57 protein-coding genes and 1 riboswitch (2 of these 58 running past the window's edge) are annotated in these 53,305 nt (G+C 71.5%); of the genes, 31 read left to right on the plus strand and 26 right to left on the minus strand.

All coding sequences use genetic code 11. From position 1 onward, the window contains the following. Window positions 1-44 carry the 3' end of a fic family toxin-antitoxin system, toxin component gene (locus ACZ6CV_RS25060; protein ID WP_469253031.1) on the plus strand. Its footprint begins 295 nt before the window's first position, so 44 of the gene's 339 nt are visible here — the last part of the coding sequence; its start codon lies beyond the left edge, outside the window; it ends in the stop codon at window positions 42-44. A gap of 19 nt (window positions 45-63) precedes the next feature. On the opposite strand, the gene ACZ6CV_RS25065 is transcribed toward ACZ6CV_RS25060, so the two are convergent. The 4 genes from ACZ6CV_RS25065 to bioB all read right to left on the minus strand — a co-directional run bounded on the left by ACZ6CV_RS25065 (window position 64) and on the right by bioB (window position 4,201). Continuing rightward, a complete protein-coding gene (locus ACZ6CV_RS25065; RefSeq protein WP_469252943.1) occupies window positions 64-741 on the minus strand; it encodes a class I SAM-dependent methyltransferase in 678 nt (225 codons plus the stop codon). A gap of 167 nt (window positions 742-908) precedes the next feature. After that, window positions 909-1,637: a dethiobiotin synthase gene (bioD, locus tag ACZ6CV_RS25070; RefSeq protein ID WP_469252944.1), complete on the minus strand. Its 729-nt coding sequence runs from the start codon at window positions 1,635-1,637 to the stop codon at window positions 909-911. A 1-nt stretch (window position 1,638) separates the two neighbouring features. Then, window positions 1,639-2,919, minus strand: coding sequence for an adenosylmethionine--8-amino-7-oxononanoate transaminase (locus ACZ6CV_RS25075; protein WP_469252945.1), 1,281 nt, complete (start codon window positions 2,917-2,919; stop codon window positions 1,639-1,641). Continuing rightward, window positions 2,912-4,201, minus strand: coding sequence for a biotin synthase BioB (bioB, locus tag ACZ6CV_RS25080; RefSeq protein ID WP_469252946.1), 1,290 nt, complete (start codon window positions 4,199-4,201; stop codon window positions 2,912-2,914). The genes ACZ6CV_RS25075 and bioB overlap by 8 nt, the downstream gene beginning before the upstream one ends. Before the next feature lie 120 nt (window positions 4,202-4,321). On the opposite strand from bioB, the gene ACZ6CV_RS25085 reads away from it, so the two are divergent. After that, window positions 4,322-5,530 (plus strand): 8-amino-7-oxononanoate synthase, encoded by a 1,209-nt coding sequence (locus ACZ6CV_RS25085; protein ID WP_469252947.1) that lies wholly within the window; start codon window positions 4,322-4,324, stop codon window positions 5,528-5,530. 32 nt (window positions 5,531-5,562) lie between these two features. Here the strand turns inward: ACZ6CV_RS25085 and ACZ6CV_RS25090 are convergent, their stop codons facing one another. Together ACZ6CV_RS25090 and ACZ6CV_RS25095 are read right to left on the minus strand one after the other, a co-directional pair. Next, entirely contained in the window at window positions 5,563-5,787 is a 225-nt protein-coding gene (locus ACZ6CV_RS25090; RefSeq protein WP_355806829.1) for a DUF397 domain-containing protein, read from the minus strand. Between the two features lie 9 nt (window positions 5,788-5,796). Further along, entirely contained in the window at window positions 5,797-6,660 is an 864-nt protein-coding gene (locus ACZ6CV_RS25095) for a helix-turn-helix domain-containing protein (protein WP_469252948.1), read from the minus strand. A gap of 272 nt (window positions 6,661-6,932) precedes the next feature. On the opposite strand from ACZ6CV_RS25095, the gene ACZ6CV_RS25100 reads away from it, so the two are divergent. Then, entirely contained in the window at window positions 6,933-7,385 is a 453-nt protein-coding gene (locus ACZ6CV_RS25100; RefSeq protein ID WP_469252949.1) for an ATP-binding protein, read from the plus strand. A gap of 57 nt (window positions 7,386-7,442) precedes the next feature. Here the strand turns inward: ACZ6CV_RS25100 and ACZ6CV_RS25105 are convergent, their stop codons facing one another. The 3 genes from ACZ6CV_RS25105 to ACZ6CV_RS25115 form a co-directional block, all read right to left on the minus strand. Further along, on the minus strand, window positions 7,443-7,916 hold the full coding sequence (locus tag ACZ6CV_RS25105) for a C40 family peptidase (protein WP_362373282.1): 474 nt from the start codon (window positions 7,914-7,916) through the stop codon (window positions 7,443-7,445). A gap of 3 nt (window positions 7,917-7,919) precedes the next feature. Then, a riboswitch (cyclic di-AMP (ydaO/yuaA leader) is annotated at window positions 7,920-8,095 on the minus strand. Window positions 8,096-8,452: 357 nt separating this feature from the next. After that, window positions 8,453-8,761 carry a hypothetical protein gene (locus ACZ6CV_RS25110; RefSeq protein WP_358708957.1) on the minus strand — a complete coding sequence of 103 codons (309 nt, stop codon included), beginning with the start codon at window positions 8,759-8,761 and terminating at the stop codon, window positions 8,453-8,455. A 7-nt stretch (window positions 8,762-8,768) separates the two neighbouring features. Further along, window positions 8,769-9,404: an ATP-dependent Clp protease proteolytic subunit gene (locus ACZ6CV_RS25115; RefSeq protein ID WP_469252950.1), complete on the minus strand. Its 636-nt coding sequence runs from the start codon at window positions 9,402-9,404 to the stop codon at window positions 8,769-8,771. A 157-nt stretch (window positions 9,405-9,561) separates the two neighbouring features. Here ACZ6CV_RS25115 and ACZ6CV_RS25120 point away from each other — a divergent pair, with 157 nt between their 5' ends. The 7 genes from ACZ6CV_RS25120 to ACZ6CV_RS25150 all read left to right on the plus strand — a co-directional run bounded on the left by ACZ6CV_RS25120 (window position 9,562) and on the right by ACZ6CV_RS25150 (window position 14,870). Beyond that, the gene (locus ACZ6CV_RS25120; RefSeq protein ID WP_469252951.1) at window positions 9,562-9,849 is read left to right on the plus strand and encodes a type II toxin-antitoxin system Phd/YefM family antitoxin; all 288 of its coding nucleotides are present in this window, start codon (window positions 9,562-9,564) and stop codon (window positions 9,847-9,849) included. Between the two features lie 267 nt (window positions 9,850-10,116). Next, a complete protein-coding gene (locus ACZ6CV_RS25125; protein ID WP_355806842.1) occupies window positions 10,117-10,419 on the plus strand; it encodes an urease subunit gamma in 303 nt (100 codons plus the stop codon). Between the two features lie 49 nt (window positions 10,420-10,468). Beyond that, the gene (locus ACZ6CV_RS25130; RefSeq protein ID WP_355807219.1) at window positions 10,469-10,780 is read left to right on the plus strand and encodes an urease subunit beta; all 312 of its coding nucleotides are present in this window, start codon (window positions 10,469-10,471) and stop codon (window positions 10,778-10,780) included. Beyond that, on the plus strand, window positions 10,773-12,494 hold the full coding sequence (locus ACZ6CV_RS25135) for an urease subunit alpha (protein ID WP_469252952.1): 1,722 nt from the start codon (window positions 10,773-10,775) through the stop codon (window positions 12,492-12,494). Before ACZ6CV_RS25130 ends, ACZ6CV_RS25135 begins: the two co-directional genes overlap by 8 nt. Window positions 12,495-12,524: 30 nt before the next feature. Next, window positions 12,525-13,199 (plus strand): urease accessory protein UreF, encoded by a 675-nt coding sequence (locus tag ACZ6CV_RS25140; RefSeq protein ID WP_469252953.1) that lies wholly within the window; start codon window positions 12,525-12,527, stop codon window positions 13,197-13,199. A gap of 172 nt (window positions 13,200-13,371) precedes the next feature. Next, window positions 13,372-14,055 carry an urease accessory protein UreG gene (gene ureG / locus ACZ6CV_RS25145; protein WP_469252954.1) on the plus strand — a complete coding sequence of 228 codons (684 nt, stop codon included), beginning with the start codon at window positions 13,372-13,374 and terminating at the stop codon, window positions 14,053-14,055. Between the two features lie 8 nt (window positions 14,056-14,063). Further along, on the plus strand, window positions 14,064-14,870 hold the full coding sequence (locus ACZ6CV_RS25150) for an urease accessory protein UreD (RefSeq protein WP_469253032.1): 807 nt from the start codon (window positions 14,064-14,066) through the stop codon (window positions 14,868-14,870). 13 nt (window positions 14,871-14,883) lie between these two features. Here the strand turns inward: ACZ6CV_RS25150 and ACZ6CV_RS25155 are convergent, their stop codons facing one another. After that, the gene (locus tag ACZ6CV_RS25155; RefSeq protein ID WP_469252955.1) at window positions 14,884-15,639 is read right to left on the minus strand and encodes an anti-sigma factor; all 756 of its coding nucleotides are present in this window, start codon (window positions 15,637-15,639) and stop codon (window positions 14,884-14,886) included. Further along, a complete protein-coding gene (locus ACZ6CV_RS25160; protein ID WP_469252956.1) occupies window positions 15,636-16,220 on the minus strand; it encodes a sigma-70 family RNA polymerase sigma factor in 585 nt (194 codons plus the stop codon). The genes ACZ6CV_RS25155 and ACZ6CV_RS25160 overlap by 4 nt, the downstream gene beginning before the upstream one ends. Before the next feature lie 198 nt (window positions 16,221-16,418). On the opposite strand from ACZ6CV_RS25160, the gene ACZ6CV_RS25165 reads away from it, so the two are divergent. The 3 genes from ACZ6CV_RS25165 to ACZ6CV_RS25175 all read left to right on the plus strand — a co-directional run bounded on the left by ACZ6CV_RS25165 (window position 16,419) and on the right by ACZ6CV_RS25175 (window position 19,505). Beyond that, a complete protein-coding gene (locus tag ACZ6CV_RS25165; RefSeq protein ID WP_469252957.1) occupies window positions 16,419-18,020 on the plus strand; it encodes a sulfite oxidase in 1,602 nt (533 codons plus the stop codon). 147 nt (window positions 18,021-18,167) lie between these two features. Then, window positions 18,168-18,818 (plus strand): fasciclin domain-containing protein, encoded by a 651-nt coding sequence (locus tag ACZ6CV_RS25170; RefSeq protein ID WP_469252958.1) that lies wholly within the window; start codon window positions 18,168-18,170, stop codon window positions 18,816-18,818. 39 nt (window positions 18,819-18,857) lie between these two features. After that, window positions 18,858-19,505, plus strand: a complete 648-nt coding sequence (locus ACZ6CV_RS25175; protein WP_469252959.1) for a hypothetical protein — start codon at window positions 18,858-18,860, stop codon at window positions 19,503-19,505. Between the two features lie 90 nt (window positions 19,506-19,595). Here the strand turns inward: ACZ6CV_RS25175 and ACZ6CV_RS25180 are convergent, their stop codons facing one another. Then, window positions 19,596-20,435: an SDR family oxidoreductase gene (locus ACZ6CV_RS25180; protein WP_469252960.1), complete on the minus strand. Its 840-nt coding sequence runs from the start codon at window positions 20,433-20,435 to the stop codon at window positions 19,596-19,598. A 355-nt stretch (window positions 20,436-20,790) separates the two neighbouring features. On the opposite strand from ACZ6CV_RS25180, the gene ACZ6CV_RS25185 reads away from it, so the two are divergent. Next, window positions 20,791-21,675 carry an isocitrate lyase/PEP mutase family protein gene (locus tag ACZ6CV_RS25185; RefSeq protein ID WP_469252961.1) on the plus strand — a complete coding sequence of 295 codons (885 nt, stop codon included), beginning with the start codon at window positions 20,791-20,793 and terminating at the stop codon, window positions 21,673-21,675. 60 nt (window positions 21,676-21,735) lie between these two features. On the opposite strand, the gene nadE is transcribed toward ACZ6CV_RS25185, so the two are convergent. Further along, a complete protein-coding gene (gene nadE / locus ACZ6CV_RS25190; RefSeq protein ID WP_469252962.1) occupies window positions 21,736-22,566 on the minus strand; it encodes an ammonia-dependent NAD(+) synthetase in 831 nt (276 codons plus the stop codon). A 300-nt stretch (window positions 22,567-22,866) separates the two neighbouring features. Between nadE and ACZ6CV_RS25195 the strand changes: the two genes are divergently transcribed. Then, entirely contained in the window at window positions 22,867-23,445 is a 579-nt protein-coding gene (locus ACZ6CV_RS25195) for a Type-2Aa cytolytic delta-endotoxin (RefSeq protein ID WP_362373250.1), read from the plus strand. Window positions 23,446-23,495: 50 nt separating this feature from the next. On the opposite strand, the gene ACZ6CV_RS25200 is transcribed toward ACZ6CV_RS25195, so the two are convergent. The 4 genes from ACZ6CV_RS25200 to ACZ6CV_RS25215 form a co-directional block, all read right to left on the minus strand. Then, the gene (locus tag ACZ6CV_RS25200) at window positions 23,496-24,704 is read right to left on the minus strand and encodes a PucR-like N-terminal domain-containing protein (RefSeq protein WP_469252963.1); all 1,209 of its coding nucleotides are present in this window, start codon (window positions 24,702-24,704) and stop codon (window positions 23,496-23,498) included. A gap of 213 nt (window positions 24,705-24,917) precedes the next feature. Continuing rightward, window positions 24,918-25,865, minus strand: coding sequence for a hypothetical protein (locus ACZ6CV_RS25205; RefSeq protein WP_469253033.1), 948 nt, complete (start codon window positions 25,863-25,865; stop codon window positions 24,918-24,920). 80 nt (window positions 25,866-25,945) lie between these two features. After that, window positions 25,946-27,535, minus strand: coding sequence for a DUF6801 domain-containing protein (locus ACZ6CV_RS25210; RefSeq protein WP_469252964.1), 1,590 nt, complete (start codon window positions 27,533-27,535; stop codon window positions 25,946-25,948). Between the two features lie 115 nt (window positions 27,536-27,650). Next, window positions 27,651-28,283 carry a hypothetical protein gene (locus tag ACZ6CV_RS25215; RefSeq protein WP_469252965.1) on the minus strand — a complete coding sequence of 211 codons (633 nt, stop codon included), beginning with the start codon at window positions 28,281-28,283 and terminating at the stop codon, window positions 27,651-27,653. 563 nt (window positions 28,284-28,846) lie between these two features. On the opposite strand from ACZ6CV_RS25215, the gene ACZ6CV_RS25220 reads away from it, so the two are divergent. From ACZ6CV_RS25220 to ACZ6CV_RS25285, 14 genes are read left to right on the plus strand one after another with little or no spacing between them, the layout of a single operon-like run. Beyond that, window positions 28,847-29,908 (plus strand): ABC transporter ATP-binding protein, encoded by a 1,062-nt coding sequence (locus ACZ6CV_RS25220; RefSeq protein ID WP_469252966.1) that lies wholly within the window; start codon window positions 28,847-28,849, stop codon window positions 29,906-29,908. Beyond that, on the plus strand, window positions 29,905-30,669 hold the full coding sequence (locus ACZ6CV_RS25225) for an MlaE family ABC transporter permease (protein WP_355806873.1): 765 nt from the start codon (window positions 29,905-29,907) through the stop codon (window positions 30,667-30,669). Before ACZ6CV_RS25220 ends, ACZ6CV_RS25225 begins: the two co-directional genes overlap by 4 nt. Before the next feature lie 5 nt (window positions 30,670-30,674). Then, window positions 30,675-31,481 (plus strand): MlaE family ABC transporter permease, encoded by an 807-nt coding sequence (locus ACZ6CV_RS25230; RefSeq protein ID WP_355806875.1) that lies wholly within the window; start codon window positions 30,675-30,677, stop codon window positions 31,479-31,481. 1 nt (window position 31,482) lies between these two features. Continuing rightward, window positions 31,483-32,736 carry an MCE family protein gene (locus ACZ6CV_RS25235; RefSeq protein WP_469252967.1) on the plus strand — a complete coding sequence of 418 codons (1,254 nt, stop codon included), beginning with the start codon at window positions 31,483-31,485 and terminating at the stop codon, window positions 32,734-32,736. Continuing rightward, entirely contained in the window at window positions 32,733-33,791 is a 1,059-nt protein-coding gene (locus ACZ6CV_RS25240) for an MCE family protein (RefSeq protein WP_469252968.1), read from the plus strand. The genes ACZ6CV_RS25235 and ACZ6CV_RS25240 overlap by 4 nt, the downstream gene beginning before the upstream one ends. Then, complete coding sequence (locus tag ACZ6CV_RS25245; RefSeq protein WP_469252969.1) at window positions 33,788-34,891, plus strand: MCE family protein; 1,104 nt, start codon at window positions 33,788-33,790, stop codon at window positions 34,889-34,891. Before ACZ6CV_RS25240 ends, ACZ6CV_RS25245 begins: the two co-directional genes overlap by 4 nt. Then, a complete protein-coding gene (locus tag ACZ6CV_RS25250; protein WP_469252970.1) occupies window positions 34,888-35,943 on the plus strand; it encodes an MCE family protein in 1,056 nt (351 codons plus the stop codon). The genes ACZ6CV_RS25245 and ACZ6CV_RS25250 overlap by 4 nt, the downstream gene beginning before the upstream one ends. After that, on the plus strand, window positions 35,940-37,223 hold the full coding sequence (locus tag ACZ6CV_RS25255) for an MCE family protein (RefSeq protein ID WP_469252971.1): 1,284 nt from the start codon (window positions 35,940-35,942) through the stop codon (window positions 37,221-37,223). The genes ACZ6CV_RS25250 and ACZ6CV_RS25255 overlap by 4 nt, the downstream gene beginning before the upstream one ends. Further along, window positions 37,220-38,542: an MlaD family protein gene (locus tag ACZ6CV_RS25260; protein WP_469252972.1), complete on the plus strand. Its 1,323-nt coding sequence runs from the start codon at window positions 37,220-37,222 to the stop codon at window positions 38,540-38,542. Before ACZ6CV_RS25255 ends, ACZ6CV_RS25260 begins: the two co-directional genes overlap by 4 nt. Next, entirely contained in the window at window positions 38,539-39,057 is a 519-nt protein-coding gene (locus tag ACZ6CV_RS25265; protein WP_469252973.1) for a hypothetical protein, read from the plus strand. Before ACZ6CV_RS25260 ends, ACZ6CV_RS25265 begins: the two co-directional genes overlap by 4 nt. Beyond that, the gene (locus ACZ6CV_RS25270) at window positions 39,054-39,845 is read left to right on the plus strand and encodes a hypothetical protein (RefSeq protein ID WP_469252974.1); all 792 of its coding nucleotides are present in this window, start codon (window positions 39,054-39,056) and stop codon (window positions 39,843-39,845) included. The genes ACZ6CV_RS25265 and ACZ6CV_RS25270 overlap by 4 nt, the downstream gene beginning before the upstream one ends. Before the next feature lie 26 nt (window positions 39,846-39,871). Next, window positions 39,872-40,420 (plus strand): hypothetical protein, encoded by a 549-nt coding sequence (locus tag ACZ6CV_RS25275; protein ID WP_469252975.1) that lies wholly within the window; start codon window positions 39,872-39,874, stop codon window positions 40,418-40,420. Between the two features lie 26 nt (window positions 40,421-40,446). Beyond that, window positions 40,447-41,283, plus strand: a complete 837-nt coding sequence (locus ACZ6CV_RS25280) for a hypothetical protein (protein WP_469252976.1) — start codon at window positions 40,447-40,449, stop codon at window positions 41,281-41,283. Between the two features lie 56 nt (window positions 41,284-41,339). Beyond that, on the plus strand, window positions 41,340-42,581 hold the full coding sequence (locus tag ACZ6CV_RS25285; protein ID WP_469252977.1) for a lytic transglycosylase domain-containing protein: 1,242 nt from the start codon (window positions 41,340-41,342) through the stop codon (window positions 42,579-42,581). Between the two features lie 45 nt (window positions 42,582-42,626). Here ACZ6CV_RS25285 and ACZ6CV_RS25290 read toward each other — a convergent pair whose 3' ends face one another. The 3 genes from ACZ6CV_RS25290 to ACZ6CV_RS25300 all read right to left on the minus strand — a co-directional run bounded on the left by ACZ6CV_RS25290 (window position 42,627) and on the right by ACZ6CV_RS25300 (window position 45,693). Further along, the gene (locus ACZ6CV_RS25290; protein ID WP_469252978.1) at window positions 42,627-43,493 is read right to left on the minus strand and encodes a GNAT family N-acetyltransferase; all 867 of its coding nucleotides are present in this window, start codon (window positions 43,491-43,493) and stop codon (window positions 42,627-42,629) included. Window positions 43,494-43,586: 93 nt separating this feature from the next. Beyond that, a complete protein-coding gene (locus ACZ6CV_RS25295; protein WP_469252979.1) occupies window positions 43,587-44,252 on the minus strand; it encodes a DUF4232 domain-containing protein in 666 nt (221 codons plus the stop codon). 229 nt (window positions 44,253-44,481) lie between these two features. Next, a complete protein-coding gene (locus tag ACZ6CV_RS25300) occupies window positions 44,482-45,693 on the minus strand; it encodes a metallophosphoesterase (RefSeq protein WP_469252980.1) in 1,212 nt (403 codons plus the stop codon). A 226-nt stretch (window positions 45,694-45,919) separates the two neighbouring features. Here ACZ6CV_RS25300 and ACZ6CV_RS25305 point away from each other — a divergent pair, with 226 nt between their 5' ends. After that, window positions 45,920-47,557, plus strand: coding sequence for an alpha/beta hydrolase (locus tag ACZ6CV_RS25305; protein WP_469252981.1), 1,638 nt, complete (start codon window positions 45,920-45,922; stop codon window positions 47,555-47,557). Between the two features lie 113 nt (window positions 47,558-47,670). On the opposite strand, the gene ACZ6CV_RS25310 is transcribed toward ACZ6CV_RS25305, so the two are convergent. Further along, complete coding sequence (locus tag ACZ6CV_RS25310) at window positions 47,671-48,405, minus strand: lysophospholipid acyltransferase family protein (RefSeq protein ID WP_469252982.1); 735 nt, start codon at window positions 48,403-48,405, stop codon at window positions 47,671-47,673. 210 nt (window positions 48,406-48,615) lie between these two features. On the opposite strand from ACZ6CV_RS25310, the gene ACZ6CV_RS25315 reads away from it, so the two are divergent. Then, window positions 48,616-49,029, plus strand: a complete 414-nt coding sequence (locus tag ACZ6CV_RS25315; protein ID WP_469252983.1) for an SSI family serine proteinase inhibitor — start codon at window positions 48,616-48,618, stop codon at window positions 49,027-49,029. Between the two features lie 59 nt (window positions 49,030-49,088). On the opposite strand, the gene ACZ6CV_RS25320 is transcribed toward ACZ6CV_RS25315, so the two are convergent. From ACZ6CV_RS25320 to ACZ6CV_RS25340, 5 genes are all read right to left on the minus strand, one after another. Further along, on the minus strand, window positions 49,089-49,250 hold the full coding sequence (locus tag ACZ6CV_RS25320) for a hypothetical protein (RefSeq protein WP_358708901.1): 162 nt from the start codon (window positions 49,248-49,250) through the stop codon (window positions 49,089-49,091). 87 nt (window positions 49,251-49,337) lie between these two features. Then, complete coding sequence (locus tag ACZ6CV_RS25325; RefSeq protein ID WP_362373205.1) at window positions 49,338-50,288, minus strand: cytochrome c oxidase assembly protein; 951 nt, start codon at window positions 50,286-50,288, stop codon at window positions 49,338-49,340. Between the two features lie 108 nt (window positions 50,289-50,396). Beyond that, window positions 50,397-51,422, minus strand: coding sequence for a 6-phosphofructokinase (locus ACZ6CV_RS25330; RefSeq protein WP_469252984.1), 1,026 nt, complete (start codon window positions 51,420-51,422; stop codon window positions 50,397-50,399). 190 nt (window positions 51,423-51,612) lie between these two features. Further along, window positions 51,613-52,341 carry a type 1 glutamine amidotransferase gene (locus tag ACZ6CV_RS25335; protein WP_355806914.1) on the minus strand — a complete coding sequence of 243 codons (729 nt, stop codon included), beginning with the start codon at window positions 52,339-52,341 and terminating at the stop codon, window positions 51,613-51,615. A gap of 39 nt (window positions 52,342-52,380) precedes the next feature. Beyond that, a protein-coding gene (locus tag ACZ6CV_RS25340) for a MurT ligase domain-containing protein (protein WP_355806916.1) crosses the window boundary here: on the minus strand, window positions 52,381-53,305 show its 3' portion. 314 nt of this gene lie beyond the right edge of the window; 925 of the gene's 1,239 nt are visible here — the last part of the coding sequence; its start codon lies beyond the right edge, outside the window; the stop codon is at window positions 52,381-52,383.

Here is a 53,305-nt window from a genome sequence, read left to right on the forward strand (position 1 = left end):
GCGTGCACGACATCGCGGCGGAGCTGCGCCAGTGGAGCCTGTGACGTCCTGAGCGGGGCCGGATCAGGGTGCGTCATCCGGGCGCAGCGCCGTGCCGATCACGCAGTACGAGGTGGGCAGGCGCGGCCCCTTCGCGGGCACCAGCAGGTGGCGGTGGTCGCCCACCTCGAAGCCGGCCTCGCGCAGCGCGCCCAGCGTGTCGCGTCCGACGTGACAGCCGCCGAACAGCGACGGCCATACCGTGCGGTCCAGGGCGCGCTGGGTGGCGGACATCAGCCTCCCCGGCGCGCGGCCGTGCTCGAAGAACCGCACCTGCCCACCGGGCCGCAGCACGCGCCGCAGCTCGGCCAGCGCCCGCGGCACGTCGCGCACGCTGCACAGCACCAGGGAGAGGACGGCCGCGTCGAACGCCTCGCTCTTGACGGGCAGCGCCTCAGCGGCGCCCGGCACGACGTCCACGGGCACGTCCGCGCGCAGCGCCGCGGTGACCGCCAACCGCCGCAGCATGCGCTCCGGTTCGATCGCCACGACCTCGGAGACAGCGCCCGGGTAGTACCCGAAGTTGAGGCCGTTGCCGGCGCCCACCTCGATGACCTGCCCGGAGAGCCCGGCGAGCAGCTCGCGGCGGCGGGGGCCGATCAGGGGTTCGGCGGCGACGCTCTGACGGGCGTAGAACCGGGCGAAGACGGGGTGGTGCACGGCGTCCCGGGACGCAGCGGATCGGGCGGAGCGCGGCGACATGGGCCCTCCTCGGCGGAGCGAGCGGATACCGCCATGGTGCCCTCAGGGAGGCCGTTCTCCGCAGTCCCCGGGCCGAGGTGTTGCCGACGTGTTTCGGTGGCGTCCCTTACGGGTGGTCCGCCGGGGCGCCTCGCCCCGGCGGACCGGTCACCGAAGGCGGGGCCGGATCAGCGCGGCGCGGGCGCCTCACGCTCCGCGAACGACGCCCCGTCCCAGGTGCCGCCGAGCTCGGGCCCGAGCCAACTCCCGGCCGCCGCGCGGAAGGCCGGTCCGTCCAGCAGCCCCGACCCCTCGGGGATCGCCCCGAGCAGGGCCCGGCCGGATGCCCCCGGAAGATCCGCGAGGTTGCACCGGGACGCCAGGTCCGGCGCGGCGGGCCAGCTGCCGACGACGACACCCAACTGCGCCACCCCGCGCACCCGCAGGGCCTCCGCGGTCAGCGTCGTCGCGTTCAGGGTGCCGAGCCCCGCCGCGGCGACCACCAGGACCGGCGCGTCCAGGAGCCGCGCCACGTCCGCCAGCGTGCCGCCCTCGTCGTCGAGGCGTACGAGCAGTCCGCCCGCGCCCTCGACCAGGACCAGGTCGTGCTCGACGGCCAGCTTCCGGGCGGCGTCGGCCACGTCCTGCGGGCTCACCGGATTCATTCCGGCCCGCCGGGCTGCCGTGTCGGGGGCCAGCGGCTCGGGGAAACGGGCGAGTTCGAGCGTGGTGACGGCGTCGCCGGCCAGCCGCGCCACCTCCTGCGCGTCCCCCGGCTCGCCGGGCGCGACGCCGGTCTGCGTGCCCTTGAGCACGGCGACGCTCCGCCCCGCCGCGAGAGCGACGGCTGCCACGGCGGCCGTCGTCACCGTCTTGCCGATCTCCGTGCCCGTACCGGACACCATGATCACCGTCATGTCAGCCCTCCCGTGCCGCGGCGCACACCGCGCGGGCGATCCGCGCTACGTCGTCGTCCCCCGTGATGAACGGGGGCATCGTGTAGATCAGGTCGCGGAACGGCCGCAGCCACACGCCCTCACGGACCGCCGCGCGCGTCGCCGCCGCCATGTCCACCGGGTGGTCCAGCTGGACCACGCCGATCGCGCCGAGGACGCGGACGTCCCGTACGGACGCGGAGTCGGCAGCCTCGGCCAGACCGCCCCGCAGCCCCGACTCGATGCGCTTGACCTCGGTCTGCCAGTCCTGCCCGAGCAGCAGGTCGATCGAGGCCCCGGCGACCGCCGCGGCCAGCGGGTTGCCCATGAACGTCGGCCCGTGCGCGAGCACCGGCACCTCGCCCCGTGAGATGCCGTCGGCGACCCGCGTCGTGCACAGCGTCGCCGCCAGCGTCAGATAACCGCCGGTCAACGACTTGCCGAGGCACATCACATCGGGCGTGACGCCCGCGTGCTCCGCCGCGAACAGCGCTCCCGTACGGCCGAAGCCCGTCGCGATCTCGTCGAAGACGAGCAGCACGTCGTGCGCGTCGCACGCCTCGCGCAGCACCCGCAGATAGGCGGGGGAGTGGAACCGCATCCCGCCCGCGCCCTGCACCACGGGCTCGACGATCACGGCCGCCAGCTCGTGGGCGTGGCGTCCGATCATGTCGTGCAGATGGGTCGCGTACGACTCCTCGTACGCCGACGGCGGCGCGTCCGCGAACACCTGGCGCGGCAGGACGCCCTGCCAGAGCTCGTGCATCCCGCCGTCCGGATCGCAGACGGCCATCGGCTGCCAGGTGTCCCCGTGGTAGCCGCCGCGCCAGGTCAGCACCCGCTGCTTCGCGGGGCGGCCGAGGGAGCGCCAGTACTGCAGGCACATCTTCAGGGCGACCTCGACCGAGACGGAGCCGGAGTCGGCGAGGAAGACGTGTTCGAGCCCCTCGGGCGACATGTCGACAAGGCGCTTCGCGAGCCGGACCGCGGGCTCGTGGGTGAGCCCGCCGAACATGACGTGGCTCATGCGGTCCAGCTGGCCGCGCACGGCGTCGTTGAGGACGGGGTGGTTGTAGCCGTGGATCGCCGACCACCAGGACGACATCCCGTCGACCAGCTCCGGGCCGCCGCCCGCGAGGCGCAGCCGGACGCCGCTCGCGGACTCGACGACCAGGGGTTCCTGGCGGCCGGGCATCGGCCCGTAGGGGTGCCAGACGTGCTGCCGGTCGAGGGCGAGGAGCTCCGCGGTGGACAGGTCAGGCATTGGGCGCCAGGTCCGTTCCCGCGCCCCGGCGGCGCACCGCCACCAGGTCCGTCCGCACCTCGCCCGGTTCGGCCGAGGCCGAGACCGAACCCGTGACCGTTGCCGCGGCTTCGCCCACCGGCTGTGCGGCCTGCTCCGCGGACTGCTCCGCGATCGGCTCAGGAGCACCGCACGGACCACAGCCGCCGCCCTCGTGCGTGCCGCAGCCGCCGCCCTCGTGCGCCCCGGACCCACACCCGGCCGCCTCGTGCGAACCGCAGCCGCCCGCCGCCGCGTCCGCGCGGTGCCGCGGCAGTGTGACCTCGTCCGCGCCCTCCACCTCGAAGCCGGCGTCCGCGATCATGTCGAGGTCCGCCTGGCCCGCCTGGCCTTCGCTGGTCAGGTAGTCGCCGAGGAAGATGGAGTTGGCGAGGTGCAGGGCGAGCGGCTGCATCGAGCGCAGATGGACCTCGCGGCCGCCCGCGATGCGCACCTCGACGTCCGGGCAGACGAACCGGACCATCGCGAGGATCCGCAGACAGCGCTGCGGCGTGAGGTTCCACTCCTTGGCCAGCGGCGTGCCCTCGAAGGGGATCAGGAAGTTCACCGGCACCGAGTCGGGGTCGAGCTCGCGCAGCGCGTACACCACGTCGACGAGGTCCGCGTCGCTCTCGCCCATGCCCGCGATCAGCCCGGAGCAGGCGGACAGGCCCGCCGCGTGCGCCTTCTGCACGGTGTCGACGCGGTCGGCGTACGTGTGGGTCTTCGTGATGCCCGCGTACGTCGCCTCGGACGTGTTGAGGTTGTGGTTGTAGGCGTCGGCGCCCGCGCCCCGCAGCCGCTCCGCCTGGCCGTCCGAGAGCAGGCCCAGGCAGGCGCACACCTCGACGCCCTCGTTCTGCTCCTTGACCGCCGCGATGGTCTGCGCCACCCGGTCGACGTCACGGTCCGTCGGCCCCCGGCCGCTGGCCACCAGGCAGACCCGCTTCGCGCCGCCCGCGACACCGGCCGCCGCGGCCTGCGAGGCCTCGTCGGGCTTCAGCCAGGTGTACTTGAGGATCTCGGCCTTGGAGCCGAGCCGCTGCGAACAGTACGAGCAGTCCTCGGGGCACAGACCCGACTTGAGGTTGACCAGATAGTTGAGTTTCACCCGCCGCCCGAACCACTGCCGCCGCACCCTCCCGGCGGCGGCCACTACGTCCAGGAGATCGTCGTCGGAGGTGGCCAGCACGGCCAGCGCCTCTTCGCGGGTCGGCAGCTCGCGCCGAAGCCCCTTGTCCACCAGCGTGTTCAGCAGATCCATGGCGCTGATCCTTACGCACGGCAGCCTCCCCGGCCAAGGAGAGTTCGCACAACAGAACCGGTTTGAGGTGTGGGTATTGCCACATACTGGCCAGGTGGCACGACGGCTAAGGTCTGTGCAATGTCTACAAACAGGCACCCCGTGACGGGCGCGTCCACCGCGCCGAGCAGCGCGTCCCCCGGCTCCCCGGCGGGCACGCCGTTCGGCTGGCTCGACGAACAGGCGCGGCTGCGCGCCGGCGCCGGACTCGTCCGCACCCTGCGCCCGCGCCCCGCGGACGCGGACGGCCTCCTCGACCTCGCGGGCAACGACTACCTCGGTCTGACCCGGCACCCGGAGATCACCGAGGGCGCGGCGGCCGCGGCCCGGCGCTGGGGCGGTGGCGCCACCGGCTCCCGGCTCGTCACGGGTACCACGGAACTCCACGCCGAACTGGAGCGCGAGCTCGCCGACTTCTGCGGGTTCGAGGCGGCGCTCGTCTTCTCCTCGGGCTACGCGGCGAACCTGGCGGCCGTCACCGCGCTCGCCCCGCACGGCGCGCTGATCGTCTCCGACGCGGGCAACCACGCGTCGCTGATCGACGGCTGCCGGCTCGCCCGCGGGACGACGCAGGTGGTGCCGCACGCGGACCCCGAAGCGGTGCGCAAGACGCTGGACGGCCACGAAGGACCGGCCGTCGTGGTGTCCGACTCGGTCTTCTCGGTGGACGGCGACATGGCGCCGCTCGCCGAACTCGCCGCGGTCTGCCGGGAGGCCGGCGCCGGACTGATCGTCGACGACGCCCACGGCCTCGGTGTGCTGGGCGACGGCGGCCGTGGCGCCCCGTACGCGACGGGGCTCGCGGGCGCGGACGACACCGTCGTCACCGTCACCCTCTCCAAGTCCTTCGGCAGCCAGGGCGGCGCCGTACTCGGCCCGGCCCGGGTCATCGAGCACCTGGTGAACGCGGCCCGTACGTTCATCTTCGACACCGGTCTCGCGCCCGCCGCGGCCGGCGCCGCACTGGCGGCCCTGCGCCTGCTGCGCCGCGAACCCGGACGCGCCGCCCGTGCCCGCGAGGTCGCGGCCGAGCTGCACCGGCGCCTGACGGCCGAGGGGCTCTCGGCGATGCGCCCCGACGCCGCCGTCGTCTCGGTGCGCGCGCCGTCACCGGAACAGGCAGTGCGCTGGGCGGCAGACTGCCGGGCCGACGGGCTCGCGGTGGGCTGCTTCCGGCCGCCGTCGGTGCCCGACGGCATCTCACGACTGCGGCTGACCGCCCGGGCCGACCTCACCGACGCGATGATCGCCGATGCGGTCCGGGTGATCAGCCGCAGAGCACCCCGGTGAAACGTGCCCAGTCCGCGGGAGGCCGGGCCGGCTCACCGGAGGCTGTGGAGGAACGTCTCCCAGGGGCCGGGGGAGAAGAGCAGGGCGGGCCCTGCGACGTCCTTCGAGTCACGCACGGCGCACAGGCCGGTCGGCGGACTCGTGTCGAGGGTGGCCGTCTCGACACAGTTGTTCATTCCGTTGCTGTAGCTGCTGCGCTGCCACCGCGCACCTGGAAGCGTCGTGCTGGAAGGTACGTACCGAGGCATTGCGGTCATGGTGCCTCCTTACGCGCCGTTACCTAGTCCGGCGATGAAGTCCGTTGATTCCTCGGGTGAAAGCGCCTGTGCCTGAAGGGAGTTGAAGGCCTCCGTGTACGCCTGGAGGTCTTCTTTCCGTTCGAGGTAGAGGCTACTCGTCAAGTGGTCGAGAACAACCACATCCAGATCAGCAATGGCCGGAAATGAAAAGATAACGAAAGAACCGATCAGACCCGCATGCTCGCCGGCGGCGAACGGCAGCACCTGGATGCGGACATGGGACAACTGCGACGCCTCCCGCAACCGCGCCAACTGCCCTGCCAGGACCGGCCCTCCGCCCACCGGCCGGTGCAGCACGGCCTCGTCCATGACCACGCTCAGCCGCAGCGGCGGGTCCGCGCGGAGCACGTCCTGCCGGGCGAGGCGCACCTCCACCAGCGCGTCGACCTGCTTCTCCGGCAGCCCGCAGAGCGCCGCCCGGGTCACCGCGCGTGCGTAGTCCGGGGTCTGCAGCAAGCCGGGGACCACGCTGGTCTCCAGGGTGCGGACGCCGCTCGCCTGTGACTCCAGACTGATGAAATCGCGGTAGGTGGCGGGCAGCAGATCGCGGTAGGCACGCCACCAGTGTCGACGCCCCGCGCCGGTCTCGTCGGCGCCCGCGATGGCGATGAGCAGCTCGCTGCGCCGGGAGTCCTTCACCCGGTACGCGGCGAGCAGCAGCCGCACGTCGGAGGCCTTCACGCCGCTGCGGCCCGTCTCGATGCGGCTCACCTTCGACTGGTGCCAGCCCAGCCGGACCGCGGCCTCACTGCTGGTGAGTCCCGCCTCGCTGCGCAGCGCGCGCAGTTCGGCGCCGAGCTGGCGCCGGCGCACCGCGGGGCCGTACTGCATGTCCGCTCCTTCCGGACGGAGCCGCCGGGGCGCCCGGCGGCTGGACGGGGGCAGTACGGGAGATTAGAGGAAGCGCGAGTGCTGCGCCCAAATACGGTCTGCCGTAGCAGAGTTCACCGCTTCGAGCGACAGATATATGCACATCTCGGTGGATCGCCACGCGTGACCGGCCAAGGAGTGGCAGTCTGGCGCGAAGCACCAGCCCGGGACGGTCCTCGAGTCATCCGCCGCCAGTCGGAGACCGGTCCCGGTGGGAAAGGGACAGCGTCGCCATGGCCGACCATCAGGAAGCCTCCGTCACCCTGCCGAGCGATCCTGCCTCGGTCCCAGCGGCCCGGAAGTACGTGATGCGGGTGCTCGACGACTGGGGCCTGCCCGCCGACGCCGAGGTGGCGGACACGATCAGGCTCATCGTCTCCGAACTCACCACGAACGCCGTGCAGCACACCCTGGGGCAGTCGCCCACCTTCACCGTGGGCCTCGAACTCGACCGGGACGAGCACCTGCGGATCGGCGTCACCGACAGCCACCCGCGCTATCCCAAGCGGCTCCCGGCCGCCGTCCAGCAGGACAACGGCCGCGGCATGGTCATCATCCGCTGGCTCACCGCGGAGTGCGGCGGCAGGCTCTCGGTCAGCCCGACCGACGAGGGCGGCAAGACCGTGTGGATCGCGCTTCCCTGGCGGGCGCCCGTCCGGCGCAGACCCCGTGACACCGCCCACTGAGGAGCGACGCCACGGCGTCCACGGGCCGGCAGGACGGCCGTCGAGGGGCCGGTGAGGTCAGCGGACCCTGCCGTACCAGACGCTCTTGGACCAGATCTTCTCCAGGCGCACCACGGATCCGGACTTGGGGGAGTGCCAGATGCGGTTGTTCCCGGCGTAGATGCCCACGTGGTAGACGTTCCGCCCGGAGTGGAAGAACACCAGGTCGCCGCGGGAGCGCTGGGACCGGGAGAGGTGCTTGGTCTTGTTGTACTGCGCGGCGGCGGTGCGCGGCAGCTTCTTGCCCGTTCGCTTGAACGAGTAGAGCGTCAGGCCGGAGCAGTCGAACCGGTGCGGCCCCGCGGCCCCGTAGGCGTACGGGGAGCCCTTCTTCGACGCCGCGATCTGGAGCGCCTTGGCCCCGTGGGTCGCTGCCTGGGCCTCCGAGGTGAGCCCGGGGGCCACGACGGTGCCGCCTACGACGGCGAGCGTGAGGACCGATGCGGCACCGGTCCTGCTGAGCAGCGACGGAACGTGATTCAGCGCGGTCATGCGCAACCCTTCGTCAGCCGCCTGTGAAGGATGACCTGTCGGGTTCGGGCAGGCGAAGATGCCCGGCCGCGGCGTGCTCTGCGGCTTCACCCCAAGGACGTCGTCCGGACTGTCCGGACGGGCCCGTCGTGCTGGGTCCTCCACTCCTGCCGTTGCACAGATGTCGACCGGTCATCCGGGCGGCGGCAGGACTCGGCGTCCGCCCGGACCGCCCCGCCGCTGCGGCGGGGGCTTGTCGTCGGAAGGGATCTTGACCCGAAACAGGCCCGAAAACCGAGCCGAAACGGCCTTTTGTGAGGCTCCTCACGACTGACCTGTTCAGGTGGACACAGCCGAAATGGACTAGTCGACGCATCGCCTGACGATGACTCGACCAGCAACGGAACGCCATATTCCGGACCTGCTGCAGGCGTCGGGCGCAACCGCAGACCGTGTGAAGGGGGAGGTGGAAATACGCCGTCCGGGGTAGCCCGACTGGTCCGCTTCACACGGGGCCCGGACGGTTCGGCTCCGGGCGGTGGGCGATTGACGAGGGCTCAGCCGCCCGTCGGGGGCGGCAGGGTGACGCGCCCGGCGCGCCGTTCGCCGTCGAGGACGCGCAAGGCCCGGGCGAGCGTGGGCGCGTGCACCTCGCTCTCGCCCCGCCGGTGCATGAGGGCGAGCGCGTCCCGCAGGGCACTCGCCCGGCCGACCAGCGCCTGGGCGGCCCTGAGCCCACCATAAGTGTGCTCGGCGCGGGCCGGATTGATCCTGCCGAGCAGGTCGACGACTTCCAGATAGCGGTCGACCAGTTCCGCCTCGGCGCGTGTCAGGGCCGGCAGGGGTGGCAGTTCGGGAGGCAGCATCGGCGGGTCACCTCGCATCCCGTGCCGCGAGCGAGCTCTTGCGGCTCGGGATGATCCGGTCCACGAGCCCGTACTCCAGGGCTCCTTGGGCGTCGAGGATCTTGTCCCGCTCGATGTCCGCGGTGATCCGGTCGGGGCTCTGCCCGGTGTGCCGGACGAGCATCGCCTCCAACATCCCCCTGGTGCGCTGGAGTTCGTCGGCCTGGATGGCGAGGTCGGTCGCCTGGCCCTGGATCGGCTCGGAGATCTCCGGCTGGCGGATCAGGAGCCGCGCCCCGGGCAGCGCGGACCGTTTGCCGGGGGTGCCGGCGGCGAGCAGGACGGCGGCGACCGAGGCGGCCTGGCCGAGGCAGACCGTCTCCACGTCGCACGTCACGAACCGCATCGTGTCGTAGATCGCCGTCATGGCGCTGAACGAGCCGCCGGGGGAGTTGATGTACAGCGAGATGTCGCGGTCGGGCGCCTGGTGCTCGAGGTGCATGAACTGCGCCATCACGTCGTTCGCCGAGGTGGCGTCGACGGGAGTGCCCAGGAAGACGATCCGCTCCTCCAGGAGCTTGGAGTACGGGTCCATGGTCCGCGTCCCCGAACTGGTGCGCTCGGTGAACTCGGGCAGGACGTAACGGGCAGAAGGACGGTTCATGGCACGCCTCTCTTCCTCCGGTCGCGGCGCGATCGGGTTCTGTACAAAATGTACAGGACGTACGGTCCGGTGGGTGGGTGCTGGATGGACTGCGTGACGGCGGCGCGGGGACCGCTCGCGCCCGCGGCGTCGGAAGGGTGCCGCTTAAGCTGGACGCATGGCCTACGAGATTCCGGTGACGCAAGCCCGCGCAGAGTTCGCCGAGCTGATCAACCGCGTCGTGTACGGCGGCGAGCGCGTCGTCGTCACCCGGCACGGCAAGCCGCTCGTGGCGCTCGTCTCCGCCGAGGACCTGGAGCGTCTCGAAGCGCTCGCGGAGGCCGTGGAAGCCGTGGAGGAGTCGACGGTCAGCACCGTCACCTCGCTCGGGTCCGCGTCGCCCGGCTCCTCGCAGCGGCAGCGGTTCGGCATCGCGGCGGAGCGCCGGGGGCCGGACGCCACGTAAGGGCGCACATTCACAGGATGGACAAATGGGGCGCCGCTCGGCCGACGGGTATGGCGTAGACCAGTCGATGGTCATGGGTCGGTCAATGACTGGTTAACCTCGTTGAAACTCCTCCCAACTACCTTCCGTGCCACGCCACCAGCGGATTTCCTGTCCGGGGTGCGCAAGATCGCGCACCTTCGCTGTGTGTTACATCTATATCCGTCGCGGTGGCCGCGGCAGCCGGACCCCGCATGGTTCGGAGTGAGAACTGTTGAGGTGGGACGCGTGCAACTGACCCCGCACGAGCAGGAGAGACTGCTCATCCATGTGGCCGCGGACGTGGCCGAGAAGCGAAGGGCGCGGGGGCTGCGACTCAACCACCCCGAGGCCATCGCCCTCATCACCTCGCACATCCTGGAAGGCGCCCGCGACGGCCGCTCCGTCGCCGAGCTGATGTCCTCCGGGCGAGGCGTTCTCACGCGCGACGACGTCATGGAGGGCATCCCGGAGATGATCCACGACGTCCAGGTGGAGGCCACCTTCCCGGACGGCACGAAGCTCGTCACCGTCCACGAGCCGATCGTCTGACGGGAGTTCGCGCCTCATGCATGCCGCAACGCACGGCTCGGGCCAGGGAATGGTCCCCGGGGAGATCCTTTTCGCGGACGACCCCATCGCCTTCAACGAGGGCCGCGAGGTCACCCGCCTCACCGTCCTCAACGCCGCCGACCGTCCCGTACAGGTCGGCTCCCACTACCACTTCGCCGAGGCCAACCCGGGTCTGGACTTCGACCGCGGCGCCGCGCACGGAAAGCGGCTCAACGTGGCCGCGGGTACCGCCGTGCGCTTCGAGCCCGGAATCCCCGTCGACGTCGAACTCGTCCCGCTGGCCGGCAAGCGCATCGTGCCCGGCCTGCGCGGTGAGACCGGAGGAGCCCTCGATGCCTGAGCTGTCCCGCGCCGCGTACGCCGATCTGTTCGGCCCCACCACCGGCGACCGGATCCGGCTGGCCGACACCGACCTGCTGATCGAGATCGAGGAGGACCGCTCGGGCGGTCCCGGCCGCTCCGGCGACGAGTCGGTGTTCGGCGGCGGCAAGGTCATCCGCGAGTCGATGGGCCAGTCGCGCACCACCCGGGCCGAAGGCGCGCCCGACACCGTCATCACCGGCGCGGTCGTCATCGACCACTGGGGCATCGTCAAGGCCGACATCGGCATCCGTGACGGCCGCATCGCCGCTGTCGGGAAGTCCGGCAACCCGGACACGATGGACGGCGTCCACCCCGACCTCGTGATCGGGCCGGAGACCGAAGTGATCGCCGGCAACGGCAAGATACTCACCGCGGGCGGCATCGACACCCACATCCACTTCATCTCGCCGACCATCGTCGACGAGGCGCTCGCCTCCGGCGTCACCACCCTCTTCGGCGGCGGCACAGGGCCGGCCGAGGGCAGCAAGGCGACCACCATCACGCCCGGTGCCTGGCATCTGTCCCGGATGTTCGCGGCGCTGGAGTCCAGCCCCGTCAACATCGGGTTCCTCGGCAAGGGCAACACCGTCAACTCCGAGTCGATGCACGCCCAGTTGCGGGCCGGCGCCGTCAGTTTCAAGATCCATGAGGACTGGGGCGCCACGCCCGCCACCATCGACGCCTGCCTGACCGTGTGCGAGGAGACCGGCGCCCAACTGGCCGTGCACACCGACACGTTGAACGAGGCGGGCTTCATCGACGCGACGTTCGACGCGGTCGCGGGGCGCACCCTGCACGCCTTCCACGTGGAGGGCGCGGGCGGCGGTCACGCCCCCGACATGATCACGGCGGTCTCGCTCCCCAACATGCTGCCGAGCTCCACCAATCCGACCCGGCCGCACACCGTCAACACCGTCGAGGAACACCTCGACATGCTGATGGTCTGCCACCACCTCAACCCGGCCGTTCCCGAGGACCTCGCCTTCGCGGAGTCCCGCATCCGCCCCTCCACCATCGGGGCGGAGGACATCCTGCACGACCTCGGTGCCATCTCGATCATGTCCTCGGACTCCCAGGCCATGGGCCGCATCGGCGAAGTCGTCATGCGTACCTGGCAGACCGCCCACGTCATGAAGCGGCGCCGGGGATTCCTGCCGGGGGACACCCGCGCCGACAACCGCCGCGCGCGTCGCTATGTCGCCAAATACACGATCAACGCCGCCGTCGCCCAGGGCATCGACCACGAGCTCGGCTCGGTCGAACCCGGCAAGCTCGCCGACCTGGTGCTGTGGGAACCGGCCTTCTTCGGCGTCAAGCCGCAGGTGGTCCTCAAGGGCGGCCAGATCGCGTACGCGCAGATGGGCGACGCCAACGCCTCCATCCCGACCCCGCAGCCGGTCCTGCCGCGCCGCATGTACGGGGCGCACGGGAAGGCGCCGAGTCTCAACTCGATCAACTTCGTGACGCAGTCGGCGCTCGACGACGGCCTGCCGGAACGCCTCGGCCTGGACAAGCCGTTCGCCGCCATCCGCTCCACCCGGGGCCGCAGCAAGGCCGACATGCGCGAGAACGACGCGCTGCCCCGGGTCGAGGTCGCGCCGGACAGCTTCGCCGTCACCATCGACGGCGAACTCGTCGAACCGTCACCGGCCGTCGAACTGCCGCTCGCCCAGCGGTACTTCCTCTTCTGACGGCCCCGAAGCGTTCAGGCGACGATTCCCATGTCACGAGCAGCATTCCTCGTCCTGGCCGACGGCCGCTTCCCCGCCGGCGGGCACGCCCACTCCGGCGGGGCCGAGGCGGCCGTCAAGGCGGGCCGGATCACCGGTGCCGCGAGCCTGGAGGCGTTCTGCCGGGGACGGCTGCACACCTCCGGTCTGGTGGCGGCGGCCCTGGCGGCGGCCGCCGCCCTCGGCATCGACCCGGTCACCCTGGACGAGGCCGCGGACGCCCGCACCCCCTCGCCCGCCCTGCGCACGGCCGCGCGTCGACTCGGCCGCCAGATGATGCGGGCCGCCCGCGCCACCTGGCCGCACCTCGAACTCGACGCGCTGGCACGGCAGTTCCCCAAGGGGGCCCACCAGCCCGTCGTCCTCGGCCTCGCCGCACGCGCGGCGGGGCTCGGGCCCGACGACGCCGCGTACTGCTCGGCGTACGAGGGGATCAGCGGGCCCGCGACGGCCACCGTGCGGCTGCTCAGCCTCGACCCGTTCGACGCCACGGCGGTCCTGGCCCGGCTCGCCCCGGACCTCGACGACGTGGCGCGGCGGGCGGCCGACGCGGCGAGAGACGCGGTCGACGAGGGCGTCGAGGCACTGCCCGCGGCGTCGGCGCCCCTCCTGGAGATCAGTGCGGAGGCGCACGCCGGCTGGCCGGTACGGCTCTTCGCCTCCTGACAGCACGCCACGGCACCGCGGCGAGGCCGAACCCGTGTCCGGTGCGGACCTCCCACCACCCCGACCAGCGGACCTCTCACCACCCCACACCACCGGCACTACCCACACCACCGGCACTACCCACACCACCGGCACTACCTGCACCACTCGCATCACCTGAAGGAGCTGCACCATGCACCTGGACCACTCGCACGACGGTCCCGCCGCCGTCAGCGCCGACGCCCACCGTCCCGACGGCACCCGCCGCGCGCTGCGCATCGGGCTCGGCGGCCCGGTCGGCTCCGGCAAGACCGCGACCGTCGCCGCGCTCTGCCGCGAGCTGCGCGACGAACTCTCCCTCGCCGTCGTCACGAACGACATCTACACCCGCGAGGACGCCGAGTTCCTGCTGCGCGAGGCCGTGCTGCCGCCCGAGCGCATCACCGCCGTGGAGACCGGCGCCTGCCCGCACACCGCCATCCGCGACGACATCTCCGCCAACCTGGAGGCCGTCGAGGACCTGGAGGACGAGGTCGGCCCGCTCGACCTGATCCTCGTCGAGTCCGGCGGCGACAACCTCACGGCCACCTTCTCCAAGGGCCTCGTCGACGCGCAGATCTTCGTCATCGACGTCGCGGGCGGCGACGACATCCCGCGCAAGGGCGGCCCGGGCGTCTCCACCGCCGACCTGCTGGTGGTCAACAAGACCGACCTCGCCCCGCACGTCGGCTCCGACCTCGCCCGGATGGCCGCCGACGCGAAGGCGCAGCGCGCCGAACTCCCCGTCGCCTTCCAGTCGTTGCGGTCGGCCGAGGGCGTCGGACCGGTCGCCGCCTGGGTCCGTGCGCAGTACGCGGCGTGGACCGCGTCGGCGTGACGGTGGACCTGGGCCGGCGGACCGTCACGGGTGCGCCCCTCGGCGCCGGCGGCGCGGGCATCCGCGCCACCGCCCGCGTCGAGGCGCGCGCCGACGGCCGCGGCCGCACCTCCCTGCCCGTCCTCGACGGCGAGGGCCCGCTCGCCCTGCGCCGCACCCGCTCCACGGGACCGGCGGCGCACGTCACGCTGGTCGGCGCGATGAGCGGCCCCCTCGGCGGCGACCACCTCACCGTGGAGGCGGCCGTCCGCCCCGGCGCGGCGCTGCACGTCGGCTCGGCGGCGGCCACCATCGCCCTGCCGGGCCAGCAGGAGTCGAAGGCGCGGTACGACGTCCGGCTCACCGTCGACGACGACGCGGAACTGCGCTGGCTGCCCGAACAGTTGATCTCGGTGTGCGACAGCGACCTGCGCGTGACCACGCGCATCGATCTCGCCGCCGGGGCCCGCCTGGTGTTCCGCGAGGAACAGGCACTCGGCCGCACCGGGGAGCCCCCGGGCCGCCTCGCCAGCCGCCTCACCGTCCACCGGGCGGGCCGTCCGCTGCTCGACCAGGAGCTCTCCTGCGGCCCGGGCGCGCCGGGCGGCTGGGACGGCCCGGCGGTCCTTGCGGGCCACCGTGCCGTCGGTCAACTCCTGCTGGTACGACCCGAGTTCGAGAACTCCAAGCCGCAGCCCACGCTCCTCGGCGAGTGGGCGGCCCTCACCCCCCTCGCGGGCGCCGCCGTTCTGGTCACCGCCGTGGCCCCGGACGCCCTGCTGGTCAGGAAGGCCCTCGACGAGGCCCTGCTGCGGCTGGGCCGAGAAGCTGTCTGAGCGGTGACGGTCCTCAGGCAGGGAAGTTCAGCAGCGCCACCGGCGGGCTGGTGGGGCGGGGGGATCCTCCGGAGGGTTCCACGGTGAGGCCCATGCCGATCGCCCGGTCGACGTGGCCGTCCATCAGCACCGTCTCCGTGCGCCCGCCGGGGTCCAGGAGACCGGCCGGCCGCATCGTTCCGTCGTCGTTGAACCACAGTTGGTAGACCTTGCCCCGCGGGGGAGTGGGCAGACCGGTCGCCAGGAAGGCGGCCCGGTCGCGGCTCGCGGACACGACAACGGTCCCGCTGCCCCCTCCGGACACCTTCCCCGTACGTGTCCTGGCGTCCGGGGCGGCCAGCACCGCCGCGACGCCCTGCGCCTCACGCTGGGTCCGCCGCTCCTGTTCGCGGGCGTCCTGGGCCTGCTGGTGCTGCCAGACCGTGGTGCCGCCCAGGCCCGCCGCCACGGCCAGACAGGCCGCGAGCGCCCAGTGGGACAGACGGCGTGTCCGGGGTCGTCGGGACTCCCGGCCGGGGCCGGCCCCGGTCTGCGGGACGTCCTGCCGGACGGTGGTGATGCGCCGCAACACCTCGTCCTTCATGCCGCGGCGGGGACTGACCATGGTGGCCTGCCCCAGACGGGCGGCGGTCTCGGTGAACTCGCGCACCTCCTGCGCACAGCTGTCACACCGTGCGAGATGTTCTTCCACCGCCGCACGCTCTTCGTCGTCCAGCGCGTGCACGGCATAGGCGCCGGTGAGAAGGTGCGGGTCGTCGATGATCGTCACGTGCTGACCCCCAGGCAGTCACGAAGGCGGATGAGTCCATCTCTGAGGCGGGTCTTGACCGTTCCCAAGGGCAGCGAGAGTAGTTCCGCCACCTGTCGGTAGGTGAGGCCGCGGTAGTAGGCGAGGGTGACGGACTGGTGCTGGACCTCGGTCAGGGTGCGCAGGCACCGACGTACCTGCTCGTGTTCGAGGCGGGTCTCCACCTGCTCGCTGACCTCGTCGAAGTCCCGGGCGCGTGCCAGCATCGCGGCCTTGTGGTCGCGGGCCGCGGACGCCTCGGCGGAACGTACCCGGTCCACCGCCCGGCGGTGGGCGAGCGTGAGGATCCAGTTCCGCGCCGTTCCGACGTCCGGCCGGTAGCGGGGGGCCGTGCGCCACACCTCCAGGAGGACGTCCTGGGCCACCTCCTCGGACTGGGCGTGATCGCGCAGCACGGCGCGCACGACGCCGAGGACGGGACCGGCGACGACGTCGTAGACGTCGGAAAACGCCTTCTGGTCGCCCTGGGCGACCCGAGCGACGAGCTCTTGAAGATCGGGGCCCGGAACGGTCCGGGCCCCAATGTGCACGACTTCCTTCACGCAGCGGTCCTCCAAGGAACAGGCATACGACGCTGGCTACTCCTGTGATTCGGAGCCGACGGTGGTGGCGGATTGGTCCGGTCTCTGCGGCGCCGGGATCGCCTCGGACGGCACCGCCGGGCCGCGGCAGGCGGAATGCGGCAAGCTCTTCCGTGTGACCGACCAATCCGGACGCGAGGCCGGGACGGATTCCTGAGCATGGATGACGTTACACAGCAGCCGCTGCACGGAATCAGACGCCTGTCACTGGGCGCCCTGGCCGGCCTGATCGCCGCGTACGCCGCGATCGCGGTCGCCGAGCTGGTCTCCGCCGCCGTACGGCCCGAGGCGGGCCCCGTCATCGCGGTCGGCGGAGCCGCGATCGACCGCACACCGGCCCCGGTCAAGGACTGGGCCATCCGCCACTTCGGCACCAACGACAAGCTCATCCTGCAACTCGGCATCCTCGCCGTACTCGGGGTGCTCGCGCTGGTCCTCGGCATGCTCGCCGCACGGTGGCGGCTGATCGGTTCGATCGGCGTCCTCACCTTCGGCCTCGTGGGCGCGCTCGCGGCGGTCGGCCGCCCCGACTCCACCGGTCCTGCCGACGCCCTGCCGTCGGTTGTGGGGGCCGTGGCCGGGGCGGCCCTTTTGTACTGGCTGGCCGGGCGGCTCGACCCAGTTCGGGGACGGGCCGGGACGGCGGCGTCGGCTGCCGGCCCCGGGCTCTCGTGGGACCGCCGGCGGTTCATCCTCGCGGCCACCGCGGCGGCCGCCGCCTCGACCGGTGCCGGACTGGCGGGCCGGGCACTGAACGGCGTACAGGGAAAGGACGCGGTCGCCTCACGCAACGACGTCAGGCTGCCCGCCCCGTCCTCGCGCGCCGCCTCCGTCCCGCGCGGTGCCGCCCCGCGGATCAGCGGCCTCAGCCCGTTCATGACCCCCAACGGCGACTTCTACCGTGTCGACACCGCCCTGGTCGTACCCAAGGTCGACGCCACACGATGGGAGCTGCGCATCCACGGCAAGGGGGTGGGCCCCGAACTGACGCTCTCCTACGACGACTTGCTCGGCATGCCGCTCATCGAACGGGACATCACCCTGACCTGCGTGTCCAACGAGGTCGGCGGGCCGTACGTCGGCAACGCCCGCTGGATCGGCGTCCGTCTGGCCGACCTCCTGACCCGGTGCGGCGTGAAGCCACCCGCCAAGGGCGGGCCGGCGGATCAGCTGGTGGCGCGCTCCGTGGACGGCATGACCATCGGCACACCGGTGGAGGACGTCATGGACGGCCGGGACGCGATGCTCGCCCTCGGCATGAACGGCCGGCCGCTGCCGTTCGAGCACGGCTTCCCCGTCCGCATGGTCGTCCCCGGCCTCTACGGGTACGTATCGGCCTGCAAATGGATCCAGGACATCGAACTCACCACGTTCGACTCCTACGACTCCTACTGGGTCAAACGTGACTGGGCCCGACGCGCGCCCATCAAGACCCAGTCGCGCATCGACACCCCCAAGCCGTTCGGACGTCCCAAGGCGGGCACGGTCATGGTCGCCGGAGTGGCCTGGGCCCAGCACCGCGGCATCGACAAGGTCGAGGTCCGCGTCGACGACGGGCCGTGGCGGGAGGCCGATCTGGCCGCCGAGGACACCCGTGACACCTGGCGCCAGTGGTCGTATCCCTGGCAGGCGGAGAAAGGCGGCCACACGCTGGCCGTCCGCGCCACGGACCGTACGGGCGAGACCCAGACGGACCGGCGCACCCGCACCATCCCGGACGGCGCGTCCGGATGGCACTCGGTGGCCGTCACCGTCGAATGACCGCCCGGTCACCCGCGGGAACCACGTCCGCCCCGGCCTCGCGTCCCGCTCTTTCGGATCCCGGACCAATCCGCGTGCCGGTCGGTTCCGGATTCCCGGTGATGAGGGCAGAGAGCCCTCACGGAACCTGATCGCCGAGGGATTGCCATGCAGACTCGTATCCGCCGTGCAGCCGTCGTTGTCGCCGCCGCCGCCCTGTTGCCCCTGGGACTGACGGCGTGCTCCGACAGCGACTCCAAGGACAAGGCGTCCGACAGCGCTTCGGACACCGCGTCCAAGGGATCCGACGAGGGCAGCCCCTCCAAGGACATGGACAGCATGAACGAGCCGTTCGGCTCGGGCTGTTCGTCCGTGCCCAAGGACGGCAAGGGCAGCTTCGACGGCATGGCCAAGGACCCCGTCGCCACCGCGGCCTCCAACAACCCGGCCCTGTCCACCCTCGTGACGGCCGTGAAGAAGGCCGGCCTCGTCGACACCCTGAACAACGCGAAGGACATCACCGTCTTCGCGCCGACCAACGACGCGTTCGACAAGATCCCCAAGGCGGACCTCGACAAGGTCCTCAACGACAAGGCGCAGCTCACCAAGATCCTCACGTACCACGTGGTCGGCAAGCAGCTGGCCCCCGAGGACCTGCAGAACGGCTCCTTCCCGACGCTGGAGAAGAGCAAGCTCACCACGTCCGGGTCCGGCGAGTCCTTCAAGGTCAACGACAATGCCGAGGTCGTCTGCGGCAATGTGAAGACCGCCAACGCCAACGTCTACATCATCGACACCGTGCTCATGCCCAAGAGCTGACACGGGCGGCGACGGCCACGGACGAGCGAGGAGGAGCCGATGAGCACGGCGCGACGCGTGCGGTTCGACGGGTGGATCGCGGGGCTGGGAACCGCCGCGGGTCTGCGCCTGGTGGTGGGGTATTGGCCGCTGTCCCCGCTGGGCTCCTTCGCCGACGTGATGGTGGAGAGGGCCGACGGGCAGCGGGTGCTCCTGGCGCCGTCCGAGCGCGTGGCGCGCTTCGTCGCCGCCACCTACCGGTTCGACGAGACCGTCATGTGCGCCGTCGCCGTCGCGCCCGGACGGGACCAATGGGCCGTGACGGCCGGTCCGCTGCGCGCCACCTTCACGCCCGGACGCTCCACCCCTCTCGGCCGGCTGCTGAGGCTGGTGCCGGGCCGCCTTGCCGCACGTCCCGGCTGGGCCACGCTCTGCGACGTCCCCGCCCGTCTGCTGCTGCCCGGGGTGCGGACACGGGGGAGCGCGGGTGAGGGGCGCCGCGAGTGGTACGCGGCCCGGGACCTGCGTACCGTCACATCGGCACGGGTGGCCTGGAACGGCGAGGACCTGGGCGGCCTGAGATCCGTGGAGCCCCCGGTCCGGTTCGGTTTCGGATCCGTCCCGCGTCGGCCGTCCCTGACCCGCGTCGTCACGACGGTGGAGCTTCCGGAGGGCGAAGAGGCCACGTGGCCGTCCCGTCACGGCTGATGGTGGGTCGGGCGGCAGGACCACCCAGACGGCTGCCCCGCGCGGCCGTGGTCGCACGGGGCAGTCCGAGTGGCGCAGTCGTCCGGTGCCTTAGCCGAAGACGGCGATGTTGCGGGCGACCCAGTCGGCGAAGGAGTGCGGGGCGCGGCCGATGACGCGTTCCACGTCCGGACTGATCCGCAGTTCGGCGGAGTTCGGGGCGGCGATGATGTCCAGGGTGTCGTCGGCGAGTTCCGGCGGCACGAACCGGGTCATCCCGGCCTTGGCCTCGGCGCGGGTGAGTTCGTGGAACCGCACGGGCGAGTCGAGCGCGGCAGCGATGACGTCCGCCTGCTGACGCGGTGTGATCACCTCCGGGCCGGTCAGCTCGAAGACCTCGCCGGTGTGCCGGTCGTCCCGCAGGCAGGCGGCCGCGACCTCGGCGATGTCCACCGGGTCGACGACCGGAACCCCGACGTCGCCGAAGGGCGCGGCGACCGTCCCGTCCGCGCGGATGGATTCCGCCCAGGCGAGGGCGTTGGATGCGAAGCCGCCCGGTCGCAGGACGGCCCAGTCCAGGCCGGAGTCCCGCAGCGCGTCCTCCAACGTGCGCATCGCGACCCGCGTCGGCCCCATCGGCCTGGTCGCCACGCCCTGCGAGGACAGCAGGACGACGCGGCGGACGCCGTGGGCCACGGCCGCGTCGATGAGGTCGGCCGGTCTGGCGTGAAGGGCGTGAAGGTCGCCGGAGAGCAGGAGGAACAGTGCCTTCGCCCCGTCCAACGCCGGGATCAGACTGGTGGGTTCGGACAGGTCGGCCACCACCTGTCGGACTCCGCCCGGTACGGCCGCCGCGTTCCGCGACACCGCCGTCACCTGCTCGCCCGCCTCGGCCAGGGCCTGCGTCAGAGGCCGGCCCACGTTCCCGGTCGCCCCGGTCACCACGATCATGTTGCGCTCCTGGTTCGTCGTGCACTGCGGCGCTCGTAGTGCACTGAGGCAGCCGACGCTAGGAGTGGGGGCTTACGTTCCGTAAGGACATACCTATAGGTAAGTCCCGGACACGAAGGAAGGTGTGCAGCTGACACAGGCACAGGCACGCACGCGTATGAGGTGTCTCACACGGACGGGCGGGGACCGTGGCGGCCGCCCCCGAGAGTGACGTTTCTCCGGTGAAGTCACTGCGCCGTGAGGGTGAGGAGGCCCGGGGGTCGGGACCGGCATGCTCGGTTCCGACCACATGCTGTCCCCGTAACCCACCCCGTCACCGCGCACATTGTTGCCGCACACCTCCAGGAGCCAGACCGTGGATCACGGAAACCGACTGCGCGAGCGGATCGCCGAGCCGCACACGACTCCCCTGATCGGCGTGTACGACATGTACTCGGCGTCCGTCGCCGCCGGCCACTACGACGGCCTGTTCGTGTCCGGCTTCGGTTTCGCCGCCTCGTACTACGGACTGCCCGACATCGGGTTCATCGCCTGGCCGGACATGGTGGCGTTCGTGCAGCGGCTGCGCGGGGCCTTCCCGCGGCACCACCTGCTCGTGGACATCGACGACGGGTACGCCGATCCCGAAACGGCGTGTCACGTGGTGGAGAGCTTGGAACGGATCGGGGCTTCCGGGGTCATCCTCGAGGACCAGAAGCGGCCCCGCCGGTGCGGGCACGCGGACGGCAAGCAGATCCTGCCCCTCGACGAGTACCTGGCCAAACTGGACATGGTGCTGCAGACCCGCAAGGACATGGTCGTGGTGGCCCGCACGGACGCCACCGACCCGGAGGACATCATCGAACGCGCAGGGCACCTCGCCACCACTGACGCGGACGTGGTCCTGGTGGACGGAGTGCGCGACGTGGAGTGGATCCACCGGATCCGCGAGGTGGTCGACGGCAAGCCGCTGCTCTTCAACCAGATCGCGGGGGGCAAGTCCCCGCGTCTCTCGCTCGACGAACTCACGCGGCTCGGCGTGGACGTGGCCATCTACAGCACGCCCTGTCTCTTCGCCGCCCACGAAGCGATGGAGTCCGCCCTCACCGAACTGAAGCGTGCCGACGGCAGGCTGCCGTCCGTGGAGCCCGGGCGGGGCATCGGAGTCGCCGCCTCCACTCGCCTGCTGGAACGGAACATCGCCCGCCGCCACCACGAGCGGGCGGGCGACGTGCCGCCGGAGCGGGTCGTCACCCTCTAGCCGGCGCGGTGTGGTGCGCGCCGTGTCGGAGGCTGCCGCCCGCCCCGTCCGTCGCGGAACTCAGGGTGCGATGGGCAGCTGGCGCTTGTGCTCGGTCAGGCGATAGCGGCTGGTGATGGACTCGTAGGCCCGCTCGTCCACCGGCTTGCCCTCCAGGAAGTCGTCGATCTCGTCGTACGTCACCCCGAGGGCGGCCTCGTCGGTCTTGCCGGGATCCAGCGTCTCCAGATCCGCCGTCGGGACCTTCCCCACCAGCGCGGCCGGCGCGCCCAGCGCTTCGGCCAGTGCCCGCACCCGCCGCTTGGTCAGCCCCGTCAGCGGTACGAGGTCCGCCGCGCCGTCCCCGTACTTGGTGAAGAAGCCGGAGACCGCTTCGGCCGCCTGGTCCGTGCCCACCACGAGCCCGTCGTGCGCGCCCGCGACCGCGTACTGCGCGATCATCCGCTGCCGGGCCTTGATGTTGCCCTGTACGAAGTCCTGGTGGCGCTCGTCCCGGAAGACCACCCCACCGTTCACCACGGCCTCCAGGGCCGCGTCGCTCGCCGGCCGCACGTCCACCGTCAGGACCCGGTCGGCGCGGATGAACTCCAGGGCCAGCTGGGCATCGTGTTCGTCCGCCTGGACCCCGTACGGCAGCCGCATGGCGTAGAAGGTCGCGTCGTGCCCGGCGGCCCGGACCCGCTCCACGGCCAGCTGGCAGAGCCGGCCCGCGGTCGTCGAGTCCACGCCGCCGCTGATGCCGAGGACGAGGGCGCGCAGTCCCGTGGACGTCAGCCGTTCGGCCAGGAAGGCGACCCTGCGCTCGATCTCCGACTCCACGTCGAAACTCGCGGACACCTGGAGGTCCCGTGCGATCTCCTGCTGCAGGGTGATGGACGCCGGATCGGTCACGGCTGCTCCTCGTCGTCAGTGCTGGTGAATAAGGGGGTCTGGCCCGGCTACCCCGTGGAGGGGGGGCCGGCACCTGCGTCGCCGACTCTATGCCGCGCCTGCTCCGGCCTTGAGGGGGCGTCTCCCCGACGGTACGACAACGCGCCGCCGTCCTGCGCCGCTGACCAGGCCTTCCCCTCGTGTCCGCACGGCGGACAGTTCCGCCCGCCGGGGGTGAGGCTCGGCATACTGCCCCTTCTTGATCAGCGTCCCGAACCGACCAGCGACGACACCGACACGGTGCCGTAGGAGGAGTGAGTCATGGCCGCCAGCTTCAGAACCGTCATCGAGGTGGACCCGGCGTACCGGGAGCAGGCCCAGGAGATCGACCAGGTGTTCCAGGCGGCGATCGCCCCGGCGACGGTCGGCTACGACTTCGGGCACATCCGCGAAGCCGTCGCCGCCATTCCCGGTGGGGACATCGTGAAGCTGGTCCACGGCTGGGGTCTGCAGGAGACCGCTCCCGTCGGGGTCATGGCGATCTCCTTGCAGGAGGCGGTGCGCCAGGCGCTGCCGGACGCGCTGGTGGGTGCCGCGTTCTGGGAGGCCATCGAGCGGGAACTCGTGGGCGCGTTCACCGGCCTCGACGTCCAGGAGGGCAAGCCGGGCCTCGCCTTCTACGAGCAGGCCCCCGGCCGCACCAGCTACTACCGGGACCTGTTCTTCGCCCTCCAGGGGGAGGAGACGGGCGAGCACATGTACGCGATCGCCTTCTGCATCGATGTGAGCGTGGCGCTGGACAAGGCGGACGTCGGGGTGCTGACGGCGTCCGACGTCGCCCAGTACGCGATCAGGCTCAACGCGATCGTGGTCCGGCAGGAGTTGCGGCTCGCGGCCTGAGTCGGCCAACGGTTGCTTCGGGGTAGCCGGCAGAGGTCCTGGGCCCGGCCCTACTCCCCGCCCTCGCGGGAGAGCAGGTGCAGGGCGCGCAGGGAGGCTTCCAGGGCGAAGCGGTGGTCGGGGTCGGTGAGGCGGTCGCCCAGCAGGACGTCCAGGTTCCGCAGGCGATAGCGGACGGTCTGGGCATGCACGCCGAGCATCTCGCCGACCTGCTCCGCCGGCGCCCGCGTGGAGACGTGCACGCGCAGGGTCTCCACGAGCCGGTCGCGCCGGTTGGCCGGCAGATGGTCGATCGGGGCCAGCTCCCCGGCCGCGAGGTGGGCCACCAGGGCCGGGTCCGACAGCAGCCACAGCGTCACCAGGTGGTCGTCGCAGCGGACCACGGGAGCGTCGGCCACCACGCCTTCGTCGATGAGCTGGAGCGTGCGGCGCGCCCAGCGGATGGAGTCGGCGGCCTGGGCCGGCGGCACGGTCGGCCCCAGGACGGCACGCCCGCCCGCCAGCGCGGCGTCCAGCATCGCCAGGCGCTCCGCGGTGAAGCTCCCGGGCACCAGCAGATGCGGCTGCGGGATGTCCAGGTCCATGAGGACGTCGTCGGCCAGCGCCGCCTCCAGGTGCCTGGGGACCGGCGTGCGCAGGGCGACCATGGTGACGTGGGAGGGCAGCTGCCAGGCGGCGGCCTCGCAGAGCGCGGTGAGCGCCTGGGGCAGCGGGGGAGCGGCCAGGATGAGATGGAGCAGCCGGCGGCGCCGCGCCGGAACCTCGGAGAAGGCGCGTGACTGCACCTCGACGTAGCCCTCGCGGGAGATCTGCTCCAGCTCGTCGACGTAGGCGAACAGGGCGTCGGCGAAGGCCAGGATCAGGGTGGGGGAGAGCCGGTACTGCCGGCCCACCGCCTTGACGCGGCGCAGCGCGATACGGGCGCCGAGCCGGTACGCGCCCCGGAGGGTCTCCAGGGCGCGTCCCTCGTAGGCCTCCACGCGGCCGAACTTGCGCAGCAGTTCGTCGCGGAGCGCGGCGTTCTTGCCGGGTTCGGCGACGCGGTCCACGAAGGCGGACAGGGCCTGCTCGACGCCCTGCCGGATGGGCTCGGCGTTGGGGCCGTTGAGCAGCCGCCCGTACACCGGGTAGGCCCGGGTGACCTCGGCGCCGATCTCCTTCATGAGGCCGGGTAACTCCGGTCTCATGAAGGCGGCGAACTCCTTGGGGAGGGGTTCCAGCGGTTCACCGACCTCAGGTGGTCGCGTGGATGAGGGCATGAGTGCCGTCCCTTGCTCTTCGGTGCCCATGGCGCACCGGCCGTGTGCTCCGGCACGCCAACGGAGAGGCACACGACCGGACTTGAGGTGACGCATGTCTGGGCTGTTGAAGCTAGGTCAACTTTCATGGGACGTACACAGTCCGTGCACATTTCGGCGCGGTGGGACGTGGTGGCGCTGCTGGGACGGCTGGGAACCGCCGTCGCGCGGCCATTAATCGACGGCGGAGTGCCAGTTCTGCGCGAGGCGCTTGCCCGCGTCGGGGGCGAAGGTGCCGGGGGCGTTCAGGCCGGCCAGGTGTGTCTGGGTGTCGTTGAGCGTCAGGCTGTTGTTTCCGCTGGCGGAGGGCAGCCCGGTCTTGGCGTTGACCGCAGCGTCGATCAGACCGAACAGGCCGAGCCCGCAGCCGCCGGCGCCCGGCACGGCGAAGGTGCTGTCGTTCTGGGTGGCCTTGGTGAGGTCGATCCGGCTCATCTCGCCCTCGTCGTCGGCCGTGCCGTCACCACGGAAGAACGACATGCCGAACTCGGGGAACTGCAGGTTCTTCGGGCGCAGCACGACGGGCTTGGCGGCCGTGCCGATGTAGCACTTGCCGCCGAGGAACGGGTTCTGCAGATGGATGCGGACCGGTATGGCGACGATGGGCTTGTCGGTGACGATGCCGGCCGTCTGGTCGAAGTCGTACGGGGCGCCGACGGACTCCACCGTCGCGGTGATCTTGTTGAGCGAGCTGTTGTCGAGCTGCTTGCAGATGTCGGTGATCGCGGGGATGTTGCTCGGGCACATCAGCCCCAGCAGTCCGCCGGGAACGGTCGCGGAGTCGGCGATGAGGGCGCCGCCGGACGGGGCCACAACGGAGCTGGTCCCGTCCGCGTTCTGGACGACGCCCATCTGGAGGTTGGTCCGGCCGGTGGGGACCGTGGTCTTGCCCAGCTTGATGGAGCCGCTCAGCGAGCTGGAGACCACGCACTGCGGGGTCTTGTCCAGGCCGTCGGCGGCCAGCATCTCCGGAGCGACCACGGGACAGCGGGTGAAGGGCGCCCACTCGCCGTTCGGCGCGGGGGCGGCCGCGGTGGCGGTGCCGATGGAGGCGAAGACGCCGAGCGCGGTGCCTAGGACGGTGGCGGTGGTGGCGAATCTGGCGCCGAGAGGAAACCGCATCATGTGGCCTTCCGGGTCGGGGAGTTGGGGGGCGGAGAGGAGAGGGGGCGCGGAGAGGAGTGGGGGCGCGGGGGAGGGGGTCAGCGTTCGGCGACGGGCACCTTGCGGGGCTGGGCGTCGTCGGTGCACTCGTCGGGGTTGAGCTCGTCGGCCGAGACGAAGCAGGTCTGCCCCTGGATCTGCTTGACGTAGTTGTCGGGGCCGGAGACCGAGGCCGTGAGCAGACGGTCGAGGTTCTCGCCGTCGGCGGTGGCGCAGCCCGTGAAGGCGGGGATGGAGACCTTGCCGGTCAGCGGGCCGCCGGACAGCAGCAGATAGCCGGTGGCGGGCTCGCCGGTGACCTGTTCGCCCCGGCCGTGCAGGACCAGGTGGTCGCCGGGGTGCTTCGCCGGTTCCGGGTCCGGGGAGGCGAGGGACGTCTTGGTGCGGCACTTCTTCCCGACGTCCAGCGGCGTGCCGTTGACCTTCAGCGATGTCACCCGGAGCACGAGCGGCGCGCGGACGTAGGTGTCCGTGCTGGTGAACATGAAGTCGGTGGTGCCGTGCGAGTCGATGGTCATCGGACCCGTCTGCTCCAGCACCATCGTGGCCGTGGTGGGCGTGAAGTCGAACGTCAGGAAGGTGGCCTCGAAGGGCGGGGTCTGCAGACGCTGCCGGTAGTAGAGGTCGGCGGTGGAGCTCTGGGTGATGGTGGCGCCGGTGCCGTCCGGGAAGAACACGAACTCGGGCTCCCCCTGGGTGATGAGCGTGCAGAACGGCGGGATCAGCGCGGCGCCGTCGAGCTTGTTCACGTTGGAGTAGCCGGTGATGTAGGCGTTCAGCGACATCGGTCCTGCCGGGTGCTTCTCGTCGTACTTGCAGGTCGGCGCGGAGCGGTCGGCGGTGCCACCGCCAGGACCGGGCTCGGCGACCTTCGGGGCGCGCCGGCCCTGCCGGTCCGCCGGGTCCTTCTCCGACTGCCCCGGTGTGCCGGAGGCGGTAGGCGCACCGGAGGGCGCCCCGGACGGCGATCCGCTCGGGGTGTCGGTGCCCCCGTCCTCGTCCGTGCCGACCCGGACGGCGGCCAGCCGGCCCCCGTCCGGGGCCCCGTCGGAGAGGGTGCAGTCGACGGTGACCGTGGCGGGGTCGGTGGCACCGCCGTCCGCGGTGGTCAGGGCGAGGTCGAGGGCGAAGTCGCCCGCCTTCATGGTGAGTTCACCCGTGCTCTGCCCGGTCACCGAGGGGACGTCGCCCGTGGCGGTCAGGGTCAGCGGCTCGGTCGACGGCAGGGCCGTGGGTTCGGTGTCGCCGCGCCAGGTCGCCTCGGCCGTGGCCTCGCCCTGGGTGATGCCGACGCCGAGCCGGGACGCCGCACGGACACCGGCCGCGTCCAGCGCGGCGAGATCCGCCACGGCCGGTTCCGGCAGTTCGACGGTCGTGGTCACGTCCTCGGGTTCGATCGGCTCGCCGACCGCCACCCGTTCGGGGAGGGCCGCCGAGATCCGTACCGTCGCGGAGTGCTTCCCGGAGGGGAACAGGCATACGTAGGGCAGGGCGGTGTCGACCTTCTGCGTGCCGGACGCCCCGGCCGCCGCGGGCACGGTGGCGGCCAGCACAACGAACGTGGCGATCGCCGCGCCCCTGGCGCGGCTGCGGACCGTCCGTCGGACGGCGGTGCGGGGGCCTGTCATCTGTCACTCCGCTCGGGTTGTCCCACCTCCGGTCGGCCGACGGCCGCGGCGGCGCGCGGGCGGCCCGCACGTCCGGCCGGGAGCACCGGCCGGACGGCGGCGAGCCCTGCGCTGCTTACGGGTTGGAACCGACGATCGTCGGGATGGTGCTCGACCCCGTGACCTTCACCGCGTACTTGCCCTTGAAGGTGGGCTTGGTGGAGGTGGTGACCACGCTGCCGCAGCCGGAGGCCGAGGTGACGGCCAGGTCGCCGCTGACGCTGGTGACCGCGAGGATGCCGGTGGAGTTGGTGTAGGTGCCGGTGGCCTTGCCCTGCACGGTGAACACGCAGGCGCCCGCGGTCACCTTGGCCTTGACGTTGCCGACGTGGCCCTTGGTCACCCCGGTCGAGGCGGTGTAGTCCTCGGCGACGACGGTCCAGGGGGTGGTCGCGATGGTCGTGACGTTGCCCAGGACGCTGGTGCACGGCGAGGAACTCGTACCGAAGTTGATGGCGTTGATGTTGCCCACCGTCGCCGGGTTGCCGGTGGCGCTGGCCATGGTGCCGGAGGCGCTGGACGTCGTACACGTCATCGGGATGTTGGCGGTCAGCACGATGTTCCCGCTGTTGGCCGCCGAGAAGTTGGCCGGCGACGGCGTGACGGTCCAGACCGTGGAGGGGACAGCCGATGCGGGGGCGACGGCGATGACGAAGGCGGCGGCGCCCGCGCCCGCCACGGCGGAGATTCTTGCCAGAGACTTCTTCATGATGTGGGGACTCCCTTGTGGATTGACCGGCAGAGGGGGACCGCGCCCGTACGTGTGGAGCGGAGGACACGCCCGTACTCGTGGAGCGGAAGAACGGACGGTCCGCGGCTCGGAAATCCTCGACCGCGACCACGACGTTACTTGCGGGAAACTTAGCCGAACAATGGCATGGTCCATGATTCTTTCGGGAAGCTGAAATGCCTGTTCCCCAGGTGAGCAGTCCGAGGCTCCGCTTAGTCATCCGCTGCTAAAAATACCGCAGCCGGGCCGCCGCGGGGACAGTCAGGAACAGGCCGCATATCGCTTCCCGGAGACCCCTGGGGCCCGCATTGCTCACCGAGTGACAAGCGGAATACGAGTGTTTGTCACCGCGGTGACAAAGACGCCGGGGCTGAACTCAAACCTTCGGGGAATTCCGATCCTTCTCTTGCCCGGTCAGGTTACTCGGTCGTAGCGTGCCGGACACGTCGCTGATCTCCTGGTGGTGGGCCCCCACGCCGTCATCGAGGACGCGTGACGGAGGGTCCGCTACCCGCTCTGCCCTCACCCGCCCTGGAGGTGATATGGGAATAGAAGTGGTGGTCGAGGGTCTTACCAAATCCTTCGGCACGCAGAAGATCTGGCAGGACGTGAGCCTCACCCTGCCGGCCGGAGAGGTGAGCGTCTTGCTCGGTCCTTCCGGAACCGGAAAGACCGTATTTCTGAAGTCGCTCATCGGATTGCTGAAGCCGGAGCGCGGCCGTGTCCTCATCGACGGCGTCGACATGGCGAACAGTCCCGAACGGGATATCTATGAGACGCGCAAAAAGTTCGGGCTCATGTTCCAGGACGGCGCCCTTTTCGGTTCCATGTCCCTCTTCGACAACATCGCCTTTCCGCTGCGTGAGCACACCCGTAAGAAGGAGTCGGAGATCCGGCGCATCGTCATGGAGCGGATCGACGTCGTCGGACTCCTCGGTGCCGAGGGCAAACTGCCGGGGGAGATCAGCGGCGGCATGCGCAAGCGGGCCGGGCTCGCCCGCGCGCTCGTGCTCGACCCGCAGATCATCCTGTGCGACGAACCCGACTCCGGACTCGACCCCGTGCGCACCGCCTACCTCTCCCAGTTGCTGATCGACCTGAACGCGCAGATCGACGCGACGATGTTGATCGTCACCCACAACCTCGACATCGCCGCCACCGTCCCCGACAACATGGGCATGCTCTTCCGGCGCGAACTGGTCACCTTCGGGCCGCGCGAAGTGCTCCTCACCAGCGAGGAACCGGTCGTCGCGCAGTTCCTGTCCGGCCGCCGCGAGGGCCCGATCGGGATGTCGGAGGAGAAGGACGCGGCCACCCTCGCCGCGGAGGCCGCGGGAGCACGGGGCGCCGGCGGTCCGCGGGAGATCATTCCGCAGCTGGAGCCGTCCCCCGGGCTTCCGCCGCGCCGCGCCGTCGCCCGCCGCCGCGAGCGGGTGCTCGGCATGCTCGACCGGCTGCCGCCCGCCGCGCGCACCGCCATCGAGCGCACCTACGCCGCCGGCGCTCCCGGCACCCGCGACGCACACGGTGTTCCCGGCACGTCCGGCACCCACGGCACCACCGCGGCGACCCTCCCGATGCCGGCCACCGGGAGCGGCGCATGATCGCCGGTGGCCTGCGGCAGACCGGCCGGCTCTTCGCGCTCGCCGCGGAGGTGGCCCGCGCGATCTTCCGACGGCCCTTCCAGTTCCGCGAGTTCGTGGAGCAGTTCTGGTTCATCGCCAGTGTCACGCTGCTGCCCGCGGCCCTGGTCTCGATCCCCTTCGGCGCGGTGATCGCCCTTCAAGTCGGCTCGCTCACCCAGCAGTTGGGTGCCCAGTCCTTCACCGGCGGCGCCAGCGTGCTGGCCGTCGTGCAGCAGGCAAGCCCGCTGATCGTGGCCCTGCTGATCGCGGGCGCGGCCGGCTCCGCCATCTGCGCCGACCTCGGCTCGCGCACCATCCGCGAGGAGCTGGACGCGATGGAGGTCATGGGCGTCTCACCGGTGCAGCGCCTCGTGGTGCCCCGCGTCCTGGCCACCATGGGCGTCGCGGTCCTGCTCAACGGACTGGTCTCGGTGGTCGGCATCCTCGGGGGCTACGCCTTCAACGTCTACCTCCAGGACGGCACCCCCGGCGCCTACCTCTCCAGCTTCTCCGCCCTCGCCCAGCTCTCCGACCTCTACATCAGCGAACTCAAGGCGCTGGTCTTCGGGTTCATCGCGGGCGTCGTCGCCGCCTACCGGGGCCTGAACCCGCGCGGAGGCCCCAAGGGCGTCGGTGACGCCGTCAACCAGTCCGTCGTCATCACCTTCATGCTGCTCTTCTTCGTGAACATGGTGATGACGGGCGTCTACCTCCAACTCGTGCCGCCGAAGGGAGGCTGACGTCCGTGGCTGCCCCGCTCGCCTGGCTCGACCGCTCCGGCGACCAACTCCTCTTCTACGTACGGTCCCTGCTCTGGATCCCGCGCACCCTGCACCGCTACCTCAGAGAGGTGCAGCGCCTCCTCGCCGAGGTCGCCTTCGGCACCGGCGGCCTCGGAGTCATCGGCGGCACCATCGGCGTGATGATCGCGATGACCCTGTTCACCGGGACCGTCGTGGGACTCCAGGGGTACGCGGCCCTCGACCAGATCGGCACCGCGGCCTTCACCGGGTTCGTCTCCGCGTACTTCAACACCCGCGAGATCGCCCCGCTCGTCGCCGGACTCGCCCTCTCCGCGACCGTCGGCGCCGGCTTCACCGCCCAGCTCGGCGCCATGCGCATCAACGAGGAGGTCGACGCCCTCGAAGGCATGGGCATCCGCTCGCTGCCCTACCTGGTCACCACCCGCATCATCGCCGGCGTCGTCGCCATCATCCCGCTGTACGCGATCGGGCTGCTCTCCTCCTTCCTGGCCTCCCGCTACGTCACGGTCCTCTTCAACGGCCAGTCCCGGGGCACCTACGACCACTACTTCAACCTGTTCCTCTCACCCACGGACGTGCTGCTCTCCGTCCTGAAGGTGCTGATCTTCAGCGTGATGGTGATCGTCGCCCACTGCTACTACGGCTACCGCGCCTCCGGCGGCCCCGCGGGCGTCGGCGTCGCCGTCGGCAAGTCGGTGCGCAACGCCATCGTGCTGATCAGCGTCACCGACTTCTTCCTCTCGCTGGCCCTGTGGGGCGCCACCACGACCGTGAAGGTGGCGGGCTGACATGAGCGGTGCACTGGGCGCGACGGTGCGCCGCCGGTTCGCCGGCGTGGTCTTCCTGGTGGTCCCCGCCCTGCTGGTGTGGCTCGCGATCGCCGTCTACGACAAGCAGTTCACCGACTCCGACCCGGTGGTCGTGGAGACCGGCAGCGTCGGCAACGAGATGCACCGGGGCGCCGAGGTGAAGCTGCGCGGCGTCGTCGTCGGCGAGGTCCGCGAGATCGACGCCACCGACGACGGCGCCCGGCTCACCCTCGCCCTGCGCCCCGGCAGCCTCGCCCGCATACCGGCCGACGTGCGCGCCCAGATGCTGCCGACCACCCTCTTCGGCGAACGCTTCGTCGCCCTCGTACCGCCCAGGTCGCCGGCCGCCCGGACGCTGGAGGCGGGCGCCGTCATCCCGCAGGACCGCTCCGCGAGCGCCGTCGAACTCCAGCAGGTGCTCGACAACGTGCTGCCCACGCTCACCGCCGTCCAGCCGCAGAAGCTCTCCGCCACCCTCTCCGCCGTCTCCCGGGCGCTGGAGGGGCGCGGCGACCGGCTCGGTGAGACCCTCGCCGTCCTCGACTCCCACCTGCGGAAGTTCAACCCGCAACTGCCCACGCTCAACCGGGATCTGAAGGAGCTCGTGAAGGTCAGCCACGTCTACGCCGACGCCGCCCCCGACATCCTCACGGCCCTCACCGACTTCACCACCACCACCAAAACCCTGGCGGAGAAGGAGAGCGAACTGTCCGGCGCGCTCGGCGCCACCACCACGACGGCCGAGGACATGACCGCGTTCCTGCGGCAGAACGAGGACAACATCATCCGGCTCTCCGCCTCCTCGCGGCCCACCCTGGAACTGCTCGCCGAGTACTCCTCGGCCTTCCCCTGCACCCTGCGCACCCTCGCCGACTTCGTCCCCGCCATGGACAAGGCGCTGGGCAAGGGCACGGACCGGCCCGGACTGCGCGTCGACGTCACCACCGTGTCCTCCCGCGGCGCCTACCGGCCCGGCCGCGACACCCCCTCCTACGGCGCCGGCGGCGGCCCGCGCTGCTACCCCGTGCCCTACCTCGGCGTCGCCGCGAAACCCGCCGTACAGGCCTCCGCGGCCACCGAGCAGGACCTCGGCCCGGCCAACTCCCCCCAGGAGAACGACCTCGTCAACGAACTCCTCGCCCCCGCCACCGGCAAGGCTCCCACCTCCCTGCCCGAGTGGAGCAGCCTCCTCGCGGGCCCGGCGCTGCGCGGCACGGAGGTGACCCTGCGATGACCGCCCCGCACACCTCCCACACCCGGCGCCGCCCGCTGACCGGCCCGGTGCTGAAGTCCCTCGTCTTCCTCGTCGTCACCGCGCTGGCCACGGCCGTCCTCGGGCTGAGCGTCTCCGGCACCGGCGTCGGCGACGACAGCCTCTCGTACAAGGCGCTGTTCACCGACGCCACCGGCGTCATCGACGGCGACACCGTACGGATCTCCGGGGTCGAGGTCGGTGAGGTCACCGACGTCCGCGTCGTCGACCGGCGCACCGCCCAGGTCACCTTCACCGTCCGCGACGACCGGTCCCTGCCCACCTCGACCACCGCCGCCGTGAAGTACCTCAACATGGTCGGGCAGCGCTACATCGCGCTGGACCGGGGCAGCGGCGACATCGGCGGCACGCTCGACGCCGGCGACACCATCCCGCTCGACCGGACCGTCCCCGCGCTCGACCTGACCCTGCTCTTCAACGGCTTCAAGCCGCTCTTCGAGGGCCTCTCCCCGAAGGACGTCAACGAACTCGCCGGCTCCATCGTGCAGATCCTCCAGGGCGAGGGCGGCACCGTCGACGGTCTCATCCGGCACATCGGCTCCGTCAGCACGACGGTCGCCGCCAAGGACAAGGTGATCGGCCAGGTGGTCAAGAACCTCAACACGATCCTGACCACCCTCAACGAGCGCGAGGCCGGCTTCGACGACCTGGTGGACACCCTCCAGAAGCTCGTCAGCGGGTTCAACGCGGACCGCAAGCCCCTGGGCAAGGCCGTCACGGCCATGGGCGACCTGACCACCGTGACCGCCGACCTCCTCGACGAGGGCCGCGCGCCCCTGAAGAAGGACATCCGCGAACTGGGCCGGCTCTCGGGCAACCTCGGCGACGCCACCCCGCAGATCGAGGACTTCCTCGACCGGACCCCCGCCAAGCTGACCGCCCTGGGCCGGCTGTCGTCGTACGGCTCCTGGTTCAACCTCTACCTCTGCGAGGCCCGGGTGGACGGCGTGACCACCTCCACCGGCGCGAAGCCGCCGACCGGCATCGCGGTCACCGAAGCGAGGTGCGGCGCATGACGCTGCTGCAGCGGCCTCAGCCTCCCGCCGCGCCCGCCCCCGCGCCCCGGCGCGCCCGCCGGCCCCGCCTCAAGCCCGTCAAGGAGCGCAACCCGATCACGGTGGCCCTCGTCGGCCTGCTCCTGCTGGCGCTGCTCACCGTCCTCGCCTACAACGCCGACCAGCTGTCCCTCACCGGCGGCGGCACCACCTACAGCGCCGACTTCACCGAGGCGGCAGGTCTCGACGAGGGGGACGAGGTGCGCGTCGCCGGCGTCAAGGTCGGCGAGGTCACCGGTGTGGCCCTCGACCGCGACCGGGTGAAGGTCACCTTCGAGGTGGAGAAGGTCTGGATCGGCGACCGGACCACCGCCGCCATCGCCATCAAGACGCTGCTCGGCGACAAGTACCTGGCCCTCGACCCGCTCGGCACCGGCAAGCAGGACGCGGACGATCGCATCCCGCGGAACCGCACCACCTCGCCGTACGACGTCACCCAGGCGTTCCAGGACCTCGGCTCCACCGTCGACGCCATCGACACGAAGCAGCTCGCCAAGAGCTTCGAGACGATCTCGGAGACCTTCGAGAACTCGCCGAAGCACGTCCGCAAGGCCGCCACCGGGCTCTCCGACCTGTCGCGCTCCGTCTCCAAGCGCGACCGCGAACTGTCCGAACTCCTCAAGGGCAGCGCCCGGTTCACCAAGACGCTGAAGGAGAAGAAGTCCAGCTTCGAGACCCTCATCGAGGATGCCGGACCACTCCTCGGCGAACTGCGGGACCGGCGCACGGCCATCACCGCCCTGCTGAAGGGCAGCCGCGCCCTCGGCACCGAACTGAGCGGCCTGGTGGACGACAACGAGAAACAGCTCGGCCCCACCCTGAAGGCGCTCGGCCGTGTCACCACCGTCCTGAAGGCCAACAACACCCAGCTGGACCGGACGCTCGCCCTCGTCGGCCCCTACTACCGGCTCGTCGGCAACACCCTCGGCAACGGCCACTGGTTCGACAGCTATCTGTGCGGCGTGGTGCCCCGCGACTACCTGCCCGCGCAGTCCCAGCCCAAGAGATCGTGCATGCCGCCCAAGCAGTCGGCGGCGGCGCGGGGGAGCGGTGAGCGATGAGCAAGCGCAGAAAACTCCTCGCGGCCGCGATCGCCCTGGCCGTCGTCGCCGCCGGACTGGTCACGGTGCGGGTCCTGGACTCCGCCGGCACCCGCGTCACGGCCTACTTCGACCGCGCCGTCGGCATCTACGCCGGTTCCGATCTGCGGGTGCTCGGCGTCCGGGTCGGCGAGGTGAAGTCCGTCCGGCCCCAAGGCACCCGGGTACGGGTCGAGTTGGCGCTGGACGACGGCGTACGCGTACCGAGGTCGGCGCGGGCCCTGGTGGTCGCGCCGAGCGTCGTCTCCGACCGCTACGTCCAGCTCACCCCGGCCTACCGCTCCGGACCCGCCCTCGCCGACGGCGCCGTACTGTCCGCCTCCCGCAACCGCACCCCCGTCGAGATCGACCAGCTCTACGCCTCGCTCACCGACCTCGGCAAGGCACTCGGGCCGGACGGGGCCAACTCCGCCGGCGCCCTGTCGGAGCTGCTGAAGACCGGGGCCGCCAACCTCGACGGGAACGGCGAGGACATCGGCAAGAGCATCGAGGAGTTCGGCAAGGCCACCAAGACCCTCGACGGGTCCAGTGGCGACTTGTTCGCCACCGTCCGCGGCCTCCAGAGCTTCACCACCATGCTGAAGAAGAAGGACAGCGGCGTACGCACGGCGCAGGAGCGACTGGACACCGTCGTCGGCTACTTCGCCGACAACAAGGACGACCTCGCGGGCGCGCTCAAGGAACTCGGCACCGCCCTCGGCCAGGTGAAGACCTTCATCAAGGACAACCGGGGCGAGCTGAAGAAGAACGTCGAGCGGCTCGTCCCGATCACCCGGACGTTGGTCCGCCAGCGCACCGCGCTAACCGAGGCCCTGGACGTCGCACCGCTCGCCGCGGGCAATCTCGTCGGCGCCTACGACACCGACCACGGCAGGATCGACGGCCGCGCGAACCTCAATGAGATCAGCATGGGAGGCCCGCTGCTGCCCCTGCCGGCGACCGGCGGCACCACGCCCTCGCCCTCACGCACGTCCCCGGCCCCGTCCTCCGCCTCGGGGGAGGGGGAGCGGTGAAGCGCGTCGTACGGCGGCGGGTGCTCACCACCTCGGCCGCCACCGGTGCCGGCCTCGGCGGACTTCTTGCCCTCGGCCTCGGCTTCGCGCTGGCCCTCGGCGCGTTCTCCGTCACCGTCCCCCGCTTCGACGGACTCGAGGACCTGCCCCTGCCGGGCGGCGCCGACCTCGGCTCCCACCCGTACACCGTCACCGCCGAACTCGACGACGCCCTCAGTCTGGTGCCGCACGCGGCGGTCAAGGTCAACGACGTCGCGGTCGGCCGCGTCGACTCCATCCGCCTGGACGGCGACGCGTGGTCGGCCCGCGTCACCATGGAGATCAACGGCGACGTCCGGCTGCCCCGCGACGCCGGCGCCCGCCTGGAACAGTCCAGCCTGCTCGGCGAGAAGTACGTCAGTCTCGTCGCGCCGACCAAGTCGTCCGCCGGGGGCAGGCTCGGTGACGGCGGCGTCATCCCGCTCTCCCGCACGGGCCGCAACACCGAGGTCGAGGAGGTGTTCGGCGCGCTGTCCATGCTGCTCAACGGCGGCGGCGTCAACCAGCTCAAGACCATCACGCGGGAACTCGACAAGGCTCTCGGCGGACGCGAACCCGAGGTGCGCTCCGTACTGAAACGGGTCGAGAAACTCGTGGGCAACCTCGACGACCACCGCGGCGAGATCACCGACGCGCTCGACGGCGTCAACCGGCTCGCCACCACCCTCGCCGGCCGCAAGGACGACGTCCGCACCGTCCTGTCCGACCTCTCACCCGGCCTGAAGACCCTGGACGAACAGCGCGGCTCACTGCTGACCATGCTGCGCTCCCTGGACCGGCTGTCCGGTGTCGCCGTCTCCACCGTCGAAGCGAGCAAGGACGACATGGTCGCCGACCTCAAAGCCATCGCCCCCACCCTCAAGGCCCTCGCCGACGCGGGGGGCGACCTGCCCGACTCCCTCCAGGTGCTGCTCACCTATCCGTTCACCGACGAGGTGCTGAACGGGGTCAAGGGCGACTACCTCAACGTGTACCTGCACATGACGGCCGCTCCCGGTACCCAGATCATCCCGCCCCTGGTGCCGCAGAGCACGCCCTCGCCCACCGCCACGCCCACCGCCCCCACGGGGCAGCGCGAGCGGGGCGCGGCACCCGGCAAGCGGCGACCCGGCACCGGAGTCACGGCTTCCCCCGCGGCGCCGCTGCCCCTGCCCTCCGTACCGGCACCCACGTCCGTGCCGACACCCACATCCGTGCCGACACCCGGCGGGAACTCCGGGGACGGGGGCGCGAAGCGATGATCACCCTCGCCGTACGCCTGAAGAACCTGGCCTTCCTCCTCATCGCCGTCCTCGTCCTCGGTTTCCTCGGCATCCGTTACGCGGACCTCGGCCGGTACGTGGGCGTCGCCGACTACTACACCGTGAAGGTCGAACTCGCCCGCACCGGAGGGCTCTTCATCCACTCCGACGTCACCTACCGGGGCGTCTCGGTCGGCAGGGTCGGGCCGATCGACCTCACCGAGGACGGGGTTGTCGCGGAGCTGCGCATCAAGAAATCCGCCCCCCGCATCCCCTCCGACACCCGGGCCGTGGTGGCCGGACTCTCCGCCGTCGGGGAGCAGTACATCGACCTGCGGCCCGAGAGCGACACCGGCCCCCACCTCGCCGACGGCTCCCGGATCGAACAGCCGGAGACCGAGGTGCCCGCGCCCGTCACCGACGTGCTCGCCAGCGTGAACGACCTCGTCCGCTCCGTGCCGTTGAAGGATCTGCGCACGGTCGTCGACGAGTTCGGCAAGACCTTCGAGGGGCACGGCGACGATCTTCAGGTGCTCCTCGACAACGGCAGCGCCTTCATCGAGGCCGCCGACCGCAACCTCCCCTCGACGACCCGCCTGCTCGGCGACGGCGAGACCGTGCTGCGCACCCAGGCCGAAGAGGCGAAGGCCATCCGCGGCTTCGCCGACGGCGCCACGGAACTCGCCCGCACCCTGAAGGGTTCCGACGCCGACCTGCGCCGGCTCCTCACCGTCACACCGGACGCGGCCACGCAGGTCAGCGGGGTGCTGCGGGACCTCGACCCCAGCCTGGGCGTCGTGCTCGCAAACCTGCTCACCACCTCCGAGGTCGCCGTCACCCGACAGCGCGGCATCGAGGAACTCCTCGTGAAGTACCCGGCGGCCGTCTCGGCCGGCGCCACCGCCGTCGACGGAGGAACCATGAAGCTCGGACTGGCCGTCACCTTCTTCAAGCCCCTTCCGTGCACCGACGGTTACGGCGGCACCCGGTACCGCACCGGCCTGGACCTCGGCACCGCCCCCGCCCTCAACACCGACGCCTCCTGCACGGCACCGGCCGCGAGCGGCGTCAACGTACGAGGCTCCGCCCATGCACCCCGTGGCGGCCCGGTACCGGACCCGGCCAAGCCCGGCTCCCTGCCGTCGGGCAGTACGGGAATTGCGGGCAGCGCAGACAGTACGGGCGACACGGGTGGCGCGGGGGCTCCGTCGAAGTCCGCCGCGCCCTTGCCGGGTGCGCTGGCCCTGCCGGACACGGGCGGCGCCGGAGCGACCGGGTTGCCGCAACTACTCGGGGCGGACCCGGAGTCGGACCGATGAGGCGGGCGCGCGTCCTCACGGGGGCGGGACTGGTACTGGCGCTGGCGTTCTGCGGCACCGGGGCGTGGACGTACGCACAGGCGCGGGGCGACGACTCCCTCGCGTACGGCCGTGAACGCGACGAGGCGCTGTCCGACGGGCGCGACCGGCTCACCGCTCTCAACACCCTCGACGCCTCGACCCGGCAGCGGGCACGGGCGGGCATCGCGGACTGGCGCGCCGCGTCGACCGGTCCGCTGCGGGACGAACTGGCCAACACCACGCCCAGGAAAGGGGCTTCGGCGCGGGGCACGGTCACCGAGGCGGCGCTCACCGGCCTCGACACTCGCGCCGGCACGGCCAAGATCCTCGCCACCGTGCGCGTCGAGGTCACGCCCGCCGGAACGAAGAAGCCGACCACGGACCGCAAACGGCTGGAGGCGGTCCTGGTCCGCACCGGCGAGGGCGAGTGGAAGGTGAAGGCACTGAGCGCGGTACCGCTCGCGCGGCCGGCGAAGGAGGACGAGAGCCGATGACACGGCTGCTGCACATCGGACGGTCCCGGGAGGCCGCGCCTCCGGCCGGCGGGACGGAGGACGAGCAACCCAGCGCCGACGCGGACGATCGCCGGCCCCGCACGGACGTGGAGGAGGAACAGCCCCGCACCGGAGCGGAGGGCGAACAGCCCCGCACCGATGTGGAGGACGAACAGCCCCGCACGGACGCGGAGGGCGAACGGCCCCGCACCGGCGCGGAGTCCGAGCCCGACCCGGGCGCCTCCCAGGAGGAGCCGTCGGAGAGCCGTGGCGGCGTCCGGCGCCGGGGCGGCTTCGCCAGGCGCGTCGTTCCCGCGGCGTGCGCCGCGATCCTCGTCGTCGCCGGCTCCGGCTTCTTGTACGGCGCCCATCAGTTGAGGTCCACCCCGTCCGCCGAGAACCACGCGTTGACCGACGCCGAGGCGACCACCCGTGTCGCCGGTGACGTCGGCAACGCGCTCGCCCGCGTCTTCTCGTACACGCCGAACGGCCTGGACACCACCGAGCGCGCGGCCCGGTCGGTCCTCGCGGGGCGGGCCCAACGCCAGTACACGGAACTGATGGGCCGGATCCGCGAGGACCTCGCCGCCCGGCACATCACCCTGAGCACCCAGGCCGTACGCACCGGAGTGATCGAACTCGACGCGGACAGCGCGCGGTTGCTGGTCTTCCTCGACCAGATCTCGCACCGCGGCAAGGCCCGCACCACCTCCGCGGCGGCACAGCTCACGGTGACCGCGCGGTGGGAGGACGACCGGTGGCGCATCGTCGACATCAGGACCCGCTGAGCGCGCGCGGGGAGAAGGGAACGCAGATGAGACGTGGGACCAGGGGACCGGCCTGGCTCGGGGCGGCGCCGGTCACGGCCCTCGCCCTCGCACTCGCCCTGATCGCGGGCGGCTTCGCCGCGTGGGCGGGCTGGGGTTGGTACCACGCGGCGCACGACGACTCGTCGGGCTACGCGGAGCAGCGCGACGCGGCCCTCGCCGCCGGTGAACAGGCCGTCCAGAACCTCAACACCCTCGACCACCGCGGCATCGGCCGGGGCCTGGACCTCTGGGAGTCCTCCACCACCGGTGAGCTGCACGAGCAACTGGTGTCGGGGCGGGACAAGTTCAGCACCCAGGTGAAGACCGCCAAGACCGTGACCACGGCCAAAGTGCTGTCCGGCGCGCTCACCGAACTCGACACCCGGGCCGGCCGGGCCCGCGTCCTGGTCGCCCTGCGGGTGACGGTGAAGGCGCCCGGCGACGCGAGCACCGACAAGGACAGCCGCATGCTCGGCGAACTGACCCGCACCCACGGCGACTGGAAGCTCAGCGCGCTCGGCCAGGCCCCGGTCGGCGGCACGCCGGCCGGCTGACCGGCCGCAGGAGAGGACGACACACGATGCCGACGACCCGCCACCACCTGAACAACCTCCGCCGCCGCCAGGCCCGCGAGGCCCTGCGTACCCCGGGCACGTCCGACGCCACCCGGCCCCGTGAAGCGGTGCGCGTCTCGGCGACGAGCGACGCTGCCCGGCCCCGTGACGCGGTGCGCACGTCGGCCACGTCCGACGCCGCCCAGTCCCGTACCGACGTCGCCCGGCCCCGCGAAGGCCTGCGCACCACGGCCACGACCATCACGACCCAAAAGGCCGCGCCCGCGCCCGCGGGCGAGGACACCGACCAACCGCACGCAACACCCCCGCGCGGCCCCGCCCCCCGCCGCACACTCATAACCCTCTGCCTCGTGATCCTTGTCCTCGGCGGCTTCGCCGGCTGGGCGCATGCCCGGGCGGAGGCACTCCGCGACGCACCGGCCGCACGCAACACCGCCCTATCCGACACCGCCCGAACCAGCGAGATCAAGGGCCAGTCGGCCAAGGCCGTCGGCGCCCTCTTCTCGTACGACCACGCCCATCCCCGTGCGCTCGACGAGGCCGCGAAGGAATGGCTGACGGGGCGGGCCGTCGCCCAGCACCGGAACCTCCTCGGCGACATTCGCGAGCGGGCCGGCAAGCAGAAGGCGGTGATCACCACCACGGTCACCGACAGCGCGGTCGAGCGCATCGACGGTGACCGGGGCCGTGTCCTGGTCTACGCCGACCAGAGCAGCGTCAGCACGGCCGGTGACAAGAAGGCCGCAGACGACGGCACATACGCAGGAGCGATGTTCGCCCTCGACGTCGAGCGGCACGACGGGCGTTGGCTCGTCTCGGCCATCGACACCTTCAGCCGCTGACCCCGCCACGCCCCCACGCACGCCCCGCCCGCGTCCCCACCAGGGAGTGACAGACCATGCCCGAACACCGCGCCCGACGCCTGCCCGTCCGGACCCGGCGGGGTCTGCGGGCCACCGCCATCGCCGTGACCGCAGTGGCGGCGCTCACCGCCTCCCAGGCCCCCGGATTCCCGCACGAGGAGAGCGCCCGTGCGGCCGCAGACGACCGTGCCGCCGCCCCGGCCGGGGTCCTCCCGTACTCCGAACTCGCCCCGCCCGACGACGGTTCGTACCACACCGAGCTACCACCCCTGGTCGCCCCCGACGCCCCGCCGCACAGTGCGAGGGTCACCCAGGAGCGAGCCGCGTCCGGCATTCCGGGGACCGTGCTGCGCGCCTACCGCGCCGCGCAGCGGTCCGTCGGCCGGACGGACCCCGGCTGTGCGCTGCCCTGGGAACTGCTCGCCGCCATCGGCAAGGTGGAGTCCGGGCAGGCGCGCGGCGGCGCGGTCGACCGGCACGGCACGACACTCGGCCGGATCACCGGACCGGCACTCGACGGCCGGAACTTCGCCCTGATCCTGGACAGCGACGGCGGCGTCCACGACGGCGACACGGTGTACGACAGAGCGGTGGGACCGATGCAGTTCCTGCCGTCGACCTGGGCACGTTGGGGCGCGGACGGCAATGGGGACGGCCGCGACGACCCCAACAACGTCTATGACGCGGCGCTGGCGGCCGGCCACTATCTGTGTGCCGGGGAGCGCGATTTGAGCCGGACAGCCGATCTCGACCGGGCGGTCCTCAGCTACAACAACTCGCGCGCCTACCTCGAACTGGTCCGCACCTGGCTGGACTTCTACCGCAGAGGCGTGCACCCGGTGCCCGACGGCAAGGGCGTCATCCCGAAGTCTCCCGGCGCGGGCGGCGCCACTCCGGCCACCGGTCCGGTCGACAAGGGCGGCCGTGGGGGAAGCGGCGGCAAGGGCGGTGGCGGCGGCATCATCATCGGCCCCGACCCCGACAAGCCCTCCTCGTCCCCGTCCCCTTCTCCGTCGCACTCGGGCCCGTCCTCGCCGTCACCCGGGCCGACCCCGTCCACCCCGGGACCGGACCCCACCCGTCCACCGCAGCCGTCCCCGTCCGACTCCGCGACGCCGACGCCCACGCCGACCCCGAGCCCGTCCACGCCGCAGGACTGCCCCTCCGAGTCGGAGAGCCCCGCACCGGGCACCGGCGCGGCACCCGCCCCCGACCCGTCGGCTCCGGGAGAGGAGGAACCCTGCCCGGACCCCTCGGCGTCCGGCACCGACATCTGACGTCCTGTCGATCACCGGAGGCCTCAGCCGGGCGGCGGATGATGTTCAGGCGGCTCGGCTGACGTCCAGCCGTTCGGGCGACGCCTCGAATCCGGCCGCCTGGTAGGCGGCGACGGCGGCAGCGTTCGAGCTCGGGGTGCTGACGAGTGCGCTCGACGCACCCAGTTCACGCAGCGCCGCCGCAGCGGCGACGCTGACAGCCGTGCCATAGCCGCGACCGCGATGGTCGGCGTGTACGCCCACCGGCTCAAGGAGGCCGGGCTTGCCGGGTCCGGCCGACCAGACCGTCGCCGCGGCCACCGCGTTGTCCCGGTCGTCGTAGCCGATCAGGCAGCGGGCGTCGGCGTAGACCGGCCCGGCCGCGAGGACGTGCCAGACCTCCTCGGTGAACGTCGGGCTGCCGAACGCCGAGCGGTGCACTGCGGTCCGTACCCCCGCCGTCTCCGGGCCGGCCACCTCCACCCGCAGGCCGGATTCCTGCACCGGCCCGGAGAGATCGCGGCGCAGCGGCGTCCACGGCTCGTCCAGATGCCAGCCCGCCGTCAGGAGGACCTCGCGGAGCAGGGCGCCCTGGGGGATTTCGAGGCCGACCTTCCCGGGCGGCAGGACCCCGCGGTCCGGATCGTCGAGGTCGGCCAGCAGCCGGCGTGCCAGAGCGTCGTCCTGTCGCAGGTCCGGCGCGGTCGTCAGGCGCAGCACATCAGGGCCGTCCAGGAATCCGACGGCGACGATCCGTCCGTCCACGCTCCAGGTGCGGACGGCGGCGGCCAGTCTCTCCCCACCCAGCGCCCAGGCCCAGCCGAGGTCTCCGGGATGGAGTTGCAGCGGCGTGCGGTCGTCCTGCCATACGCGGAGGGCCTCCACGGCGTCGGTCAACGCGTCGACGCCGGGCTCGTTCAGAACGATCGTCATGTCCCGCATCCCACACCATCCCGGCGACCGGCCGCACCTGGTTTTGCACGGCCGGCGGGACCGGCGGGACACGCAACTGGACGGGGCACGGCCCTAGTTGGTCGTGTGGGTGGGGTAGACCTGCACGTCGGTGTAGGCGCCCTTGATGTCCCCGGCGCCCGCGGGCCACTTCAGGGTGACGGTGTGGGTCTCGTTCGGGGGCGTCACCAGGATGTGGGTCGGCGACGCGAGGCTCTCGCCGCTGGTGTCGATGTCGTAGGCGAGGTTGAAGACGGCGGCGTCGCCGGGCTTGAGGGTGGTGACCCGGGGCTGGGCCTGGCCGCGCTCGATCGGGCTGCTGGTGTGGTCGGCGTCCTTGATGTCGACGCCCGCGAAGCCCGTCGCCGAGCAGGTGGTCGAACCCCGGTTCGTCATGGTGACGTCGATGCGGCCGGTGTTCTCGTCGGGGGCGGCGTCCTGGGCGTCGATGGCGAGGTCCTGCGTCTTGCAGAACGTGACCTTGCCGCCGCTCTTCTTCGTGCCGCCCGCGGCTGCCTCGGCTGTCAGGTCCTCGCCGGACCCCGACTGCTGCTCGCCCGCCTTGGAGCTGCCCGAGCCCGAGCCGGCCTCCGACTTCGCGTCACCGTTCGAGGAGGAGTTCGAGGCGGAGGAGCCCTGGGAGGAGGCGTCCGTGCCGGAGTCGTCACCGCCGCAGGCGGTGAGGGAGAGGGCGGCGGCGAGGCTGACGGCGGCGAGAGCGGTGATGCGGGTGTTCTTCATGGCTTCTCCCAGAAGGAATCGACGTGTACGGGGGCGGTGGGTGCGGCGGGCGCGGTGCCTGCGGTCGTAACTATTTGTATCCCGCACCGAGTTACAGCCCTTCCTCCACGACGTCTTCGTTCTGTCACAGGCGCTGCCCTCATGGCCCTCGCGCTGCCCCTGAGGCCCGACGGGGCGTCACCTTCGGGCGCACCACCGGGCCGTACGCGCCCTCGACGCGTTGTCGCAGTCAGGGTCGCTGCGGGGAGCGAAGCACCAGCAGCGTGATCTCGCTGGGGGCGAAGACGCGGAACGGCGGGCCCCAGAAGCCGGTGCCGCGACTGGTGTAGAGGAGGGTGCGGGCGCCGTGCCGGCTGAGGCCGGCGAGGGCGGGTTGGTCGATGCGGACGAGATGGTGGAAGGGCCAGATCTGGCCGCCGTGGGTGTGACCGGAGAGCTGGAGGTCGACGCCGCCCGCCACTGCCCGGTCGATGAACTTGGGCTGGTGGGCCAGGAGCAGGACCGGCAGGTCGGGGTCGGCGCCGTGCAGGGCTCCGGCGAGGTGGGCGCGGTGTCCTGCCAAACCGGAGGACTCGGCGGTGACGTCGTCCACGCCGGCGACCACGAGGGTGTCGCCACCGCGTTCGAGCAGCAGATGACGGTTGCGCAGCGGCTCCCAGCCCAGCTCGTCCATCAGGTCGACCCAGCCCTGGGCCTGGCTGTAGTACTCGTGGTTGCCGGTGACGTAGACCCGGGCCCGGGTGGCTCGTACGGTGCCGAGCGGTTCGGCCTGGGCGCGGCGGCGTTCGGCCGTGCCGTCGGCGATGTCGCCGGTGTGGCAGACCAGGTCCGCGTTCAGGGTGTTGACCCTTTCGCAGACCCGCGCCGACCAGCGGGCACGGTCGAGCGGCCCGTAGTGGGTGTCGGTGATGAGGACGACGCGGGTGCCGTCCAACCCGGCGCCCAGGCGCGGGAGGTGCACGTCGACGTGGCGCACCCGTGGAACGCGGCGCGCCTCGGCGTATCCCCAGGCGAGCAGGACGGCGGACACGCCGAGGACCGCGCAGGTGACGATCCGGGCCCGGTTCTGCCCGTCGCCCGCGCCGGCCACGGCCAGGATGACGAGCGGCAGGACGCCGAGCAGGACGGACCAGGTGAACAGCACCCAGCTGGTCCCGAGGAGGATGTCCCCGACGATCGCCGCCCGGTCCTGCTGCCGCCGGCCGTGGCCGCGCATCATCGCCAGCGGCATACCGATCAGACCGAGGGCGAACAGGGCGGTGCCGACGAGAGTGACGGGCAGCGGCCAGTGCTGACCTGCGTGCAGCAGTACCCAACAGGGCACGGTCCACAGCAGGATGGGGGCGATCAAGGGGATGTAGCGCATGAAGACGCGCAGTGGGCTCCGCCGGGTCTCCTGCGCTGATTCGTCAGCGGATCGCGCTTCGCCGGTGTCGGTCACGCTTCCCCTCCTCCCGTCGCCGGACCCCTGCGGCCGGACTGTCGACGCGCGCAATGTATCCGGCGGTCCCAGAGGGACGTCCCGCCGGTTCCTGCTGGCGCGCGGGAACCGCTCACCGGGTCGGATCAATCCGTTTATCGGATTGGTAAAGAACGCCCGCCTCATCTGTTCTCAGCCACCACACAGGCGCAAGGATCCCCCGTACTGATCGAATCTGCTCGAATCGATGTGCGGGAGGCCCCACTTGAGAAGGACCCCAGGGACCAGACGGACGGCGGTGCTCGGTTCTGCGGGTGCCCTCGTCGCGGCGACGCTCATAGCCGGCGCCGTCGCGGCGCCGACGGCGAACGCCGAGGCCGGTGCGGGCAGCGGTGTCGCGGCCCGTTCCGGCAAGGACCGTGAGGCCCGCGGTGCCGCGCTCGCCGCCCAGCGCGCGGCGAAGGCCGGCATCGACTGGCGGGACTGCCCCGCCGACTGGGGGCTCGAGAAGCCGATCCAGTGCGGCTGGGTCGCCGTCCCGCTGGACTACGCCAAGCCCGACGGCAAGAAGATCAAGCTCGCCGTCGACCGCATCGGCAACACCGGTGACAAGAGCGACCGCCAGGGCGCCCTCCTGTACAACCCGGGCGGCCCCGGCGGCTCGGGCCTGCGCTTCCCGCGCCGGGTGACCACCAAGAGCGAGCTCTGGAAGAAGACCGCGAAGGCCTACGACTTCGTGGGCTTCGAGCCGCGCGGCGTCGGCCACTCCGCGCCCGTGTCCTGCGTGGACCCGCAGGAGTTCGTGAAGGCCCCGAAGCCGGACCCGGTCCCCGACAGCGAGGCCGACAAGCGCGCCCAGCGCAAGCTCGCCGCCGAGTACGCGGACGGCTGCCAGGAGCGCAGCGGTCGCCTCCTCCCGCACATGACGACGCCCAACACCGCCCGTGACCTGGACGTCATCCGTGCCGCACTCGGCGAGAAGAAGCTCAACTACCTCGGTGTCTCCTACGGCACCTACCTGGGCGCCGTCTACAGCACCCTCTTCCCGACCCACATCCGCCGCATGGTCTTCGACTCCGTGGTGGACCCGTCGCGGGACAAGATCTGGTACCAGGTCAACCTCGACCAGGACGTCGCCTTCGAGAAGCGTCTGGCCGACTGGATGAAGTGGGTCGCGAAGAACCACTCCGCCTTCCACCTCGGCACCACCGTCGGCAAGGTCCGCGCCCAGTGGGACAAGCTGCGCGCCACCGCGAAGAAGCAGCCCCTGGACGGGGTGGTCGGTCCGGCCGAGCTCATCGCGTACTTCCAGAGCGCGCCGTACTACGACTCCTCGTGGGTCGAGATCGCCACGAACTGGAGCAAGTACGTCGCCGGGGACCCCAAGCCCCTCATCGCGGCGGCGAGCCCCGACCCGAGCGACAAGGCCGGCAACGCCGCCTCGGAGAACAGCAACGCCGTCTACACGGCCGTCGAGTGCGCGGACGCGAAGTGGCCGCGCAGCTGGCGGACGTGGGACCGCGACAACTCCCGCATCCACCGGACGAGCCCCTTCATGACCTGGGCCAATGCCTGGATGAACCTGCCCTGCGCGACCTGGTCGAGCAAGCAGCAGACGCCGCTGGAGATCCGCAGCCACAAGGGGCTGCCGAAGACGCTGATCGTGCAGTCCACGCGTGACGCGGCCACCCCGTACACGGGCGCCGTCGAACTGCACAAGCGCCTCAAGGGCTCCCGCATGATCACGGAGAAGGGCGCGGGATCCCACGGGGTCACCGGACTCGTCAACCCGTGCATCAACGACCGGGTCGACACCTACCTGTTGACCGGCACGTCGGACGCCTCCGACGTGACCTGCGGCCCGCACGCCACGCCGAAGCCGTAGGGAACCGACGCCGAACCGGCCGTCATCGGGTGCTCCGTCCCGGTGGCGGCCGGTTCGGCATATGGCCTCCGGCCGCTGCGGTCCGCCTCATCGCGCGCCCGGCGTCGAGCCGCTCAGCTCAGCGGCATCCTCGGGAACTTCCGGGGTTCCCTGGCCCTCGCCGCCGCGCGTTCCGCTTCCTCCGCCTTCACGACCGCCGCGTACTTGTCCACGTACTCCTGTCCGGAGAGCCCGAGGATCGCGTACATGATCTCGTCGGTGACGGCTCGCAGCACCGCCTTCTCGTCGTCCATGCCGACGTAACGGGAGAAGTCGAGGGGCTCGCCGAAGCGGATCGTCACGCGCTTCAGCTTCGGGACCTTCCGGCCGGGCGGCTGCGCCTCGAACGTGCCGATCATGGCGCACGGGATGACCGGCACCTGCGCCTTGAGCGCCATCGCCGCGACGCCGACCTTCCCCTTGTACAGCCGTCCGTCGTGCGAGCGGGTGCCCTCCGGATAGATGCCGAGGAGCTCGCCCTTGCGCAGCACGCAGAGCCCCTCACGGATGGCGGCCTGGCCCGCCTCCTTTCCGGAGCGGTCCACCGGAATCTGTCCGGCGCTGCGGAAGAACGCGGCGGTCAGCCGGCCCTTGATGCCGGGCCCCGTGAAGTATTCGGCCTTCGCGAGGAAGGTGATCCGGCGCTTGATGATCGCCGGCATCAGGAAGTGGTCGGAGAACGACAGATGGTTGCCCGCGACGATCGCCGCGCCGTTGTCCGGCACGTGCTCCAGTCCCTCGATCCTCGGCCGGAACATCACCCGGAGCAGCGGGCCGAGGATCACGTGCTTGAGCAGTAGGTAGAACATGGCGGCAGCCTTCCCCCTCGTCCCGGTGCCGACGCACAGTAGCCAATCGAGCGCACGGATGCGAGAGCCCGTTCGGGCCCTTGCGTGCGGCCGCGCGGGGGACCGATCGGCGCGGCGGCTGGACCGACGGCCCGTACGGGGAGTGCCCTGGCCTCTGCCCGGCGTCCCCGTCGCCACGGAACGTCACCGAACCCTCCTCCGGAGGTCACCATGCGCTCAACGCGCCCGTCCGCTCTCGCGGCCGTCACCCTCATCGCGCTCGCCGCGGCCGTCCCGGCCCAGGCTGCGGACACCGCTTCCGCTGACACCGTTTCCGCCCCCAAGCGCGGGCTTCTCCTCACCCTCTCGGGAGACGAGAACACCTGGATCCGCGGCGTGCTGCTGCGGTGTGAGCCCGAGCCGTCGGGGCACCACCCCGCGGCGGCCGAGGCCTGTGCGGAGATCGCCGAGGCGGCCGGGGACTTCGAGGCCCTCCCGGCGGACCCGCGCGTCTGCACGAAGGAGTTCGAGCCGGTCACCGCGACCGCCACCGGCACGTTCCGCGGCCGGAACGTCAGCTGGCACAAGACCTATCCGAACGCCTGCGCCCTGCAGAACGAGACCGGTCACGTCTTCCGCTTCTGACGAGCCCCCTAGGCCGTCGCCGCCTCCGCCGCCCAGGCCCACGCGGGGCCACCCGGGCCTCAGGGCGTCCCGCGCGACAGGACCATCGCCAGCGTGATCAGGCCGACCACCACCCAGCCGAACCACAGCCAGCCGTTGCTTCCGAGGGCCACCGTGTAGGCCGTCACCATGACCAGCCCTCCGATGGTGAACCCACCCATGGTCTTCGTGGAACTGGGCATCGCTCAGCCTCCTCCCGGCGGCCTGCGACGCCCGTGCGCCGAGACCTCGGTCCTCAGACCATCGTCACCCGGAACGACCCCCGGGCGCTAGCGTCCGCGAGAGGCCAGTGAGGCCAGATAGGCGTTGTACGCCTCCAGCTCCTTGTCGCCGTCGCGGTCCGCGGCGCGGTCCTTGCGCCGTGCCTCGCGGTCCTCCGACTTGCGCCACTGGAAGAGCAGGGCGACCAGGACCACCACGGACGGGATCTCGCTGAAGGCCCAGGCGATGCCGCCCGCGGCCTCCTGGTCGGCGAGGGCGTCGATGCCCAGTGAGGCGGGCGGGTGCATGTAGGTGCCGATCATCGGCTGGGTGGCCATCATCAGCGCGATGCCGAAGAACGCGTGGAACGGCATGCCGGCGAAGAGCTCCAGCATCCGCATTACGTAACCGGGGCGGTGCGGGCCCGGGTCGACGCCCATGATCGGCCAGAAGAAGACCAGGCCGACGGCGAGGAAGTGCACCATCATCGCGATGTGGCCCGCCTTGGAGCCCATCAGCGTGTCGAAGATCGGCGTGAAGTACAGCGCGTACAGGCTCGCGATGAACAGCGGGATGGTGAACGCGGGGTGCGTGATGATCTTGATGTACCGGCTGTGCAGCAGCCAGAGCAGCCACTCGCGCGGCCCCTTGCTGCCGCGCGCCGCCACCGGCAGCGCCCGCAGCGCCAGTGTGATCGGCGCGCCCAGCAGCAGCAGGATCGGCGAGAGCATGCTGATCACCATGTGCTGGGACATGTGCACGCTGAACATGACCATGCCGTAGTCGTTGAGCTTGGTGCACATCACGAGCAGCACCGTGAAGATACCGATCACGAAGGCGATCGTGCGGCCGACCGGCCACTTGTCGCCGCGCCGCACGAGCCGGGCCACGCCCCACCCGTACAGGGCGAGGGCCACCAGGCAGCCGATGAGGAAGAAGGGGTCGGCCGAGAGTTCCAGGCCTCGCCCCAGCGTGAACGGCGGCAGATCCATGTTCATGCCGTGCCCGCTGTGATCCATCCAGTGGCTCCTGATTCGTGCGGATTGTGCGACGTGTGTCCGCACCAGACTAGAACCGCCCCCGGCCGCAGACACGACCGGGGGCGAGTAAGGCGACGGGCGCCGGACCTACAGCACGCACTCCGCTTCCGCGTACCGCTCGTCGGGCACGGTCTTCAGCGTCTCGACGGCCTCGGCCAGCGGCACCGTCGTGATGTCCGTGCCGCGCAGCGCCGTCATCCTGCCGAACTCGCCGCGGTGCACGGCCTCCACGGCGTGCCAGCCGAAGCGGGTGGCGAGGACGCGGTCGTACGCGGTGGGGGTGCCGCCGCGCTGGACGTGGCCGAGGATGACCGGCCGGGCCTCCTTGCCGAGGCGGTGTTCCAGTTCGAGGGAGAGCTGCCGGGCGATGCCCGCGAACCGCTCGTGGCCGTAGATGTCCTTGGCGCCCTCGTCGAACTCCATGGAGCCGGCGCGGGGCTTGGCGCCCTCGGCGGCGACGACGATCGCGAACTTCTTGCCGGCGGAGAAGCGTTCGCCGACCTTCGCCGCAAGCTCCTCGATGTCGAAGGGGCGTTCCGGGACGACGATGGCGTGCGCACCGGCGGCCATGCCCGAGTGGAGGGCGATCCAGCCGGTGTGCCGCCCCATGACCTCGACGATGAGGACGCGCTGGTGCGACTCGGCGGTGGTCTTCAGCCGGTCGAGCGCCTCGGTCGCCACGCCCACGGCGGTGTCGAAGCCGAAGGTGACGTCGGTGACGGCGATGTCGTTGTCGATCGTCTTGGGCACACCGACGATGGGAAGACCCGCGTCGGAGAGGAGCCGGGCCGCCTTGAGCGTGCCCTCACCGCCGATCGGGATGATCGCGTCGAGGCCGAGGTCGACGACGTGCCCCTTGGCGCGTTCCACGCCGTCCCGCAGATGGGCGGGCTGGACGCGCGAGGAGCCGAGAATCGTTCCGCCGCGGGCGAGGATGCCGCCCACCGCGTCGAGGTCCAGCTTGCGGTAGTCGCATTCCAGGAGGCCTTTCCAGCCGTCGTGGAAGCCGATGACCTCGTCGCCGTGGTCCGCCACCGCGCGGTGCACGACGGAACGGATGACGGCGTTCAGGCCGGGGCAGTCGCCGCCGGAGGTCAGCACACCAATGCGCATGGCCCGGAATACCTTTGCAACGTGGGTCGGTGACCGGACCACGTCGTCCGGCTGGATCCCCGCCACCCTATAGGCGCCGGGGGGCGGGGCCGCATCAGGCGTCCGAGGGCTGGACGGCCCCGCTCACATGTGCGGGCGGGGCGTCAAGCGGGCTCTCGTCCCGCGTGTCGCGCGGGCTCTTCCTCCGGGGTTACGCGGGCTGCTGGGCGGCCGCGATGCGCTCGTTGCGCAGCGCCTCGTACCAGCGGTCGTCCGTGGGCGGCAGCGCGTTCACGTCGAGGGCCAGCTTCAGGAGCAGGTCCGCGATGAGCGGGTTGCGGGCCAGGACGGGACCGTGCATGTACGTACCGAAGACGGTGCCGTTGTACGCGCCCTCGGTGCCGTCGCCCGTGCCGTTGCCCCGGCCCAGCGTGACGCGCGCGAACGGGCGCGCCGACGGGCCGATGTGCGTGATGCCCTGGTGGTTCTCGAAACCGGTCAGCGGGGGCAGACCCAGCTGCGGGTCGATGTCGCCGAGGACGTCGCCGACGCACCGGTCGCCCTCGCCGCGAGTGGAGACCACGTCGAGCAGGCCGAGGCCCGGCTCGCGCTGGCCGAGGTCGTTGATGAACTCGTTGCCGAGGATCTGGTAGCCGGCGCAGACCGAGAAGACGATCGCGCCGTTGCCCACCGCCCGCTGCAGGCCGCCGTCGCGGCGCAGCCGCTCGGCCGCGAGGCGCTGCGGACGGTCCTCGCCGCCACCGATCAGGTAGATGTCACCGGAGGTGGGCACCGGCTGGTCGCTGCGCACGTCGTAGCGCTCGACCTGGAGGCCGCGCTGGTGGGCGCGGCGCTCCACGACCAGGGCGTTGCCCTGGTCTCCGTACGTGCTCAGCAGGTCGGGGTAGACCCACACCAGCCGCAGGCTGTTGTCGCTCATGCTCATTTGTCCCTACGAAGATCTAGAGGGCCGGGCGGGTCAGTTGCCGACGCGGCGGCGCAGGTCCTGGAACGCGGTGTAGTTCGCGATGGTCTCGATGCGTCCGGGCGGGGCGAGCTGCACGGCCTCGTCGAGGCTCTCGCAGACGCGGAAGTCCAGGTTCGCGACCTCCAGGCGCACCGCGAGGTCCAGCTTGCGGTCGCCGAGCACGAAGATCGGGTGACCGGCCAGGCGCGTGTAGTCGACGTCCCACAGCCAGGAGGTGTCGGTGCCGTCGGCGCCGCGCGCGTTCACCGAGAGGATCACCGGGGTCGGCGGCGGGTCGATCAGCGAAAACGTTTCGAGCCAGCCCGCGGGGTTCTTCGCGAGCAGCAGGCGCAGGTCGCGCCCCTGGAACTGCACGACGTCGTAGCGACCGGCGACCGCCTGCACCTGGTACATGCGCTCCAGGGCGACCTGCGGCGGCACGCCGAACACGGCGGCGACGGCCGCCGAGGAGGCGGCGTTGGCCTTGTTCGCCCGGCCCGGCAGCTGCAGGTGGATCGGCCAGGCCGAGCCGTGCGGGTCCAGGACGTGGTCGCCGGAGAGCACCCAGCTGGGCGCCGGACGGCGGAAGCCGCACTCGCCGCAGAACCAGTCGTCCCCGGGACGCTGCATGACGCCACCGCAGGAGGGGCACGACCAGGCGTCGTCCTTCCACTCCTGGCCCGCGGCCACCCACACCACGTTCGGCGACGAGGAGGCCGCCCAGACGACCAGCGGGTCGTCGGCGTTGGCGATGACCACGGCCTTGGAACCGGCCAGGCCCTCGCGCCAGTGCTCGGCGAGCATGCGGGTCTCCGCGGCGCGGTCCAGCTGGTCGCGCGAGAGGTTCAGCAGCGCGATCGCCTTGGGGTCGACGTCACGGGCGACGCCCGCGAGGTACTTCTCGTCGACCTCGATCACGCCGAACCGCGCGTCCGAG

The sequence above is a fragment of the Streptomyces sp. NPDC041713 genome (genome assembly GCF_055591085.1).

What these genes read in the sequence shown, in the direction of transcription:
- ACZ6CV_RS25130 (WP_355807219.1), top strand. Translation starts at nt 10,469, where the DNA reads ATGGTCCCCGGGGAGATCCTTTTCGCGGACGACCCCATCGCCTTCAAC.
- ACZ6CV_RS25290 (WP_469252978.1), bottom strand. Translation starts at nt 43,493, where the DNA reads ATGACGATCGTTCTGAACGAGCCCGGCGTCGACGCGTTGACCGACGCC.
- ACZ6CV_RS25170 (WP_469252958.1), top strand. Translation starts at nt 18,168, where the DNA reads ATGCAGACTCGTATCCGCCGTGCAGCCGTCGTTGTCGCCGCCGCCGCC.
- ACZ6CV_RS25250 (WP_469252970.1), top strand. Translation starts at nt 34,888, where the DNA reads ATGAGCAAGCGCAGAAAACTCCTCGCGGCCGCGATCGCCCTGGCCGTC.
- ACZ6CV_RS25095 (WP_469252948.1), bottom strand. Translation starts at nt 6,660, where the DNA reads ATGCAGTACGGCCCCGCGGTGCGCCGGCGCCAGCTCGGCGCCGAACTG.
- ACZ6CV_RS25195 (WP_362373250.1), top strand. Translation starts at nt 22,867, where the DNA reads ATGGCCGCCAGCTTCAGAACCGTCATCGAGGTGGACCCGGCGTACCGG.
- ACZ6CV_RS25180 (WP_469252960.1), bottom strand. Translation starts at nt 20,435, where the DNA reads ATGATCGTGGTGACCGGGGCGACCGGGAACGTGGGCCGGCCTCTGACG.
- ACZ6CV_RS25100 (WP_469252949.1), top strand. Translation starts at nt 6,933, where the DNA reads ATGGCCGACCATCAGGAAGCCTCCGTCACCCTGCCGAGCGATCCTGCC.
- ACZ6CV_RS25165 (WP_469252957.1), top strand. Translation starts at nt 16,419, where the DNA reads ATGGATGACGTTACACAGCAGCCGCTGCACGGAATCAGACGCCTGTCA.
- ACZ6CV_RS25105 (WP_362373282.1), bottom strand. Translation starts at nt 7,916, where the DNA reads ATGACCGCGCTGAATCACGTTCCGTCGCTGCTCAGCAGGACCGGTGCC.
- ureG (WP_469252954.1), top strand. Translation starts at nt 13,372, where the DNA reads ATGCACCTGGACCACTCGCACGACGGTCCCGCCGCCGTCAGCGCCGAC.
- ACZ6CV_RS25320 (WP_358708901.1), bottom strand. Translation starts at nt 49,250, where the DNA reads ATGCCCAGTTCCACGAAGACCATGGGTGGGTTCACCATCGGAGGGCTG.
- ACZ6CV_RS25115 (WP_469252950.1), bottom strand. Translation starts at nt 9,404, where the DNA reads ATGAACCGTCCTTCTGCCCGTTACGTCCTGCCCGAGTTCACCGAGCGC.
- ACZ6CV_RS25285 (WP_469252977.1), top strand. Translation starts at nt 41,340, where the DNA reads ATGCCCGAACACCGCGCCCGACGCCTGCCCGTCCGGACCCGGCGGGGT.
- ACZ6CV_RS25325 (WP_362373205.1), bottom strand. Translation starts at nt 50,288, where the DNA reads ATGGATCACAGCGGGCACGGCATGAACATGGATCTGCCGCCGTTCACG.
- ACZ6CV_RS25090 (WP_355806829.1), bottom strand. Translation starts at nt 5,787, where the DNA reads ATGACCGCAATGCCTCGGTACGTACCTTCCAGCACGACGCTTCCAGGT.
- ACZ6CV_RS25235 (WP_469252967.1), top strand. Translation starts at nt 31,483, where the DNA reads ATGAGCGGTGCACTGGGCGCGACGGTGCGCCGCCGGTTCGCCGGCGTG.
- ACZ6CV_RS25225 (WP_355806873.1), top strand. Translation starts at nt 29,905, where the DNA reads ATGATCGCCGGTGGCCTGCGGCAGACCGGCCGGCTCTTCGCGCTCGCC.
- ACZ6CV_RS25245 (WP_469252969.1), top strand. Translation starts at nt 33,788, where the DNA reads ATGACGCTGCTGCAGCGGCCTCAGCCTCCCGCCGCGCCCGCCCCCGCG.
- ACZ6CV_RS25275 (WP_469252975.1), top strand. Translation starts at nt 39,872, where the DNA reads ATGAGACGTGGGACCAGGGGACCGGCCTGGCTCGGGGCGGCGCCGGTC.
- bioB (WP_469252946.1), bottom strand. Translation starts at nt 4,201, where the DNA reads ATGGATCTGCTGAACACGCTGGTGGACAAGGGGCTTCGGCGCGAGCTG.
- ACZ6CV_RS25200 (WP_469252963.1), bottom strand. Translation starts at nt 24,704, where the DNA reads ATGCCCTCATCCACGCGACCACCTGAGGTCGGTGAACCGCTGGAACCC.
- ACZ6CV_RS25240 (WP_469252968.1), top strand. Translation starts at nt 32,733, where the DNA reads ATGACCGCCCCGCACACCTCCCACACCCGGCGCCGCCCGCTGACCGGC.
- ACZ6CV_RS25085 (WP_469252947.1), top strand. Translation starts at nt 4,322, where the DNA reads ATGTCTACAAACAGGCACCCCGTGACGGGCGCGTCCACCGCGCCGAGC.
- ACZ6CV_RS25065 (WP_469252943.1), bottom strand. Translation starts at nt 741, where the DNA reads ATGTCGCCGCGCTCCGCCCGATCCGCTGCGTCCCGGGACGCCGTGCAC.
- ACZ6CV_RS25260 (WP_469252972.1), top strand. Translation starts at nt 37,220, where the DNA reads ATGATCACCCTCGCCGTACGCCTGAAGAACCTGGCCTTCCTCCTCATC.
- ACZ6CV_RS25210 (WP_469252964.1), bottom strand. Translation starts at nt 27,535, where the DNA reads ATGACAGGCCCCCGCACCGCCGTCCGACGGACGGTCCGCAGCCGCGCC.
- ACZ6CV_RS25175 (WP_469252959.1), top strand. Translation starts at nt 18,858, where the DNA reads ATGAGCACGGCGCGACGCGTGCGGTTCGACGGGTGGATCGCGGGGCTG.
- ACZ6CV_RS25330 (WP_469252984.1), bottom strand. Translation starts at nt 51,422, where the DNA reads ATGCGCATTGGTGTGCTGACCTCCGGCGGCGACTGCCCCGGCCTGAAC.
- ACZ6CV_RS25270 (WP_469252974.1), top strand. Translation starts at nt 39,054, where the DNA reads ATGACACGGCTGCTGCACATCGGACGGTCCCGGGAGGCCGCGCCTCCG.
- ACZ6CV_RS25140 (WP_469252953.1), top strand. Translation starts at nt 12,525, where the DNA reads ATGTCACGAGCAGCATTCCTCGTCCTGGCCGACGGCCGCTTCCCCGCC.
- ACZ6CV_RS25205 (WP_469253033.1), bottom strand. Translation starts at nt 25,865, where the DNA reads ATGCGGTTTCCTCTCGGCGCCAGATTCGCCACCACCGCCACCGTCCTA.
- ACZ6CV_RS25075 (WP_469252945.1), bottom strand. Translation starts at nt 2,919, where the DNA reads ATGCCTGACCTGTCCACCGCGGAGCTCCTCGCCCTCGACCGGCAGCAC.
- ACZ6CV_RS25280 (WP_469252976.1), top strand. Translation starts at nt 40,447, where the DNA reads ATGCCGACGACCCGCCACCACCTGAACAACCTCCGCCGCCGCCAGGCC.
- ACZ6CV_RS25310 (WP_469252982.1), bottom strand. Translation starts at nt 48,405, where the DNA reads ATGTTCTACCTACTGCTCAAGCACGTGATCCTCGGCCCGCTGCTCCGG.
- ACZ6CV_RS25295 (WP_469252979.1), bottom strand. Translation starts at nt 44,252, where the DNA reads ATGAAGAACACCCGCATCACCGCTCTCGCCGCCGTCAGCCTCGCCGCC.
- ACZ6CV_RS25120 (WP_469252951.1), top strand. Translation starts at nt 9,562, where the DNA reads ATGGCCTACGAGATTCCGGTGACGCAAGCCCGCGCAGAGTTCGCCGAG.
- ACZ6CV_RS25265 (WP_469252973.1), top strand. Translation starts at nt 38,539, where the DNA reads ATGAGGCGGGCGCGCGTCCTCACGGGGGCGGGACTGGTACTGGCGCTG.
- ACZ6CV_RS25215 (WP_469252965.1), bottom strand. Translation starts at nt 28,283, where the DNA reads ATGAAGAAGTCTCTGGCAAGAATCTCCGCCGTGGCGGGCGCGGGCGCC.
- ACZ6CV_RS25335 (WP_355806914.1), bottom strand. Translation starts at nt 52,341, where the DNA reads ATGAGCGACAACAGCCTGCGGCTGGTGTGGGTCTACCCCGACCTGCTG.
- ACZ6CV_RS25305 (WP_469252981.1), top strand. Translation starts at nt 45,920, where the DNA reads ATGTGCGGGAGGCCCCACTTGAGAAGGACCCCAGGGACCAGACGGACG.
- ACZ6CV_RS25135 (WP_469252952.1), top strand. Translation starts at nt 10,773, where the DNA reads ATGCCTGAGCTGTCCCGCGCCGCGTACGCCGATCTGTTCGGCCCCACC.
- ACZ6CV_RS25110 (WP_358708957.1), bottom strand. Translation starts at nt 8,761, where the DNA reads ATGCTGCCTCCCGAACTGCCACCCCTGCCGGCCCTGACACGCGCCGAG.
- ACZ6CV_RS25315 (WP_469252983.1), top strand. Translation starts at nt 48,616, where the DNA reads ATGCGCTCAACGCGCCCGTCCGCTCTCGCGGCCGTCACCCTCATCGCG.
- bioD (WP_469252944.1), bottom strand. Translation starts at nt 1,637, where the DNA reads ATGACGGTGATCATGGTGTCCGGTACGGGCACGGAGATCGGCAAGACG.
- ACZ6CV_RS25220 (WP_469252966.1), top strand. Translation starts at nt 28,847, where the DNA reads ATGGGAATAGAAGTGGTGGTCGAGGGTCTTACCAAATCCTTCGGCACG.